This is a genomic window from Rhizobium sp. C1, from assembly GCF_021026335.1.
Lineage (GTDB): Bacteria > Pseudomonadota > Alphaproteobacteria > Rhizobiales > Rhizobiaceae > Ensifer_A.
In genome coordinates this window covers 450301-506633 of record NZ_JAJNCY010000002.1, presented here as the reverse complement: position 1 = coordinate 506633, position 56333 = coordinate 450301, and the positions used below count along the sequence as shown (strand labels likewise).

50 protein-coding genes, 4 tRNA genes and 1 pseudogene (1 of these 55 running past the window's edge) are annotated in these 56333 nt (G+C 60.1%); 20 read left to right on the top strand and 35 right to left on the bottom strand.

The genetic code is table 11. The features are described from left to right. From fusA to rpsL, 3 genes are all read right to left on the bottom strand, one after another. On the bottom strand, window positions 1-994 hold the beginning of the coding sequence (fusA, locus tag LQK83_RS08005) for an elongation factor G (RefSeq protein WP_230836876.1). The gene continues 1106 nt to the left of window position 1, outside the view; 994 of the gene's 2100 nt are visible here — the first part of the coding sequence; it begins with the start codon at window positions 992-994; its stop codon lies beyond the left edge, outside the window. A 24-nt stretch (window positions 995-1018) separates the two neighbouring features. Continuing rightward, window positions 1019-1489, bottom strand: a complete 471-nt coding sequence (gene rpsG / locus LQK83_RS08000; RefSeq protein WP_112697736.1) for a 30S ribosomal protein S7 — start codon at window positions 1487-1489, stop codon at window positions 1019-1021. Window positions 1490-1553: 64 nt separating this feature from the next. Further along, the gene (rpsL, locus tag LQK83_RS07995) at window positions 1554-1925 is read right to left on the bottom strand and encodes a 30S ribosomal protein S12 (RefSeq protein WP_075628830.1); all 372 of its coding nucleotides are present in this window, start codon (window positions 1923-1925) and stop codon (window positions 1554-1556) included. 493 nt (window positions 1926-2418) lie between these two features. Between rpsL and LQK83_RS07990 the strand changes: the two genes are divergently transcribed. After that, window positions 2419-2709 (top strand): transcriptional regulator, encoded by a 291-nt coding sequence (locus LQK83_RS07990; RefSeq protein ID WP_230836874.1) that lies wholly within the window; start codon window positions 2419-2421, stop codon window positions 2707-2709. Between the two features lie 107 nt (window positions 2710-2816). On the opposite strand, the gene rpoC is transcribed toward LQK83_RS07990, so the two are convergent. From rpoC to LQK83_RS07945, 9 genes are all read right to left on the bottom strand, one after another. Then, window positions 2817-7028 (bottom strand): DNA-directed RNA polymerase subunit beta', encoded by a 4212-nt coding sequence (gene rpoC, locus LQK83_RS07985; protein WP_230836872.1) that lies wholly within the window; start codon window positions 7026-7028, stop codon window positions 2817-2819. 179 nt (window positions 7029-7207) lie between these two features. Continuing rightward, the gene (rpoB, locus tag LQK83_RS07980; RefSeq protein WP_230836870.1) at window positions 7208-11344 is read right to left on the bottom strand and encodes a DNA-directed RNA polymerase subunit beta; all 4137 of its coding nucleotides are present in this window, start codon (window positions 11342-11344) and stop codon (window positions 7208-7210) included. A gap of 252 nt (window positions 11345-11596) precedes the next feature. Further along, window positions 11597-11977 carry a 50S ribosomal protein L7/L12 gene (rplL, locus tag LQK83_RS07975; RefSeq protein WP_230836867.1) on the bottom strand — a complete coding sequence of 127 codons (381 nt, stop codon included), beginning with the start codon at window positions 11975-11977 and terminating at the stop codon, window positions 11597-11599. A gap of 58 nt (window positions 11978-12035) precedes the next feature. After that, window positions 12036-12554, bottom strand: a complete 519-nt coding sequence (gene rplJ / locus LQK83_RS07970; protein ID WP_230836864.1) for a 50S ribosomal protein L10 — start codon at window positions 12552-12554, stop codon at window positions 12036-12038. A 333-nt stretch (window positions 12555-12887) separates the two neighbouring features. After that, the gene (gene rplA, locus LQK83_RS07965) at window positions 12888-13583 is read right to left on the bottom strand and encodes a 50S ribosomal protein L1 (protein WP_109858570.1); all 696 of its coding nucleotides are present in this window, start codon (window positions 13581-13583) and stop codon (window positions 12888-12890) included. A 5-nt stretch (window positions 13584-13588) separates the two neighbouring features. Then, complete coding sequence (rplK, locus tag LQK83_RS07960) at window positions 13589-14017, bottom strand: 50S ribosomal protein L11 (RefSeq protein WP_230836862.1); 429 nt, start codon at window positions 14015-14017, stop codon at window positions 13589-13591. A 148-nt stretch (window positions 14018-14165) separates the two neighbouring features. After that, on the bottom strand, window positions 14166-14696 hold the full coding sequence (gene nusG, locus LQK83_RS07955) for a transcription termination/antitermination protein NusG (RefSeq protein WP_112631425.1): 531 nt from the start codon (window positions 14694-14696) through the stop codon (window positions 14166-14168). A gap of 16 nt (window positions 14697-14712) precedes the next feature. Beyond that, a complete protein-coding gene (gene secE / locus LQK83_RS07950) occupies window positions 14713-14913 on the bottom strand; it encodes a preprotein translocase subunit SecE (RefSeq protein WP_230836860.1) in 201 nt (66 codons plus the stop codon). 162 nt (window positions 14914-15075) lie between these two features. Continuing rightward, window positions 15076-15151, bottom strand: a tRNA-Trp gene (locus tag LQK83_RS07945). 316 nt (window positions 15152-15467) lie between these two features. Between LQK83_RS07945 and LQK83_RS07940 the strand changes: the two genes are divergently transcribed. Further along, window positions 15468-15821: a pentapeptide repeat-containing protein gene (locus LQK83_RS07940; protein WP_230836857.1), complete on the top strand. Its 354-nt coding sequence runs from the start codon at window positions 15468-15470 to the stop codon at window positions 15819-15821. Here the strand turns inward: LQK83_RS07940 and LQK83_RS07935 are convergent. Then, window positions 15811-16443 (bottom strand): hypothetical protein, encoded by a 633-nt coding sequence (locus LQK83_RS07935; RefSeq protein WP_230836855.1) that lies wholly within the window; start codon window positions 16441-16443, stop codon window positions 15811-15813. The genes LQK83_RS07940 and LQK83_RS07935 overlap by 11 nt on opposite strands. Window positions 16444-16614: 171 nt before the next feature. After that, entirely contained in the window at window positions 16615-17502 is an 888-nt protein-coding gene (locus LQK83_RS07930) for an NAD-dependent epimerase/dehydratase family protein (protein ID WP_230836852.1), read from the bottom strand. Window positions 17503-17759: 257 nt separating this feature from the next. Here LQK83_RS07930 and LQK83_RS07925 point away from each other — a divergent pair, with 257 nt between their 5' ends. Then, window positions 17760-18131, top strand: a complete 372-nt coding sequence (locus tag LQK83_RS07925) for a hypothetical protein (protein WP_230836850.1) — start codon at window positions 17760-17762, stop codon at window positions 18129-18131. Between the two features lie 520 nt (window positions 18132-18651). Here LQK83_RS07925 and tuf read toward each other — a convergent pair. From tuf to LQK83_RS07910, 3 genes are all read right to left on the bottom strand, one after another. Continuing rightward, window positions 18652-19827 (bottom strand): elongation factor Tu, encoded by a 1176-nt coding sequence (tuf, locus tag LQK83_RS07920; RefSeq protein WP_230836847.1) that lies wholly within the window; start codon window positions 19825-19827, stop codon window positions 18652-18654. Between the two features lie 222 nt (window positions 19828-20049). Further along, window positions 20050-20123, bottom strand: a tRNA-Gly gene (locus LQK83_RS07915). An 11-nt stretch (window positions 20124-20134) separates the two neighbouring features. After that, window positions 20135-20219 (bottom strand) — tRNA-Tyr (locus tag LQK83_RS07910). A gap of 182 nt (window positions 20220-20401) precedes the next feature. Between LQK83_RS07910 and LQK83_RS07905 the strand changes: the two genes are divergently transcribed. Both LQK83_RS07905 and LQK83_RS07900 read left to right on the top strand, forming a co-directional pair. Then, a complete protein-coding gene (locus LQK83_RS07905; protein ID WP_230836844.1) occupies window positions 20402-21295 on the top strand; it encodes a TrmH family RNA methyltransferase in 894 nt (297 codons plus the stop codon). Between the two features lie 69 nt (window positions 21296-21364). Beyond that, window positions 21365-21440, top strand: a tRNA-Thr gene (locus tag LQK83_RS07900). Between the two features lie 178 nt (window positions 21441-21618). Here LQK83_RS07900 and LQK83_RS07895 read toward each other — a convergent pair. Continuing rightward, window positions 21619-22434, bottom strand: coding sequence for an SDR family NAD(P)-dependent oxidoreductase (locus LQK83_RS07895; protein ID WP_230836842.1), 816 nt, complete (start codon window positions 22432-22434; stop codon window positions 21619-21621). Between the two features lie 427 nt (window positions 22435-22861). Between LQK83_RS07895 and LQK83_RS07890 the strand changes: the two genes are divergently transcribed. After that, window positions 22862-23635: an NAD kinase gene (locus LQK83_RS07890; RefSeq protein WP_230836840.1), complete on the top strand. Its 774-nt coding sequence runs from the start codon at window positions 22862-22864 to the stop codon at window positions 23633-23635. A gap of 285 nt (window positions 23636-23920) precedes the next feature. Here the strand turns inward: LQK83_RS07890 and LQK83_RS07885 are convergent, their stop codons facing one another. Continuing rightward, window positions 23921-26722 (bottom strand): Rne/Rng family ribonuclease, encoded by a 2802-nt coding sequence (locus LQK83_RS07885; RefSeq protein ID WP_230836839.1) that lies wholly within the window; start codon window positions 26720-26722, stop codon window positions 23921-23923. A gap of 703 nt (window positions 26723-27425) precedes the next feature. Between LQK83_RS07885 and LQK83_RS07880 the strand changes: the two genes are divergently transcribed. From LQK83_RS07880 to prfB, 3 genes are all read left to right on the top strand, one after another. Continuing rightward, complete coding sequence (locus LQK83_RS07880) at window positions 27426-28586, top strand: N-acetylmuramoyl-L-alanine amidase (protein WP_230836837.1); 1161 nt, start codon at window positions 27426-27428, stop codon at window positions 28584-28586. Between the two features lie 301 nt (window positions 28587-28887). Beyond that, on the top strand, window positions 28888-31344 hold the full coding sequence (locus LQK83_RS07875) for a penicillin-binding protein 1A (protein WP_230836835.1): 2457 nt from the start codon (window positions 28888-28890) through the stop codon (window positions 31342-31344). A 127-nt stretch (window positions 31345-31471) separates the two neighbouring features. Next, a protein-coding gene (gene prfB / locus LQK83_RS07870; protein WP_230836833.1) for a peptide chain release factor 2 occupies window positions 31472-32603 on the top strand; the annotation gives its coding sequence in 2 pieces (ribosomal slippage) (window positions 31472-31540 and window positions 31542-32603; 1131 coding nt in all). Between the two features lie 74 nt (window positions 32604-32677). On the opposite strand, the gene LQK83_RS07865 is transcribed toward prfB, so the two are convergent. Next, a complete protein-coding gene (locus LQK83_RS07865; RefSeq protein WP_230836831.1) occupies window positions 32678-33880 on the bottom strand; it encodes a multidrug effflux MFS transporter in 1203 nt (400 codons plus the stop codon). 154 nt (window positions 33881-34034) lie between these two features. Here LQK83_RS07865 and LQK83_RS07860 point away from each other — a divergent pair, with 154 nt between their 5' ends. Then, window positions 34035-34670 (top strand): TetR/AcrR family transcriptional regulator, encoded by a 636-nt coding sequence (locus tag LQK83_RS07860; RefSeq protein ID WP_230836829.1) that lies wholly within the window; start codon window positions 34035-34037, stop codon window positions 34668-34670. A gap of 10 nt (window positions 34671-34680) precedes the next feature. On the opposite strand, the gene LQK83_RS07855 is transcribed toward LQK83_RS07860, so the two are convergent. Beyond that, window positions 34681-35211 (bottom strand): TIGR00645 family protein, encoded by a 531-nt coding sequence (locus LQK83_RS07855; RefSeq protein WP_230836827.1) that lies wholly within the window; start codon window positions 35209-35211, stop codon window positions 34681-34683. Window positions 35212-35326: 115 nt separating this feature from the next. Beyond that, window positions 35327-36490 (bottom strand): pyridoxal phosphate-dependent aminotransferase, encoded by a 1164-nt coding sequence (locus tag LQK83_RS07850; RefSeq protein WP_230836825.1) that lies wholly within the window; start codon window positions 36488-36490, stop codon window positions 35327-35329. Window positions 36491-36709: 219 nt separating this feature from the next. On the opposite strand from LQK83_RS07850, the gene LQK83_RS07845 reads away from it, so the two are divergent. The 4 genes from LQK83_RS07845 to aat all read left to right on the top strand — a co-directional run bounded on the left by LQK83_RS07845 (window position 36710) and on the right by aat (window position 40208). After that, a complete protein-coding gene (locus LQK83_RS07845) occupies window positions 36710-37477 on the top strand; it encodes a DsbA family protein (RefSeq protein ID WP_230836824.1) in 768 nt (255 codons plus the stop codon). A gap of 268 nt (window positions 37478-37745) precedes the next feature. After that, complete coding sequence (gene accB / locus LQK83_RS07840; protein WP_230836822.1) at window positions 37746-38219, top strand: acetyl-CoA carboxylase biotin carboxyl carrier protein; 474 nt, start codon at window positions 37746-37748, stop codon at window positions 38217-38219. Between the two features lie 10 nt (window positions 38220-38229). Continuing rightward, window positions 38230-39576, top strand: a complete 1347-nt coding sequence (gene accC / locus LQK83_RS07835) for an acetyl-CoA carboxylase biotin carboxylase subunit (protein WP_230836820.1) — start codon at window positions 38230-38232, stop codon at window positions 39574-39576. Between the two features lie 11 nt (window positions 39577-39587). Further along, window positions 39588-40208: a leucyl/phenylalanyl-tRNA--protein transferase gene (aat, locus tag LQK83_RS07830; RefSeq protein ID WP_230836818.1), complete on the top strand. Its 621-nt coding sequence runs from the start codon at window positions 39588-39590 to the stop codon at window positions 40206-40208. A 4-nt stretch (window positions 40209-40212) separates the two neighbouring features. Here the strand turns inward: aat and LQK83_RS07825 are convergent, their stop codons facing one another. Beyond that, window positions 40213-40665: a DUF2155 domain-containing protein gene (locus LQK83_RS07825; RefSeq protein WP_442966721.1), complete on the bottom strand. Its 453-nt coding sequence runs from the start codon at window positions 40663-40665 to the stop codon at window positions 40213-40215. A gap of 50 nt (window positions 40666-40715) precedes the next feature. Beyond that, complete coding sequence (locus LQK83_RS07820; protein ID WP_230836815.1) at window positions 40716-41114, bottom strand: NADH:ubiquinone oxidoreductase subunit NDUFA12; 399 nt, start codon at window positions 41112-41114, stop codon at window positions 40716-40718. 290 nt (window positions 41115-41404) lie between these two features. On the opposite strand from LQK83_RS07820, the gene mprF reads away from it, so the two are divergent. Together mprF and LQK83_RS07810 are read left to right on the top strand one after the other, a co-directional pair. After that, window positions 41405-44026: a bifunctional lysylphosphatidylglycerol flippase/synthetase MprF gene (gene mprF / locus LQK83_RS07815; RefSeq protein WP_230836813.1), complete on the top strand. Its 2622-nt coding sequence runs from the start codon at window positions 41405-41407 to the stop codon at window positions 44024-44026. Next, complete coding sequence (locus LQK83_RS07810; RefSeq protein ID WP_230836812.1) at window positions 44023-45396, top strand: virulence factor family protein; 1374 nt, start codon at window positions 44023-44025, stop codon at window positions 45394-45396. Before mprF ends, LQK83_RS07810 begins: the two co-directional genes overlap by 4 nt. Before the next feature lie 161 nt (window positions 45397-45557). Here the strand turns inward: LQK83_RS07810 and LQK83_RS07805 are convergent, their stop codons facing one another. The 4 genes from LQK83_RS07805 to gatB are packed head-to-tail and all read right to left on the bottom strand — an operon-like array spanning window position 45558 to window position 49182. Further along, window positions 45558-46598, bottom strand: coding sequence for a zinc-dependent alcohol dehydrogenase family protein (locus tag LQK83_RS07805; protein WP_230836809.1), 1041 nt, complete (start codon window positions 46596-46598; stop codon window positions 45558-45560). Between the two features lie 16 nt (window positions 46599-46614). Beyond that, entirely contained in the window at window positions 46615-47115 is a 501-nt protein-coding gene (locus LQK83_RS07800; RefSeq protein WP_230836807.1) for a GNAT family N-acetyltransferase, read from the bottom strand. After that, window positions 47115-47675, bottom strand: a complete 561-nt coding sequence (locus tag LQK83_RS07795) for a helix-turn-helix domain-containing protein (RefSeq protein WP_230836805.1) — start codon at window positions 47673-47675, stop codon at window positions 47115-47117. Before LQK83_RS07795 ends, LQK83_RS07800 begins: the two co-directional genes overlap by 1 nt. A 4-nt stretch (window positions 47676-47679) precedes the next feature. Then, window positions 47680-49182 (bottom strand): Asp-tRNA(Asn)/Glu-tRNA(Gln) amidotransferase subunit GatB, encoded by a 1503-nt coding sequence (gene gatB, locus LQK83_RS07790; protein ID WP_230836803.1) that lies wholly within the window; start codon window positions 49180-49182, stop codon window positions 47680-47682. Window positions 49183-49346: 164 nt separating this feature from the next. On the opposite strand from gatB, the gene LQK83_RS07785 reads away from it, so the two are divergent. Beyond that, window positions 49347-49625 (top strand): DUF6455 family protein, encoded by a 279-nt coding sequence (locus tag LQK83_RS07785; protein ID WP_230836801.1) that lies wholly within the window; start codon window positions 49347-49349, stop codon window positions 49623-49625. Here LQK83_RS07785 and LQK83_RS07780 read toward each other — a convergent pair. Next, window positions 49622-50131, bottom strand: a complete 510-nt coding sequence (locus LQK83_RS07780; protein WP_230836799.1) for a GNAT family N-acetyltransferase — start codon at window positions 50129-50131, stop codon at window positions 49622-49624. The genes LQK83_RS07785 and LQK83_RS07780 overlap by 4 nt on opposite strands. Window positions 50132-50468: 337 nt before the next feature. Here LQK83_RS07780 and LQK83_RS07775 point away from each other — a divergent pair, with 337 nt between their 5' ends. Beyond that, entirely contained in the window at window positions 50469-50726 is a 258-nt protein-coding gene (locus LQK83_RS07775; protein WP_230836797.1) for a YjhX family toxin, read from the top strand. A gap of 64 nt (window positions 50727-50790) precedes the next feature. On the opposite strand, the gene gatA is transcribed toward LQK83_RS07775, so the two are convergent. From gatA to LQK83_RS07760, 3 genes are all read right to left on the bottom strand, one after another. Further along, window positions 50791-52272 carry an Asp-tRNA(Asn)/Glu-tRNA(Gln) amidotransferase subunit GatA gene (gatA, locus tag LQK83_RS07770; RefSeq protein ID WP_230836796.1) on the bottom strand — a complete coding sequence of 494 codons (1482 nt, stop codon included), beginning with the start codon at window positions 52270-52272 and terminating at the stop codon, window positions 50791-50793. A 56-nt stretch (window positions 52273-52328) separates the two neighbouring features. Next, window positions 52329-52616, bottom strand: coding sequence for an Asp-tRNA(Asn)/Glu-tRNA(Gln) amidotransferase subunit GatC (gene gatC / locus LQK83_RS07765; RefSeq protein WP_230836795.1), 288 nt, complete (start codon window positions 52614-52616; stop codon window positions 52329-52331). Window positions 52617-52772: 156 nt separating this feature from the next. Then, window positions 52773-53477, bottom strand: a complete 705-nt coding sequence (locus LQK83_RS07760; RefSeq protein WP_230836794.1) for a metal-dependent hydrolase — start codon at window positions 53475-53477, stop codon at window positions 52773-52775. A gap of 174 nt (window positions 53478-53651) precedes the next feature. Between LQK83_RS07760 and LQK83_RS07755 the strand changes: the two genes are divergently transcribed. Next, window positions 53652-54077 (top strand): VOC family protein, encoded by a 426-nt coding sequence (locus LQK83_RS07755; protein ID WP_230836792.1) that lies wholly within the window; start codon window positions 53652-53654, stop codon window positions 54075-54077. Between the two features lie 13 nt (window positions 54078-54090). Here LQK83_RS07755 and LQK83_RS07750 read toward each other — a convergent pair whose 3' ends face one another. Beyond that, window positions 54091-55023 (bottom strand): AEC family transporter, encoded by a 933-nt coding sequence (locus LQK83_RS07750; protein WP_230836791.1) that lies wholly within the window; start codon window positions 55021-55023, stop codon window positions 54091-54093. Window positions 55024-55158: 135 nt separating this feature from the next. Here LQK83_RS07750 and ruvX point away from each other — a divergent pair, with 135 nt between their 5' ends. Then, a complete protein-coding gene (ruvX, locus tag LQK83_RS07745) occupies window positions 55159-55647 on the top strand; it encodes a Holliday junction resolvase RuvX (RefSeq protein WP_230836789.1) in 489 nt (162 codons plus the stop codon). Here ruvX and LQK83_RS07740 read toward each other — a convergent pair. Together LQK83_RS07740 and LQK83_RS07735 are read right to left on the bottom strand one after the other, a co-directional pair. Continuing rightward, window positions 55593-55922, bottom strand: a pseudogene (locus LQK83_RS07740) (DUF6105 family protein); the annotation flags it as partial. The gene ruvX and the pseudogene LQK83_RS07740 sit on opposite strands and share 55 nt — an antisense overlap. Beyond that, on the bottom strand, window positions 55919-56110 hold the full coding sequence (locus LQK83_RS07735; RefSeq protein WP_230836788.1) for a hypothetical protein: 192 nt from the start codon (window positions 56108-56110) through the stop codon (window positions 55919-55921). The gene LQK83_RS07735 and the pseudogene LQK83_RS07740, both read right to left, overlap by 4 nt. Between the last annotated feature and the right edge of the window lie 223 nt (window positions 56111-56333).

The following is a 56333-nucleotide window of genomic DNA, read 5'->3' as shown; positions in this document are numbered from 1 at the left end:
AGGTGAGCGAACCAACGAAGGGGTCGTTCATGATCTTGAATGCGAGCATGGAAAGCGGCTCGTTGTCGTCAGCGTGACGCTCGATTTCAGCTTCCGTCTTCGCGTCGATACCCTTGATCGCCGGAATGTCGAGCGGCGACGGCAGGTAGTCGACAACGGCGTCGAGCAGCGGCTGAACACCCTTGTTCTTGAAGGCAGTGCCGCAGAACATCGGGTGGAACTTGACGTCGATCGTGCCGCGACGAACCAGAGCGCGGATCTTGTCGTTGTCGGGCATTTCGCCGTTCAGATAGGCTTCCATCGCTTCTTCGTCGATCTCGACAACCGTCTCGATCAGCTTTTCGCGATATTCTTCAGCCTTGGCCTTCAGGTCAGCCGGGATTTCAACGACATCCCACTGTGCGCCAAGCGATTCATCGCGCCAGACGAGAGCGTTCATCTCGATGAGGTCGACAACGCCGAGGAAGTCGCTTTCAGCGCCGATCGGGAGCTGCATGACAACAGCGGTGGCACCAAGACGCGTCTTGATCATTTCTACCGAACGGTAGAAGTCAGCGCCGGTCTTGTCCATCTTGTTGCAGAAGATCATGCGCGGAACATTGTACTTCTCAGCCTGACGCCAGACGGTTTCCGTCTGCGGCTCTACGCCGGCGTTGGCATCGAGAAGGGCAATCGCACCGTCGAGAACGCGCAGCGAACGCTCGACTTCGATGGTGAAGTCAACGTGGCCGGGGGTGTCGATGATGTTGAAGCGGCGGGCCTTGCCGTCACGGCCCTTCCAGAAGGTCGTGGTCGCAGCAGACGTGATCGTGATGCCGCGTTCCTGCTCCTGCTCCATCCAGTCCATGGTAGCAGCGCCGTCATGGACTTCGCCGATCTTGTGGGACTTACCGGTGTAGTACAGGATGCGCTCGGTCGTCGTCGTCTTGCCGGCGTCGATATGCGCCATGATACCGAAATTGCGGTAGTCTTCGATTTTATATTCGCGGGCCATGGTGGTCTGCCTTCCTTGTCGAGATTACCAGCGATAGTGCGAGAACGCGCGGTTCGCGTCAGCCATCTTGTGGGTGTCTTCGCGCTTCTTGACAGCCGAACCACGGTTGTTGGCGGCATCGAGAAGTTCGCCGCAGAGGCGGTCAACCATCGTCGTTTCATTGCGCTTGCGAGCAGCAGTGATCAGCCAACGGATGGCGAGAGCCTGACGGCGCTCCGGACGGACGTCGACCGGAACCTGATAGGTTGCACCACCGACGCGGCGCGAACGGACTTCAACATGCGGAGCAATGTTGTCGAGCGCCTGGTGGAAGACGTTCAGCGGCTCCTGCTTGGACTTGCCTTCAACGGCATCGAATGCGCCATAAACGATGGTTTCGGCAACAGACTTCTTGCCGTCCAGCATGATGGCGTTCATGAACTTCGTAACGACGAGATCACCGAACTTCGGATCGGGGTTGATCTCACGCTTTTCTGCTCTGTGGCGACGGGACATATTATTCGTCTCTCAACTGTTTTAACGGCCGATGGCGGGACTAGCCCGCCGACCCATGGAATTCTTACTTCGGACGCTTGGCGCCGTACTTCGAGCGGCGCTGCTTGCGGTTCTTGACACCCTGCGTATCGAGAACGCCGCGGATGATGTGGTAACGCACACCCGGCAAGTCCTTTACGCGGCCGCCGCGGATCATCACGACGGAGTGTTCCTGAAGGTTATGGCCTTCACCGGGGATGTAGCCGATGACTTCGAAGCCGTTCGTCAGGCGAATCTTGGCGACCTTACGCAGAGCCGAGTTCGGCTTCTTCGGGGTCGTCGTGTAAACGCGGGTGCAAACGCCGCGCTTCTGCGGGTTCTGCTGCAGAGCGGGAACCTTGTTGCGCTTTACCTGTGCCTGACGTGGCTTGCGGATCAGCTGGTTTACGGTAGGCATATACCCATCCCTTTAAGTCTTGTCTCGTTACCCTCTCGGGCGTTTACACGGGTCCCATCAATGCGCAAAATCAGGGCTATTTCCCCTTTTAGAAAGGAGAAAGCCCTCGATAAAGCAGAGGACGCCTTGCGACGTCTTGCATGCTGCAGTCAATGCTTCGCGTGCGATATAAGGGCCTTGTTTGAGGTGTCATCCAGAACGAGTCATTCCGAAACAGCCAACCTCACATCGGCTCTGATGGCGTGGCGTTTACTGTCTTAAGGGGTCACAGTCAAGGCCATCCACGTAAATTTCTTGAGACTGACCCCACCGAAAGCCCTACAACACGGGCCTTTGAGCGATTGAAACCGCAAATCTGATTACCGTTCGACAAAAATCCGTATGTTTCCGCGCCGCTTCCGTTTAAGAATCGCTTAACTCCTTCGCGCGGGCACATCCCGCCGATTCTTTCCCCGCAGGCGGTCGACAAGACGCCGAATATCGAGGCCCATTCATGAACACGACCCCGGACAACGACAACATCGCCGACCTGCCGCTTGTCTTCATTATCATTGGCAAGGCCTATATCAAGGAAGGCGAAGGTGTCGACATCCATGTGATGCTGACAGCGCCTGACGACGATACCGCCGTCCGCACGGCATTGAATGCACTCGCTGACGAGGGCTTTATCGAAGCGGACCTAGATCAGATTGGAACGCTGACGGAAATCCCGGAAGACGAGCCGCATGCCTCGGCCTTTCAGGGCGCGCTGGAAGGCGAAGTGGCTATCATTCGGTTCGCCTGAACACCACCTGCTCGACAGGCGTCCACCTGCCCTGCTGACCTCTTTAAACACCAAAGGCCGCCGGAGCGATCCGGCGGCCTCTTCAATTGTTCAGTCTCGCGACCCGCTTATTCGCCGGCCGGAACCGTGTCTGCTGCGATCTTCTGCAGCATGGGGGTCGCTTCGTCCGCGCCCGAACCCTTCTTGCGCTCTTCGAGGATGAGCTCGTCGCGCGAGGTGGCGATGCGGCGGATCTGCGTCATCGTACCGCCCGTACCGGCCGGGATGAGACGGCCGACGATGACGTTTTCCTTCAGGCCCTGCAGGCCGTCGGTCTTGCCGGCGACAGCAGCTTCGGTGAGCACCTTCGTCGTTTCCTGGAAGGATGCGGCCGAGATGAAGGACGGCGTCTGAAGCGATGCCTTGGTGATACCGAGCAGAACCGGATCGCCATAAGCAGGCTTTTTCCCTTCTTCGATGAGCGCATCGTTGACGTTTTCGAGTTCGATCCGGTCAACATTGTCGCCGACGATATAGGTGGAGTCACCGGCGTCGGTGATTTCAACCTTCTGGAGCATCTGACGGACAATCACTTCGATGTGCTTGTCGTTGATGACCACGCCCTGCAGACGATAGACTTCCTGGATTTCGTTCACGAGGTAGGAAGCGAGTGCTTCCACGCCCTTGATCGCCAGAATGTCGTGCGGTGCCGGGTTACCGTCGAGGATGTAATCACCCTTTTCGATATAGTCGCCGTCCTGAAGATGGAAGGGCTTGCCCTTCGGGATCAGGTATTCGACCGGCTCGACACCGTCTTCCGACGGCTCGATGATGATGCGACGCTTGTTCTTGTAGTCGCGGCCGAAGCGGATCGTACCGTCGATCTCGGCGATGACGGCGTGGTCCTTCGGACGACGGGCTTCGAACAGTTCGGCAACGCGCGGCAGACCACCGGTGATGTCCTTGGTCTTGGCGCTTTCCATCGGGATACGGGCGAGAACGTCACCCTGGCTCACCTTCGAACCAGGCTCCACGGAGAGGATCGCATCCACCGAGAGGAGGAAGCGGGCTTCACCGCCGCGCGACAGCTTGGCAATCGCGCCGTTCTTGTCCTTGATCACGATGGCCGGCTTCAGGTCGATACCGCGCGGCGTCGAACGCCAGTCGATAACCTGACGCTTGGTGATGCCGGTGGATTCGTCGGCGCTTTCGAGAACCGAGATACCGTCAACGACGTCCTCGAACTCGACCGTACCTTCGACTTCCGTCAGCATCGGACGGGTGTAGGCGTCCCATTCAGCCAGACGCTGACCGCGCTTGACCTTGTCGCCATCGTCCACGAGCAGCTTCGAACCGTAGGCGACGCGCTGCGAGGAGCGTTCGACACCACGTTCGTCAAGGATCGTCACCGCCATGTTGCGGCCCATGGCAACGAGGTTGCCATCGGAGTTGCGCAGCAGGTTGCGGTTCTTGAGCTGGACCGTACCTTCGTACGAGGCTTCAAGATACGAGCTGTCGACCACGGTTGCCGTACCACCAAGGTGGAAGGTACGCATGGTGAGCTGCGTGCCCGGTTCACCGATCGACTGTGCGGCGATAACGCCCACGGCTTCGCCCATGTTGACGGGTGTACCGCGTGCAAGGTCGCGACCGTAGCAGACGCCGCAAACGCCGGTCTGGATTTCGCAGGTCAGGGCCGAGCGAATGCGAACCGACTGAATGCCGCACTTTTCGATCTCGATGACATCCGGCTCGAGGATCATCGTGCCGGCCTTGACGATGTTCTCGCCAGTGATCGGGTTGTCGATGTCGTCGAGTGCCGTACGGCCGAGGATACGTGCACCGATGGAGGCGACGACCTGACCGGCGTCAACGATAGCCGTCATGGTGAGGCCGGTCGTGGTGCCGCAATCGACATGCGTGACGATGCAGTCCTGGGCCACGTCGACGAGACGACGGGTCAGGTAACCGGAGTTGGCCGTCTTCAGGGCGGTGTCTGCCAGACCCTTACGGGCACCGTGAGTCGAGTTGAAGTACTCGTTCACGGTCAGACCTTCCTTGAAGTTCGAAATGATCGGCGTTTCGATGATCGAACCGTCCGGACGTGCCATCAGGCCGCGCATGCCGCCGAGCTGACGCATCTGGTTCGGTGAACCGCGGGCACCCGAGTGGCTCATCATGTAGATGGAGTTCATCGGCTTCTGGCGGTTCGTCTTCGGGTCGAATTCGACGGCCTTGATGCGGGCCATCATCTCTTCGGCAACCTTTTCGGTCGCCTTGCCCCAGGCGTCGACGACCTTGTTGTACTTTTCGCCCTGAGTGATCAGGCCGTCATTGTACTGCTGTTCGTATTCCTTCACCAGGCTTTCGGTGTCGTCGACGATCTTGGCCTTGGAGGCAGGGATGACCATGTCGTCCTTGCCGAAGGAGATACCGGCGCGGCAGGCATGCGAGAAGCCCAGCTGCATGATGCGGTCGCAGAAGATGACCGTGTCCTTCTGACCGCAGTGACGGTAGACCGTGTCGATCATCTTGGAGATGTTCTTCTTGGTCATTTCCTGGTTGCAGATGTCGAACGGCACGTTGACGTTCTTGGGCAGCAGTTCGCCGATGATGAGACGACCGGGGGTCGTGTCATAGATCTTCGAAACCGGCTTGCCTTCGGCGTCAACCGTCTTGAACCGGCCCTTGATCTTGGCGTGCAGCGTGACGACCTTGCTTTCAAGGGCGTGATGCAGTTCGCCGAGGTCGGAGAAGGCCATGCCTTCGCCCGGTTCGTTCTGGTTCATGATCGACAAATAGTACAGGCCGAGAACCATGTCCTGCGAAGGAACGATGATCGGCGCACCGTTGGCCGGATGCAGGATGTTGTTGGTCGACATCATCAGCACGCGGGCTTCAAGCTGGGCTTCGAGCGACAGCGGCACGTGAACGGCCATCTGGTCGCCGTCGAAGTCGGCGTTGAAGGCCGTGCAGACGAGCGGGTGCAGCTGGATGGCCTTGCCTTCGACCAGGATCGGTTCGAAGGCCTGGATGCCCAGGCGGTGAAGCGTCGGTGCGCGGTTCAGGAGAACCGGATGCTCGCGGATGACCTCGTCGAGGATATCCCAGACTTCCGGCTTTTCCTTTTCAACCAGCTTCTTGGCCTGTTTGACGGTCGAGGAGTAACCCTTGGCGTCGAGGCGGGCATAGATGAACGGCTTGAACAGTTCGAGCGCCATCTTCTTCGGGAGGCCGCACTGGTGCAGCTTCAGTTCCGGACCCGTCACGATGACCGAACGGCCGGAATAGTCGACGCGCTTGCCGAGAAGGTTCTGGCGGAAGCGGCCCTGCTTGCCCTTGAGCATGTCGGACAGCGACTTCAGCGGACGCTTGTTGGCGCCGGTGATGACGCGACCACGGCGGCCGTTGTCGAAGAGCGCGTCTACAGATTCCTGCAGCATGCGCTTTTCGTTGCGGATGATGATGCCCGGGGCGCGCAGTTCGATCAGGCGCTTCAGACGGTTGTTACGGTTGATGACGCGGCGATAGAGATCGTTCAGATCCGACGTCGCGAAACGGCCGCCGTCGAGCGGAACCAGCGGACGCAGGTCCGGCGGGATGACCGGAACGACCTTCATGATCATCCATTCCGGACGGTTGCCCGATTCCATGAAGTTCTCGACGATCTTCAGGCGCTTCATCAGCTTCTTCTGCTTCAGATCCGAGGTGGTCTCGGCAAGGTCCGAACGCAGGTCGCCGGCGATCTTCTCGAGGTCCATCGTGGCCAGAAGGTCATAGATGGCTTCAGCGCCGATCATGGCCGTGAACTGGTCTTCGCCGAACTCGTCGACAGCGATCATGTACTCTTCTTCGGAGAGGAGCTGGTGCTCCTTCAGCGAGGTGAGGCCCGGCTCGGTGACGATGTAGTTTTCGAAGTAGAGAACGCGCTCGATATCCTTCAGCGTCATGTCGAGCAGCGTCGAGATGCGGCTCGGCAGCGACTTCAGGAACCAGATATGGGCAACGGGCGCGGCGAGCTCGATATGGCCCATGCGCTCACGGCGAACGCGCGACAGCGTGACTTCCACACCGCACTTTTCGCAGATGATGCCCTTGTACTTCATGCGCTTGTACTTGCCGCACAGGCATTCGTAGTCCTTGATGGGCCCGAAGATGCGCGCGCAGAAGAGACCGTCGCGTTCCGGCTTGAACGTGCGGTAGTTGATCGTTTCCGGCTTCTTGATCTCACCGTAGGACCAGGAAAGGATTTTTTCAGGCGACGCGATCGAAATCCGGATGGAATCGAACACCTGCGCAGGCGCCTGCGGATTGAAAAGATTCATGACCTCTTGGTTCATGCCTGTCTCCTTGTCGGGCCAACTTGGGCCCATTCGCAACCGCGACCGGTCAAATACCCGGGAACCGGCGGGTTGCTCTTAAAACGTGATAGCCGCGAAATGCGGCAACAATCCCCTCGCCCGCCTTGCCGGCCTGGTTTGGAGAAGCTGCGCGCCGTTTCCGGCGCGCAACCCACATTTTATTCCGCAGCGTCGGGAAGCTGGTCGGGCGCGTTCGGATCGATCTTGGTGTTTTCCAGTTCGACCGACAGACCCAGAGAGCGCATTTCCTTGACGAGAACGTTGAACGATTCCGGAATACCGGCTTCGAACGTATCATCGCCACGAACAATGGCTTCGTAGACCTTGGTGCGGCCCGCCACGTCGTCCGACTTGACGGTGAGCATTTCCTGCAGCGTGTAGGCTGCGCCGTAAGCTTCGAGCGCCCAGACTTCCATTTCCCCGAAGCGCTGACCGCCGAACTGCGCCTTGCCACCCAGCGGCTGCTGGGTCACGAGCGAGTAAGGGCCGATCGAGCGAGCGTGGATCTTGTCGTCGACAAGGTGGTTCAGCTTGATCATGTACATGTAGCCGACGGTCACCTTGCGGTCGAAGGGCTCACCCGTACGACCGTCATAGAGAACCGACTGGCCCGATGCATCGAGACCTGCGCGTTCCAGCATGCTGGCGATATCCGGCTCATGCGCACCGTCGAAGACCGGCGTTGCGATCGAAACGCCCTTGCGGGACTGTTCGGCAAGCTTGACCAGGGCGTCATCGTCGAAGTTCGAGACCTCGTCCTTGGCGTCACTGGCGTAAACCGTCGTCAGCTCGTTCTTCAGGTTGCTGATGTCCATCGTCTTGCGATAGTCGTCCAGCAACTGACCGATCTTCTTGCCCATGCCGGCGCAAGCCCAGGCAAGGTGCGTTTCGAGGATCTGGCCGACGTTCATGCGCGAAGGCACGCCCAGCGGGTTCAAGCAGATGTCAACATGCGTACCGTCTTCAAGGAACGGCATGTCCTCGATCGGCAGGATGCGCGAAACCACACCCTTGTTGCCGTGACGGCCGGCCATCTTGTCGCCCGGCTGGATCTTGCGCTTCACAGCGACGAAGACCTTGACCATCTTCATGACGCCCGGGGGCATTTCGTCGCCGCGCTGGACCTTTTCGACCTTGTCCATGAAGCGCTGTTCAAGGCGCGACTTGGATTCGTCGTACTGGCCACGGAGCGCTTCGATTTCGCCCTGAACCTTCTCGTCTTCGACAGCGAACATCCACCACTGCGAACGCGGATATTCCGAGATCGTTCCGTTGGAAAGTTCGGTGCCCTTCTTGAAGCCCTTCGGACCGGCAACTGCGGTGTGACCGCGCAGCATGTCGATCAGACGGCCGTAGACGTTACGGTCGAGGATTGCCTGTTCGTCGTCGCGGTCCTTGGCGAGACGCTCGATTTCCTCGCGCTCGATGGCCATCGCACGCTCGTCCTTTTCAACGCCGTGGCGGTTGAAAACGCGAACTTCAACGATGGTACCAAACGTGCCCGGAGGCATGCGCATGGAGGTGTCGCGAACGTCGGAAGCCTTTTCACCGAAGATGGCGCGCAGAAGCTTTTCTTCCGGCGTCATCGGGCTTTCGCCCTTCGGGGTGATCTTGCCGACCAGGATGTCGCCCGGCTGAACGTCAGCGCCGATATAGACGATACCGGCTTCGTCGAGGTTCTTCAGAGCCTCTTCGGAGACGTTCGGGATATCACGCGTGATTTCTTCCGGACCGAGCTTCGTGTCACGGGCCATGACTTCGAATTCTTCGATGTGGATGGACGTGAACACGTCGTCGGCGACGATGCGTTCAGACATCAGGATCGAGTCTTCGTAGTTATAGCCGTTCCAGGGCATGAACGCGACGAGCGCGTTGCGGCCGAGCGCCAGATCGCCCAGGTCCGTGGACGGACCGTCGGCAATGATGTCACCCTTGTTCAGAACGTCACCGACGGTGACCAGCGGACGCTGGTTGACGCAGGTGTTCTGGTTGGAGCGCTGGAACTTCTGCAGGCGATAGATATCGACGCCAGACTTCGACGGATCGAGGTCTTCGGTAGCGCGGATAACGATACGCGTTGCGTCCACCTGGTCGACCACGCCGCCACGACGGGCTGCAATAGCAGCGCCGGAGTCGCGGGCCACGACCGGCTCCATGCCGGTGCCGACGAACGGGGCTTCGGCGCGCAGAAGCGGCACGGCCTGACGCTGCATGTTCGAGCCCATGAGAGCGCGGTTGGCGTCGTCGTTTTCGAGGAACGGGATCAGAGCCGCAGCGACCGAGACGAGCTGCTTGGGCGAAACGTCCATCAGGTTGATGGTGTCGCGCGGAGCGAGCATAACGTCACCGGCGTGACGGCAGACCACGAACTCTTCCGAGAACGCGCCGTCGGCGTCGAGGATCGCGTTGGCCTGAGCAACGTAATACTTGGCCTCTTCCATGGCGGAGAGGTAGATCACGTCGTTCGTCACCTTGCCGTCAACGATCTTGCGGTACGGGCTTTCGATGAAGCCGTACTTGTTGACGCGGGCAAACGTGGCCAGCGAGTTGATCAGACCGATGTTCGGGCCTTCCGGCGTTTCGATCGGGCAGATACGGCCATAGTGCGTCGGATGAACGTCGCGGACTTCGAAGCCGGCGCGCTCGCGGGTCAGACCACCCGGGCCAAGAGCCGAAAGACGGCGCTTGTGGGTGATTTCCGAAAGCGGGTTCACCTGGTCCATGAACTGCGACAGCTGCGAGGAGCCGAAGAATTCGCGGACAGCTGCGGCGGCCGGCTTGGCGTTGATGAGGTCCTGCGGCATGACCGTGTCGATTTCGATCGAGGACATGCGTTCCTTGATCGCGCGCTCCATGCGGAGCAGGCCGAGACGGTACTGGTTTTCCATCAGTTCGCCGACGGAGCGGACACGACGGTTGCCGAGGTTGTCGATATCGTCGATTTCGCCGCGACCGTCGCGGAGTTCAACGAGCATCTTGACGACGGCAACGATGTCTTCCTTGCGCAGAACGCGAACCGTGTCGGCGACGTCGAGGTCGAGACGCATGTTCATCTTGACGCGACCAACGGCCGACAGGTCGTAGCGCTCGGCATCGAAGAACAGCGACTGGAACATGGCCTCGGCCGATTCCATGGTCGGCGGCTCGCCCGGACGCATGACGCGGTAGATGTCGAACAGCGCATCCTGGCGCGACTCGTTCTTGTCGACGGCCAGCGTGTTGCGGATGTAGGCACCGACGTTGATGTGGTCGATGTCGAGGATCGGCAGCTCGTCGAAACCGGCTTCCAGCACGACGCGCAGCGTCTTCTCATCCAGCTCGTCGCCGGCTTCGAGGAAGATCTCACCCGTCTGCATGTTGACCAGGTCTTCGGCGAGGTATGCACCATACAGGTCTTCGTCGGAAGCCTTGAGGGCCTTGAGGCCCTTTTCGGACAGCTGGCGGAGCAGACGCGGGGTCAGCTTCTTGCCGGCTTCCACAACGACTTCGCCTGTATCGGCGTCAACCATGTCGCTCGTAACCTTGGCGCCCTTGAGCGCTTCCGGCTGGAACGGGATGCGCCAGCCCTGGCCGTCGCGCTGATACTGGACCTTGTTGTAGAAAGTCGACAGGATTTCTTCGCCATCCATGCCAAGCGCCATCAGGAGCGAGGTTACGGGCAGCTTGCGGCGGCGGTCGATACGCGCATGGACGATGTCCTTGGCGTCGAACTCGATGTCAAGCCAGGAACCGCGATACGGGATGACGCGGGCGGCAAACAGCAGCTTGCCGGAGGAGTGCGACTTGCCCTTGTCGTGGTCGAAGAACACGCCCGGCGAACGGTGCATCTGCGAGACGATGACGCGCTCGGTGCCGTTGACGATGAAGGTCGCGTTGTCGGTCATGAGCGGCATGTCGCCCATGTAGACGTTCTGCTCCTTGATGTCCTTGATGGACTTGGCGCCCGTGTCCTCGTCAATATCGAACACGATGAGGCGTAGCGTCACCTTGAGCGGCGCCGCATAGGTCAGGTCGCGCTGACGGCATTCGTCGACGTCGAACTTCGGCGGCTCGAATTCGTACGAGACGAATTCCAGCATGGAGGCGCCGGAGAAATCGGTGATCGGGAATACAGACTTGAATACGGACTGAAGACCCTCGTCCGGGCGGCCGCCCGCGGGTTCTTCAACCATCAGAAACTGGTCGTAGGACGCCTTCTGAACCTCGATGAGGTTCGGCATTTCTGCGACTTCGGGGATTTTACCAAAAAACTTGCGTACGCGCCTACGACCATTGAACGAAAGGGTCTGAGCCATCGTCGCTCCTTCAAAATTTTGCATCCGGGCCTGCAACGGACGGAAAACACTGGCCAGGTGGCTCCGTCGATATAGGTTCAATCAAACTCGTTCGAAGAATTAAGCCATCTGGCCGGATTGCCGGATGCCTAGCTTTCGAACCATCCTCTTGAAGAACCCATTACCCAAAAGCCCGGCGGGGCTTTTGGGTAAAAAGTTCCAGATCGGAAACGTTCGGGGAAAGGCGGAAACCGCCCTTCCCCGAAGCGCATATTACTTGACGTCGACCTTGGCGCCGGCTTCTTCAAGCTTCTTCTTGAGGTCAGCAGCTTCGCCCTTGGAGACAGCTTCCTTGACCGGCTTCGGAGCGCCTTCGACGAGGTCCTTGGCTTCCTTGAGGCCGAGACCGGTGATGGCGCGGACTTCCTTGATGACGTTGATCTTGTTTGCACCAGCGTCGACGAGGATGACGTCGAATTCGGTCTTTTCTTCTTCAGCCGGAGCAGCAGCGCCTGCACCACCAGCAACGGCAGCAACAGCTACCGGAGCAGCGGCGGAAACGCCCCACTTTTCTTCGAGCAGCTTGGAAAGCTCAGCAGCTTCCAGAACTGTGAGGGCCGAGAGGTCTTCTACGATCTTTGCGAGATCAGCCATTTTCTTACTTCCTTTTGTTCGGTTCGAACTGTTTGGTTAAATGCAGCAAAAAACCGCCTTATGCGGCTTCGTCCTTCTTGGCATACGCAGCAAACACGCGAGCAAGCTGGCCGGCCGGAGCCTGAACCACACCTGCGATGCGCGTTGCGGGCGTCTGGATCATGCCCAGGAGCTTTGCGCGCAGCTCGTCGAGAGACGGGAGGGTCGCAAGCGACTTCACACCGTCCGCGTTGAGCGCGGTCGAGCCCATGGAACCACCAAGGATAACGAGCTTGTCGTTGGTCTTGGCGTAGTCCATGACTACCTTCGGAGCCGTGATCGGATCAGCGGCATACGCGATCAGCGTCTGCCCCTTGAAAAGATCCGTCATCGTTTCCGACTGCGTACCCTGAAGAGCGATCTTGGCCAGGCGGTTCTTCGCGACTTTGACGGTGCCGCCAGCTGCGCGCATCTTCGAACGAAAATCGTTCATTTGCGCAACCGTAACACCGGCGTAGTGGGCCACGACAACCGAGCCCGAAGCCTTGAAGACTTCGTTCAGTTCCGTGACGAATTCGCGTTTTTCCGCTCTTTCCACTGCCTATCTCCAGTTGGCCGCTCCCGAGAACTCGGGTTTACGGCCGGTTACCTTTTGTCGCTCAAGGATCCTGTAGATCCTTCAAGCAACGCTCGAGGATCCTGTCCCCTCGCGCCCGGAAAACCGGAACACAAGGCAACCGAGGTTCGAACCGGACAATGCCGCCATCCAGCGGGAAAATCCGTTCTTACCCGTCTCATGCAGGCCTGGTGGATTAAGGTTGCCCACCTGCAATCTCGGACAGGAATTCCGGGTTTGACCCCGGAAATTCCGGCCCCTCAGTGAGGCCGGAAACTTTTCAAAGCCTTCTTCTCAGAAGGCTCAAACTTCAAATCAAGCCGTGACCGACGAGATTTCGACCTTTACGCCGGGGCCCATCGTCGAGGAGATCGCGACCTTCTTGACGTAGTTGCCCTTGGCGCCAGCCGGCTTCGCCTTGATGACGGCGTCGGCGAATGCCTTGATGTTTTCTTCGAGCTTCTTCGCATCGAAGGAAGCCTTGCCGACTGCGCCGTGGATGATACCGGCCTTTTCGACGCGGAATTCAACAGCGCCGCCCTTGGAGGCTTCAACTGCAGACTTCACGTCCATGGTCACGGTGCCAACCTTCGGGTTCGGCATCATGCCGCGCGGGCCGAGAACCTTACCGAGGCGGCCGACGAGCGGCATCATGTCCGGGGTGGCGATGCAGCGATCGAATTCGATCTTGCCGCCCTGGACGATTTCAACGAGGTCTTCAGCGCCGACGATGTCTGCGCCTGCAGCCTTGGCTTCGTCAGCCTTGGCGCCGCGTGCGAACACGGCAACACGAACCGTACGGCCCGTGCCGTTCGGCAGGTTGACGACGCCGCGGACCATCTGGTCTGCGTGACGCGGGTCAACGCCGAGGTTCATGGCGATTTCAACGGTTTCGTCGAACTTGGCGACGGCACGTTCCTTGACCATCGAAATGGCTTCGGAAAGACCGTACATCTTGTTCGGATCAACACCTTCGCGGGTCTTCTGAACGCGCTTTGCGAGCTTAGCCATATCGATCAACCCTCTACCTGGAGGCCCATCGAACGGGCAGAGCCCTCGACCATGGCCATCGCGCCTTCGATATCGGCGGCGTTGAGATCCTTCATCTTGGCTTCAGCGATCGTGCGGATCTGGTCACGCGAGATCGAACCGGCGGAAGCCTTGCCCGGAGTCTTGGAACCCGACTTGATCTTCGCTTCCTTCTTGAGGAAGTAGGAGACCGGGGGCTTCTTCATCGCGAAGGTGAAGGACTTGTCCTGGTAATAGGTGATGACGACCGGAATCGGCATACCCTTTTCCATTTCCTGCGTGGCAGCGTTGAACGCCTTGCAGAATTCCATGATGTTCACGCCACGCTGACCGAGTGCCGGACCGATCGGCGGGGACGGATTTGCCGAACCTGCCGGGACCTGCAGCTTGATCTGGCCTGCAACTTTCTTAGCCATTTCTCTGCCTTTCCAAATGCTCCTTGCGGAGCGCTATGCCGGCCATGCCGGCGGCTGCGGTTGCGTGGTGCGGCGATCTTGCGGAGCCGGCAAAAGCCCCTCGCCTTCCACGCGCTGATCGAACGGACGATCGCGCCCGTTCAAAACTTTAAAGCTTCTCGACCTGGGCGTATTCCAGTTCGACCGGCGTGGCGCGGCCGAAGATCGAAACTTCGACCTTGAGGCGCGAACGCTCTTCATCGACATCCTGAACCGTCCCGTTGAACGAGGCAAACGGACCATCGGAAACGCGAACCTGCTCACCGATCTCGAAGGATACGGAGGGCTTCGGACGCTCGACGCCATCCTGCACCTGGTTGAGGATGCGGTCGGCTTCGCTGTCCGGGATCGGAACCGGCTTCGAGTCGGAACCGAGGAACCCGGTGACCTTCGGCGTGTTCTTGATCAGGTGGAAGGCTTCATCCGTCAGGTTGGCGCGCACCAGGACATAGCCCGGGAAGAACTTGCGCTCGCTGTCGACCTTGCGGCCACGGCGGACTTCAACAACCTTTTCGGTGGGCACAAGGATCTTCTCGAACAGATGATCAAGACCCTTCTGACGAGCCTTGTTCTCGATGTCCTCGGCAACCTTCTTTTCGAAATTCGAATAAGCGTGGACAATATACCAGCGTGCAGCCATCTTCATCTCCGCCTATTTACTTGCCGACGTTCAGCACGAGGCTGATCAGAAGGCCGAAAAGCTGGTCTGCGCCAAAGAAGAACGCAGCCGCGAAGAAGGCCATGGCGAAAACCATCAGCGTCGAGATCACCGTCTCGCGCTGGCTGGGCCATGTGACTTTCATCGTTTCCGCGCGAACCTGCTGCAAAAACGTAAAGGGGTTCATCTTCGATGCCATTGATGCCTACGCCATTAAGGCGCGTAAAGCTGTTCGTCCAGCCCGACGCGCCGCGTGTCTGTTTTCCCGCTACATAAACGGCGAATCTCTTTAATACAAGAGCAATACGACATTTGTTTTGCGGTTATGCACGGAGCGGGCGATATCGCCTTGCTTGACCAATGGCAGGGGCAGAGGGGCTCGAACCCCCGACCTGCGGTTTTGGAGACCGCCGCTCTACCAACTGAGCTATACCCCTACAAAGGCTCGCCAAGAAACGCTGGCCGCGTCCCGAACGAGCGCGTTCATATTCAAGTTGGGTGCGAATGACAAGCGCCTTTCGGCACTTGCGCAGATTTTATTCCCCACCCCTGCGGCCAGACCCGGCTTTGCCAAAGGTCGCCGGACGGTGATACACTCATCTTTCATGATTTGCGTCAGTGCAGTCGAGTTGAAGCGAAAGCACATTACGACCTTTCAGAGAGAAGATTGCGCGTTCGCTCGTTGGTTTTCCGCATATCGTAACAGCAAAACCGCTGCGCACTTTTGCGCGACATGCTTTTGGGAGGATAGCCATGGTTCAGTTCCGCGACCAGATGATCGCGCAATCGCGCTTCGACGATGTCGATCTGGAAAGCTCCGAATTCTATAACGTCAATCTCGACAAGGCTTCGGTGGTGAATGCCAGCGCCTGCGATGCGGCGTTCACCGATGTGATGATGTCGAACGCCACGTTCGGGCATGTCTGTCTCACCGCGGCGACGCTGCAGGATGTCGATCTGTCCGCGTCGCGGCTGGAGAATGTGAACCTCTCCAATGTCGATATCCGCTCCGCCAAGATCGAAGGCCTGCGGATCAACGGTCATCTGGTGAGCGAGCTGATCGCGCTCAACGAACGCATCACCGACGCCTCCAAGGTCACCACTTGATCGAATAGTCGAAACGCAGGCTTGCCTTCGCCTGCTGGTCAGTCTCGCTGAGACTTGCCGTGACGGTCGAGCGCTGGGTCAGCTGCTTCTCCACCGACACCATCTTGGTAAAAGTGCCGGCTCCGCTGTCAGCGGTTCCCGTCGTTGCCAGAGCCGTTCCGAGATCGGGGAACTCCAGCCTGAAAGTCTGCGATGCCGCGACACCGGCCTTGCCTTCGGCGCCCGCCGTGAGCGCCAGGGTGCGGCGGCTGACAACATCCATGGAGGATGATTGAATCCAGCTGCGCTTTTCGGACAGCAGGAATTGCGCCCTGCCCTCCTTGGCGTCGAAATCCATGTCGGCCTGCGTGGTTCTCAGAGCCGCCGGCGATTTGGATGCGTTGAGAAGGATTGATCCCCAGATCGACACCGGCACGGCGGAGACCGCGCCGTCGCCGTTGGCCAGAACCTCCGTGGTCACGCCGGCGCTCGGCTGCAGTGTGCTCGAGCCCTGCAGACCTGTCCTCAGCTTGACACCATTATCCCCGACACGGGAGACGTCCCAGATCAGCGGGCGATTGTCGGCATGTGCCTGATGCGCGGCGGATACCACGATCGCCAGTGCTACAAGTCGATGTTTCATTCGCATGGAGCCGGCTTCCTGTTTGCAGGTTTCGGCAGCCTCCAGCTTGGAGACTGCGGGGGTTCCTCCCGGTTCGGGCGAAATGTAGCCTCACTGGCAGTTAACAAATAGTGAAATTGTTGCATTGCGGCACATTCTGTCCACACGTTGCCGCAATGCCACCGTCAGGCTTCAAACATATTTACGCCAGTTATGCTCCTCCCTGAAACCCAGGACTTCGCGGATTTTCCTGTTGGAAATCATGGCTTCGTCGCCCTGCGGCTGCCATTTCAGCGGCACATTCGGGAAGAACCGCTGCGCGAGTTCGGCTGTGGATAAGTCGGTCGTGACCGTGTCATTGGTCGCGTTGAAGACCTGATAGCCGAGACCGTCCTTCTCGATGCACAGATGCACGATCTGGCCAAGGTCGCGCGCGTCGATATAGCACCAGGCGTTGCGCAGGCGCGTTTCCGGATGCGCCACGAAGCCGGGGAAGCGGCTATATTCGTGCGGCTCGATGACATTGCCGATGCGCAGCGCGTAGACGTCGGCGCCGGTGCGTTCGGAGAAGGCGCGTGCAGTCTTCTCGTTGATCACCTTGGAAAGCCCGTAGCTGTCCATCGGGTTGACGTCATAGTCTTCATCAAAGGGCAAATAATGCGGGTCGCGGTGCCCTTCGGCAAAGCAGATGCCGTAGGTCGTCTCGCTCGACGCGATGATGACCTTGCGGATGCCGAGTTTCACCGAGGCTTCGATGACGTTATAGGTGCCCATAACATTGACGCGATAGGTCTCGTTGTCGGGGCGGATGAGGATGCGCGGCACGGCGGCGAAATGGACGACTGCATCGAAAGGCTGGACGCCCTTGCCCGATTCGAGATCTGGAAAATCGCGATGCATGGTGAGCGCGTTGAAGACTTCGCCAAGATCGGTGATATCCACGGTGAGATTGGTGACGCCGGGGACATCGAGCGGCACCAGGTCGATATTGTGCACCTCATAGCCCTTTGCGATAAGCCACGGAATGACGTGCCGGCCGGCTTTGCCAGAGCCGCCCGTGAAAAGAATACGTTTCTTCATCGTGTTACCTCCTCGATATCGATGCATGCAAAAATCAGGATGACTTACGAGTCGGGCGGCAGACTAGATTGTTTGATCGCCAAACGGAAATCCCGGAGCAACGGATACATTGCCCTCCCAAACTCCGACCATCGCAAAAAAGTTCACGAGCTGCGTCCGTGCGAAACGCGCGCCCCTCTCCCCCACCAATCGGAATTGCGTTAGCGTCTTCCCGGGACAATATTTTCGAGGGGACTTTCATGTTTGGGAAACGCTCAATGGCCGCAGCCCTGCTGCTGCCCTTGCTGATCGGTGTGGCGCCTGCGCGTGCAGACGAACTGGTCGATGAATACAACGCCTATATCGGGCGCGACGATCTCTACAATTCCAGCGGCGAGCGTCTGCGCGAGCCATGGCAGATCATCCGCCAGGATCGTGCGAACTATTACAAGTTCAACATTCGCCAGCGCGGCGATGAGCCTGACGAGTTCTTCGCCTCGGTCGACAACCGCGCCAAGGCCGAGCGGATGATCCGTGATGGGACGATCACCCGCGAAGCGCGCAGGCGGCTGCTGCAGGGCGACTGCATGATCAATGTGAAGGTCTATCACGACCGCAACGGGGATTACCTCGAAATCACGGTTGACTGAGATCTACTCGCCGCTGTGACCTTGCTCGGGCTTTTTGAGCCCGAGCGCGCATTCCCGGTTCTCACCCGTTCCCGGCGCATTTTCGAACGTGCAGAACGTCTCAGGCGGATTGCCGCAGACCTTCGACAATTGCTTGAAGCCCACACACCGCCCATCCGGGCCCGCGATAGCCGGGGCCGCCCTTGCAGCCGCATCCCTTGCAGGCCGGCCGATCGGGACAAAATGCGACAGCAGGCGTCGATGTTATCGCGGTGAGCGACAGCAGGCATGACAGCAAAAGGAAGGCTTGGCGCGCGAATATCATCGTAAAGCTGTACTTAAGCCAACCCCTTTAAGTTCGCAATCTCTAAAACAAAAAGCCCCGCTGTCGCCAGCGGGGCCTTGCTGTTTCCCTTGCGGAAAATCGAATTACTCGACGATCGAAGCAACGATGCCGGCGCCGTGTGCAAATCGCGCTTGCGCGCCATTTGCACTTCTTTGTTGGCCGTCGGCAGCTTTCGCCACCGTCGTCGCTCGTCGATTACTCGACGATCGAAGCGACGATGCCGGCGCCGACGGTGCGGCCGCCTTCGCGGATTGCGAAGCGCAGCTTTTCTTCCATCGCGATCGGAACGATCAGCTCAACGTCAACGGTCACGTTGTCGCCAGGCATAACCATTTCCGTGCCTTCCGGAAGCGTCACGATGCCCGTAACGTCCGTCGTGCGGAAGTAGAACTGCGGACGGTAGTTCGTGAAGAACGGCGTATGACGGCCGCCTTCTTCCTTCGTCAGGATGTAGGCTTCAGCCTTGAACTTCTTGTGCGGCTTGACCGAACCCGGCTTGCACAGGATCTGGCCACGCTCGACGCCATCACGGTTCACACCGCGGATCAGGGCGCCGATGTTGTCGCCGGCCTGGCCCTGGTCGAGAAGCTTGCGGAACATTTCAACGCCCGTCACCGTCGTCTTCGACGTGGCGCGGATGCCGACGATTTCAACTTCTTCACCAACCTTGACGATACCGCGCTCAACGCGACCCGTCACAACCGTACCACGGCCCGAGATCGAGAACACGTCTTCGATCGGCATCAGGAAGGGCTGGTCGATCGGACGTTCCGGCGTCGGGATGTAGGCGTCAACCTGAGCCATCAGCTCGCGGATCGCGTCTTCGCCGATCGTCTTGTTGCTATCTTCCAGAGCAGCAAGAGCAGAGCCCTTGACGATCGGGATATCGTCGCCCGGGAAGTCGTAGGACGACAGAAGTTCGCGAACTTCCAGTTCAACGAGCTCAAGCAGTTCTGCGTCGTCAACCTGGTCAACCTTGTTGAGGAAGACAACGATAGCCGGAACGCCAACCTGGCGAGCGAGCAGGATGTGTTCGCGCGTCTGCGGCATCGGGCCGTCAGCAGCCGAGCAAACCAGGATCGCGCCGTCCATCTGGGCAGCACCGGTGATCATGTTCTTGACGTAGTCGGCGTGGCCGGGGCAGTCAACGTGGGCATAGTGACGGTTGGCCGTCTCATACTCAACGTGTGCCGTCGAGATCGTGATGCCACGGGCCTTTTCTTCCGGAGCGGCGTCGATCTGGTCATACGCCTTGAACTCGCCGAAATACTTCGTGATCGCAGCCGTCAGAGACGTCTTGCCATGGTCAACGTGACCAATCGTGCCAATGTTGACGTGCGGCTTATTGCGCTCGAATTTACCTTTTGCCATGTGAACATGTCCTCATGTGAAATTTGGGCGGACCGGCAGAACCGGTTTGGACGTGGCGTTTAAGGCTTTCCGCGCCTTTGCGCAAGACTTTTAATTGCTGGCCGTCCGGGAGATTTGGAGAGCTGCGGACGCCGGTGAAAGTGTCAACCTGACGTAAGGCAAGACTTTTCATCGAGGGACTTCAGAAAGTCATCGCAACAACTTAGAATCAGTCAGAAAAACTGGAGCGGGTAGCGGGAATCGAACCCGCGTATTCAGCTTGGAAGGCTGCTGCTCTACCATTGAGCTATACCCGCGGGAAGCGAATTGGTGGAAGGGGTTGGATTCGAACCAACGTAGGCTTAGCCAACGGATTTACAGTCCGTCCCCTTTAGCCACTCGGGCACCCTTCCATCCAGCGTTCGTCGGATCTCTCCGCTCGTCGCTTCAAGCCTTCGAGCGGCAGAACCGCCCGACGGCATGAGCGGCGTAATAGTCTGGCCTTCTCTCCTCTGTCAACACGGCTTTGTATTTTTTTTGTCAAAGTCCAAAGCTCCGCGATGACCTTGGCGCTTGAAACGACTATAGGAAGCGCATGAGCAAAGATGAAAAGAACAAAAACGACAAGGCTGCCGGTTCCGACCGCGACAAGCATTACGCCACGCTGCGCCGCGCCCATCGCGACCAGAAGCGCGAGCGGGGTGAAATCCCCACCCCCTCGCCCAAGGATCGACGCAAGGCACGTGCGGAAGACTGGAAGGCGCCGCAGCTGGCGCCCGAGCAGGTGTTTCTCTATGGGCTCCACACGGTGCGCGCCGCGCTCGACAACAAGCAGCGCCAGTTGATCCGTCTGTCGGCAACTCTCAACGCACTGCAGCGGCTGGAGGTCGACGAAGCGAACCCGCCCTGCCCGCTGGTGATTGTCACGCCGCAGGGGATCGAGAAGATCGTTGGGCCTGAGGCGATCCATCAGGGCGTCATGCTGGAAACGCGACCGTTGCCGGTGCGCCGCCTGGAAGCGTTGAAGGACAGCCCGCTGGTGCTGGTGCTCGACCAGGTGACCGATCCGCACAATGTCGGCGCGATCATGCGCTCGGCTGTCGCCTTCGGGGCCGGGGCCGTGATCACGACACAGCGGCACAGCCCGACGGAATCAGGCGTACTGGCGAAGTCCGCCTCCGGCGCGCTGGAACTGATCCCTTATATCCAGATTACCAATCTCGCCGATGCGCTGGCCGAACTGCACAAGCTCGGCTTCTTCTCGATCGGGCTTGATTCGGAAGGGCCCGCCGAACTGGAGAAAACCTTCTCGGGTGGCAAGATTGCTCTGGTCATGGGCAATGAGGGCAAGGGGCTGCGGCAGAAGACGCGGGAAACCGTGAGTGCGCTGGCGCGGCTCGACATGCCGGGCGCCATCAAGTCGCTCAACGTGTCGAATGCGGCGGCGATCGCGCTTTACGCCAGCCGGCAGTTTCTCGCCCGAGATTGACTCTCCAGTCTGAACAAAGCGCAGTTTTTACTTTACATAAACGGGGAATATGCTAGTTCCCCGCGCGTTGCCCCTATAGCTCAGTTGGTAGAGCGGCTGATTTGTAATCAGTAGGTCGGGAGTTCGAGTCTCTCTGGGGGCACCATCTTTCCATTTTTTGGATTTTCCGGTTGCGGTCTTCGTCGCGCGGTCCGCTTGCTTCCAGCCACAAGGACAGCGCGGGCCACACGCATCCGCCCGAAAGCATGATACGTGCGGCCCTCTTGCAAATTCCCGCGGAGCGGGACGCCTGATCGACAATCACATGGGCTGCTAATGCGGTGTTATCGCATGCCCATCAATTGTCCGATTTCGACGGACGTGGCCTGGTGTGCGGCAATTCCGCCATCAACCTGGATGATCTGTCCGGTGACGAAGCTCGCCCGGTCAGAGGCGAGGAAGGATACGACCTCCCCGATTTCGGACGGCTTGGCATAGGTGCCGGTCAGGGTCTGGCGTCGGAAAACCTCGCGCATTTCATCGGACAGCCCCGCCTTCAGCGACGATGTCATGACCGAGCCCGGCGCCACGGCGTTGCAACGAATGTGCTGTGGGCCGTATTGGGTGGCGATATAGCGCGTCAGGGTTTCGATCGCCCCTTTCGAGCTGGCATAGGCGGTTGAGAAGAAGCTGCCGCCAACGGCCGTGCCGGAGCTGATGTTGACGATCGATCCGCCGCCGCCCCTGATCATCGCGGGAATGGCATGCTTGCTCATCAGCATCGTTCCGCGCGTGTTGACTGCAAAGGTCGTGTCCCACCAGTCGACATCCATGTCGGCCAGCATCAGGTCGCGCGCCGCGTTCGTGCGGGCGGCGTTGTTGTCAAGCACATCCAGCCGACCGAACTTGCCGAGGGTGAAGGCAATCAAAGCCTTGACCGCATCCTCGTTCGAGATGTCGGCAACATGGGAGACAACCTCGTAGCCTTTCTGGCTCAGGCTGCGCGTCGATTCCACGACCACATCTTCAGCCATATCGACCAGAACCACACGAGCCCCTTCGCGCGCGAGAATTTCCGCCGTCTCGTAACCGATGTTACCGGCAATTCCCGCGCCAGTTACGATTGCGACCTTTCCATCCAATTCACCATGATCATGCATAATTTCGCTCCTCCGTAAGGACTTGGGTGTTGGTGTTATCCTTTGCCCTGTCACTAGCCCCCCTTGGTCATTCGTCATGATTTCCGAGAAGCAATGGTCCATGACTGGTCCATTCCTGAGCCCGACTGCTGGTCGCTTGCCGTCCCCGCCCGACGGTTTCGCGCATCATGTTTCGTAACCTGACGGGCGCCACCAAAGGCGGTGCCCGACTCATAATTTACGAACGTTCGTATTAATAACAAGCCCCAAACTGCACCTCGTCATAAAAAACAGAAAGACGGAGGCGGCGGCGACGCTGAAGTTTAGGCGAGACGGATCGTGCCCTTAGCGATCCGGTCCGGCCGGGCCCTGCTGAAAAGGCTGGCCGTCTTGCGGATGTCATTGTGTTTCATGTAGGTTCCGGCGCAACGCGTCGCGGGGCATTTGCATGACAATCGATTTCAAGACCATCTCCTTTACCGCCTCGTCCGCCCCAGACGCCGAAGCGGCGCGTGAAGAACTGGTGGCGGTTTATGGCGATACACCGCTTGAGGAAGCGGATGTCATTGTCGCATTGGGCGGCGACGGTTTCATGCTGCAGACCCTGCATAAGGCAATGAACTCCGGCAAGCATATTTACGGCATGAACAAGGGGTCTGTCGGCTTTCTCATGAACCGCTACAGCACGAAGGACCTGCATGAGCGCATCGCGGCGGCAACCGAGAATGTCATCCATCCGCTGGAGATGAAGACCGAGGATGCCTATGGCAACAAGCATACTGCGCTCGCCATCAACGAAGTGTCGCTGCTCCGTCAATCCTATCAGGCGGCAAAGCTGCGCGTCGATATCGATGGGCGCACGCGGCTTGCAGAATTGACCTGCGACGGCTTGCTGCTGGCGACGCCTGCCGGCTCCACAGCCTATAATCTCTCGGCCCACGGGCCAATCCTGCCACTTGATACGCCGCTCATGGCGCTGACCCCCGTCAGCGCCTTTCGGCCGCGTCACTGGCGCGGCGCGTTGCTGCCGGAAAAGGTGGTGGTCGACATCACCGTTCTTGAAGTCGAGAAGCGGCCGGTCAATGCGGTGGCCGACCATCAAGAGGTGAAGTCGATCAACCATGTCCGCATCCGCCAGGCGCGCGACATGAGCGTCAGCATCCTGTCCGATTCGGATTACTCATGGTCGGAGCGCATTCTGAGCGAGCAGTTCTCACCCTGACCACAGGACACGACAGTTGGTCGTTTCGCTTGTGGCGTCCCCCTCACCCCGCCTCCGCTGAAGCTCGGCGGACCTCTCCCCGATGGGGCGAGGCGGAGCGGAAACGCTGCGGCAAATTCCCGCTTCTCCCCTGCGGGGAGAAGGTGGCCCGAAGGGTCGGATGAGGGGGTGGGCCGAGTTCAAAGACGCCCAATGACGAATGTGTCGTGTACCGTGATTGCAAGCATAAGAAACCCGCCGAGGCAAGCGCCTGGCGGGTTTACTTCAATCGGGGCCTCAGCGATTTCAGAAGAAGCCGCCGCGCTGCTTCCACCAGCCAACCTTTTTCGGCTTCGGTTCGCCGCCTTCGGTCGTGCTACCGGAGGTCAGGACCGGTTCGGTGGCAATCGGGCCAGACGACGCGCTGGTGCGCGCGGTGCGGGCTGCTGGCTTGTCTTCGGCTTCTTCCGGTGCGGCCTCGGCGGCCGGAGCCGGCTCGGCAACGGTCTCAGCCGCAGGAGCAGGCGCTTCGGCAACCGGCTCAGCTTCGATCACGGGAGCGGGTTCGGCAGCCGCTGGCTCGGCAACGACCTCAGCAACGGCAACGGCCTCAACGGCCACGACCTCTGCGGCGTCCTCGCCTTCATCACCCTCGTCACCCTCATCGCCTTCGCCATTGGCTTCAGCGTCGTCGGAGCCGGCTTCGAGACCATCTTCCTCGCGGGTACGGCGGCCGCCACGCTTGCCGCGACGGCGGCGCTTGCGCTTGGGCTGGTCGTCGGAGGCAGAGGCGGAAGCGGGGGCGCCGTCGGCATCAGCCTCGTCGTCACCTTCATCGCCTTCGTCGTCGCCTTCATCGGCATCATCGCCCTGCCCGGCATTGGCCTGCGGGTTCTGACCGTCCTGATCTTCGCGGCGACCACCGCGGCGACGGCGGCGGCGCTTGCGCTTGCGGCCGTTCTGGTCGTCGGACTTCGCCTCGGCAGGCGCCTTGGCAGCGACGATGTCGTCTTCATCCTCCTCGTCGATTTCCTCGACGGGGATATCATCCTCTTCTTCCGGCTCGGGAAGCATCAGCATCAGCGATTCGACCTTGACCGGGTTTTCAACCGGATCGCCGCGGTCGATGGCGAAGTGCTGCGAGCCGACGCTGCCGTCAGCTTCAATGAAGATCGAGAGGCCGAAGCGGGCTTCGTAGTCGACGATCGTGCCGCGCTTCTGGTTGAGCAGGTAGAGCGCGATGTCCGGCGTCGTGCGGACGGTGACATCGTGCGTCGTGTTCTTGAGCAGATATTCTTCGACGCCGCGCAGGACATGCAGGGCGACGGAGGACTGCGAACGGACGTGGCCGGTGCCGCCGCAATGCGAGCAGACCTGCGTCGTCGATTCCAGCACCGAGGCGCGAATGCGCTGGCGCGACATTTCGAGAAGACCGAAATGCGAGATGCGGCCGACCTGGATGCGGGCGCGATCGTTCTTCAGATGGTCCTTCAGACGCTTCTCGACAGCGCGGTTGTTGCGCTTCTCCTCCATGTCGATGAAGTCGATGACGACAAGGCCGGCAAGGTCGCGCAGACGCAGCTGACGCGCCACTTCTTCAGCCGCCTCGAGGTTGGTGGCCAGCGCGGTTTCCTCGATGGAATGTTCGCGGGTCGAACGGCCGGAGTTCACGTCGATGGAGACGAGCGCTTCGGTCTGATTGATGATCAGATAGCCGCCGGACTTCAGCGTCACCTGCGGCTGCAGCATGCGATCGAGCTGCGCTTCGATGCCGGAGCGCGAGAAGATCGGATGCACGTCGCGATAGGGCTGGACGACCTTGGCGTGACTCGGCATCAGCATCTTCATGAAGTCTTTCGCTTCACGATAGCCTTCTTCGCCGGCAACGATGATCTCGGAAATGTCCTTGTTGTAAAGGTCGCGGATCGAACGCTTGATCAGCGAGCCTTCTTCATAGACGAGGCAGGGCGCGGTGGAATTCAGCGTCAGCGTGCGGACGTTTTCCCAAAGACGCATCAGATATTCGAAGTCGCGCTTGATCTCGACCTTGGTGCGGTTGGCACCGGCTGTGCGCAGGATCACGCCCATGCCCTGCGGCACTTCGAGACCGCGGGCGATTTCCTTCAGACGCTTGCGGTCGGTCGGCTGGGTGATCTTGCGGGAAATGCCGCCGCCCCGCGCCGTGTTCGGCATCAGGACCGAATAGCGGCCTGCGAGCGACAGATAGGTGGTGAGAGCCGCACCCTTGTTGCCGCGCTCTTCCTTGGCCACCTGAACCAGAAGGATCTGGCGGCGCTTGATGACTTCCTGAATGCGATACTGCTTGCGCGGCTTGCGAACGACGCGGTCCGGAACTTCTTCCATCGCATCTTCGGCACCCACGGATTCGATCACTTCCTTTTCGGCATGATCGTCATCGTCGTCGTCATCGTCGCGGCGGCCGCGTCGGCGGCCACGCTTGGGCTCGAATTCTTCGGAGATCGTGTCGGCTTCGACTTCGGCCGCCATGACGTCAGGTGTCGAGCCGTCGTCTTCGGCAGACGCTTCTTCGGAAGCGCCCTCGCCGGCTTCTGCTGAGGCATCGGCGGTCTCAGCGGCCGGTTCGGCGGCCACGGCCTCGGCCTCTTCGCCAGCCTTCGGCTTGCGGCGGCTCTTGCGGCGCGGCTTCGGCTTTTCAGCCGGTTCTTCACCGGTTACGGAGACGGATTCAGTGACCAAAGCGGAAAGGTCGGCTTCGGGCTGTTCTGCAGCGGCCGGATCGGCAACAGCGACGGGGGCCACCTCCGGCTCTTCGTGGTCGTCCCTGTCCTCGCGGCGAACCTGTTCGGCCTCTTCGGCGAGAAGCGCCTGCCGGTCGGCGAGCGGGATCTGGTAATAGTCGGGGTGGATTTCGGCGAAGGCCAGGAAGCCGTGCCGGTTGCCGCCGTAATCGACGAATGCGGCCTGGAGCGAGGGCTCCACACGGGTCACTTTTGCGAGATAGATGTTCCCGCGAAGCTGTTTCTTATGTTCCGACTCGAAGTCGAACTCTTCAATGCGATTTCCGCGTACGACTACGACGCGCGTCTCTTCCTCGTGAGACGCATCGATAAGCATTCTGTCTGCCATTTATGCTGCACTCCTCGGCGCGGCAGCAAGGAGGCCATTCGTAAGTTCATTGCAGAAATCTCGTGAATGAAGCCAGCCGGCGCGCCGGAAAAATATGTTCCCGAACAGGGGGCACTCATGCGCAACGAAGTTCCGTCAACCGGGTAAACCGGGCTCCCACTTGTCGGGATGAGGGACGGAACAAGGTGCGACAACGTCGAATACCAGTCGAGAACGCCAAAGCCATAGGCCCCTGCGGGCCCGATGAATTGCTCTTCCAAAGAGCTTGGTGGAAACCACCGTTTCTGTCCGGCAACTGCCGGAAATACCTGAACACACTGCGAATAAAAGCATCCCCGACGGCGGATGATTCGTCACGGGCGCCACAATTTTCGGTGGGCAGCCGGATGGGAGGAATCCATCCCGTCGATACTTTTATCCTGGCTCAAGCTTTTATGTTCAAACCGTCACAATAGCAAGGGAAAAGCCTCGCGACTGGAAACGCTTGTCATAATGTTGAACGAATTGTCCGGCAGCCGGGATTGCCGGCCGGTTCGAAACGCGTCATGAACGCGCATCTTTCCCGGGAACGGGGCCAATGTGGGCGGCGCGCCGCCCAAACACGCCGAGACTTGAAGAGGAACCGCATCGGATGCTGAGCAATGCCGGTCGCCTTCCGGGGCCAACTCGTTGGATCTTGCCGGCCCTTCTGGCGCTCGCATGCATGATGCTGGCCGTGATGCCGGGTGTCGCCTCCGCCACGGAACTGACCGCGAAGGCGGCCCGTATTGCGGGCGACGAAGCCCGAACCCGAATTGTCATCGATTTCGACGTCAAGCCGGACTTCACCGTTCATTATCTCCCGAGCCCCAACCGTATCGTGGTGGATATCGCCGGCACGGTGAACTTCGCCTTTCCGCCGGAACAGCTCGAGGCGCGCGGCATCTATGAGCGCATCCGTTTCGGTGCGATGAGTGCCGGACGCACCCGCCTTGTGCTGACCTCGAAACTGCCGGCAGGTCTCGAGGTTGCCGAGGCGCGCAAGAACGAGGACGGCGACGGCTGGCGGCTGGTGCTCGACGGCGCGATCGTGACGCCCGATCAATATGCGGCGATGAAGAAGCAGGGCAATTGGGGCAATGCTGAAAGCAGCACACCCGTAGTTCCGCTTGCGCCGCAGCAGCCCTCTTCCGACGGCGTCTTTACCGTGGCGATCGATGCGGGTCATGGCGGTATCGACACCGGGGCGATCACGTCCGGCAAAAACCCGGTCTATGAGAAGAACATCACGCTCGATTTCGCCAAGGCGCTCGGGCGGGAGCTGAATGCGCAGCCCGGCATCAAGGCGTTCCTGACACGCGATACCGATGTGTTTCTGTCACTGGGGGAACGCGTCCAGATTGCCCGCTCGCGCGGGGCCAATCTCTTCATCTCGCTGCATGCGGACACGCTAAGAGAGAAATCGACCCGTGGGGCGACCGTCTACACGATCTCGGACCGGGCATCCGACAAACTCGCCGACGAGTTGGCCAAGCGCGAAAACACCTCCGACGAGGTGGCGGGCGTCGAGGTTAAGAAGGAACCCTCCGAGGTCAACGACATCCTCATCGATCTGACACGCCGCGAGACGCAGGCCTTCTCGATCAGTCTGGCCAATTCGATCGTGCACTCCTTCGAGGGTCAGATCGGCCTCATCAACAACCCGCATCGTTCGGCGGGATTTCGCGTTCTGACGGCGCCCGACGTGCCGTCGGTGCTGCTGGAACTGGGCTTCCTGTCGAACAGCGAGGACGTCAAGCAGCTGCAGCGCCCCGACTTTCGCGACAAGCTCGTGACGCTGATTGCCGATGCCGTGAAGCGTTATCGCGACAAGCTCGGGGGCTAAGCCCGGAATGCGGCGGCCGCGACTTGACTTGGGCCGCGTTTTGACGAATCCCCCTGTGTCGGTTAAGTAACAGAGGTTACGGATCGGCGTATTGATTTTCCGGAACAGGGTGACAGGCCCTATTTTCCGCACATTCGGAACCTTACAGACAGGAACCGGCGCATGCGCGATGAGAGCCTGCGTCCGAGAGTTGGCCGCGTAACGCTGAAACGGCGCGATGGTCCCAGTGACATTGATGAGGCGGACGCTTCCCCTGATGGCCTGCTGACAGGTTTGGGGGAATGCAAACCGGTAAAGGCAAATGATTAGACTGATCGGATATTTCTTCGGATTGTGCGCGATCCTGTTCTTTGGCGCTGCCGGCGCTGCGGCGATCTATCTCAATTCGGTCATGAAGGATTTGCCGGACTACGAAGTGCTGGCCAATTATGCACCACCGGTGACGACGCGCATTCATGCCGGCGACGGTCAGCTGATTGCCGAATATGCGCATGAGCGCCGCCTTTACCTGCCGATCCAGGCCATTCCAGATCGGGTGAAGGCCGCCTTCATTTCCGCCGAAGACAAGAATTTCTACAGCCATCCGGGTCTCGACCTGATGGGCCTCGGCCGCGCCATTCTGGTCAACCTGCAGAATATGGGCAGCGGCCGCCGCCCCGTCGGCGCCTCGACGATCACCCAGCAGGTCGCCAAGAACTTCCTGCTCTCCTCCGACCAGACGCTTTCGCGCAAGGCGAAGGAAGCCATCCTGTCGCTGCGCATCGAGCAGACCTATTCGAAGGATCGCATTCTCGAGCTTTATCTCAACGAAATCTTCTTCGGCCTGAACTCCTATGGCATCGCTTCTGCGGCGCTGACCTATTTCGACAAGCCGGTGACGGAACTGTCGATTGCGGAATGCGCCTATCTGGCATCGCTGCCGAAAGGTCCGGCGAATTACAACCCCTTCCGCCATCCGGACGCCGCGCTCGAGCGCCGCAACTGGGTGATCGACCGCATGGTCGAGAACGGCTATGTCGCCAAGGATGATGGCGAGGCCGCCAAGAAGGAACCGCTCGGCGTGACGGGCCGCAAGGCCGGCACCTATCTCTTCGCCTCCGATTACTTCGCCGAGGAAGCCCGTCGCCAGATCATCGCCCAGTATGGCGAGAAGGCGCTTTACGAAGGCGGCCTTTCCGTGCGCACTTCGCTGAACCCGAAGCTTCAGATCTTTGCGCGCAAGGCGCTGCAGGACGCGCTGATCGATTTCGACATCAAGCGTGGCTATCATGGACCGATCAACCACATCTCCATTACGGGTGACTGGGGTCCGGCACTTTCGAAGCTCGACGAGATGCGCGACGTGCCGGAATGGAAGCTTGCGGTCGTTCTCGCAACCGACAGCAAAGGCGTCGACATCGGCATCCGTCCCGAACACGATCCGGGCGGCAAGGTCGATCCGGAGCGCCAGCGCGGCCGCATCGACGACGCCAACATGAAATGGGCCTATCGCTCATCCAAATCGCTGATGACGAAGGCAAAGTCTCCAGTCGACATCTTCCAGCCGGGCGATGTCGTCTATGTCCAGGCGATCGACGGCAAGCCGGGCCAGTACAAGCTGCGCCAGCCGCCGAAGATCCAGGGCGGCATGGTCGTCATGGATCCCAAGACGGGCCGCGTTCTGGCCATGGTCGGCGGCTTCTCCTACGGCCAGTCGGAATTCAACCGCGCCACGCAGGCCATGCGCCAGCCTGGCTCCTCCTTCAAGCCGTTCGTTTACGCGGCGGCCCTCGATAACGGCTATACGCCCGCCTCGGTGGTCATGGACGCACCGTTCGAGCTCAAGCTGCCGAACGGCCAGGTCTGGACGCCGAAGAACTATGGTGGTGACTTCGCCGGTCCCTCGACGCTGCGGCGCGGCATCGAACAGTCGCGAAACCTGATGACGGTGCGCCTCGCCAACGACATGGGCATGGACACGGTGGCGGAATATGCCGAACGCTTCGGCATCTATGATCACATGCAGCCTGTTCTCGCCATGGCGCTGGGTTCGGGCGAGACGACGGTCATGCGCATGGTGGCCGGCTATTCGGTGATCGCCAATGGCGGCAAGCAGATCAAGCCGACGCTGATCGACCGTATTCAGGACCGCACCGGCAAGACGATCTACAAGCATGAGGATCGCGTCTGCGAAAACTGCAACGCGGCCGACTGGAAGAACCAAGAAGAGCCGATCGTCGACGACAAGCGCGAGCAGGTTCTCGACCCGATGACCGCCTACCAGATCACCTCGATGATGCAGGGGGTGATTCAGCGCGGCACGGCCGCCGGTCAGGTCAAGCTCGACCGTGACGTGGCCGGCAAGACCGGTACGACCAACGATGAAAAAGACGCCTGGTTCGTCGGCTTCACGCCGGATCTCGTGGCCGGCGTTTACATCGGCTACGACAACCCGCAGCCGATGGGCCGCGGCGGCACAGGCGGTCACCTCTCCGCGCCGATCTTCAACGAGTTCATGCAGGACGCGGACAAGGGCATTCCCCCGTCCAAATTCATCGTTCCGAACGGCATGAACATGATTGCCGTCGACCGCAAGACGGGGATGGAAGCCGCTCCTGGCGATCCGAACACGATCGTGGAAGCCTTCAAGCCCGGCACCGGCCCGGCCAACACCTTCTCGGTCATCGGCGGCGAGGACTACGCGACGCCGGAAGAGATCATGAACCAGTCGCCGCAGGCCAACGATGCGGTGAAACAGGGGCAGCCGGGGCTGTTCTGACGAGTCGCCCCAGAAACAGGAAAGCGCGGGTCTGAGGCCCGCGCTTTTTCGTTTGCCGGGTTTACATCGGCGGCGGCAGAAACTATGTCATCGCCAGCTTTTCGAACCAAGCAGAAGAAGCGGAACCATGCGTATCGAAATTGAGAATATTGTCGACGAAATCAAGCAGGCCATAAGCCTGCTGAGGAGGCATCTTTGACTGGGATCAGGCGATAAGACGTCTCGACTGGCTTAACAACAAGTCAGAAGATCCCAATCTCTGGAATAACCCGACCGAAGCCCAGAAGCTGATGCGCGAGCGCCAGAACCTGGACAAGAGCATCAACGGCCTGAAGAAGCTCGAATCGGAACTGGCTGACAATATCGAACTCATCGAGCTTGGCGAGGCCGAGAACGATCCGGGCATCGTCAAGGATGCCGAAGAGTCGATCCGCGCGCTGCGCACCGAGTTTGCCCGCCTCCAGGTCGAAGCGATGCTTTCGGGTGAAGCTGACGGCAACGACACCTATCTGGAAGTGCATTCGGGCGCCGGTGGCACCGAGAGCCAGGACTGGGCGAACATGCTTTTGCGCATGTACACGCGCTGGGCCGAGCGTCAGGGCTTCAAGGTGGAAATCCTGGAAATGCATGACGGCGAAGAAGCCGGCATCAAGTCCGCGACCATCCTCGTCAAGGGCGAGAATGCCTATGGCTGGCTCAAGACCGAGTCAGGGGTGCATCGTCTCGTGCGCATCTCGCCCTATGACAGCAACGCGCGCCGGCACACGTCCTTCTCGTCCATCTGGGTCTATCCGGTGGTCGATGATTCGATCCAGATCGATATCAACGAAAGCGATTGCCGTATCGACACCTACCGCTCGTCGGGCGCCGGTGGCCAGCACGTCAACACGACCGACTCGGCCGTGCGCATCACGCATATGCCCTCCGGCATCGTGGTGGCGTGCCAACAGGAACGCTCGCAGCACAAGAACCGCGCCAAGGCGTGGGAAATGCTGCGCTCGCGCCTCTATGAGGCTGAGCTTGAACGTCGCGAAGCGGCCGCCAACGCGGAAGCCGCGTCGAAGAGCGATATCGGCTGGGGCCATCAGATTCGCTCCTACGTCCTGCAACCCTACCAGATGGTCAAGGACCTGCGCACGGGCGTCGAAAGCTCGGCTCCCGGCGATGTTCTCGATGGCGACATCACCGAGTTCATGGAAGCAGCCCTCGCCCACCGGGTGACTGGCGGAGCGAATGTCGAAGTCGCGGATATCGACTGAGATCGTGCCTATTCATCGCATGCAAAAGGGGAGCCCAAAGGCTCCCCTTTTTTCGTTTGGCCATCGGCCTCCTCTCACTCGGCGGCAACGACCGTGCGGGATACCGGACGCAGTGTCAGCAGGCTGAACATCACCACCATCATGGAGCATAGACCGATGCCGGCGATCATCGGCAACGAGGTGCCGTCGAAGAACAGCGATACCAGTGCCGTCACCGCTGAAGCCGCCACAAACTGGAGTGTGCCCATCAAGGCGGATGCCGTGCCCGCGATTCGCCCATGTGCCTCGAGTGCCAGAACGGCGGAGGACGGGACGACCAGACCGAGGAAGCCATAGCCCGCCAGCAGCAACACCGTCATGACTGCGAAATTATCCACACCGGCAAGACGCGTGGCCAGCAGCAACACCATCATCGAGGAGTAGAGCAAGGACGCCGTCCGAACCACGCGGCGCAGCCCGTAGCGCCTGGCAAGACGGGCGTTCAACTGCGAGAAGACGAAGAACGGAATGGCGTTGAGCGCAAACATCATGCCATAGGCCGAGGGCGAAAGGCCGAAATGCTCGATGATCACGAAGGACGAGTTCGAAACATAGACCATATAGCTCGACATGCCGAAAGCGGCGATGCCGACAATGCCCATGAAATACGGGTCCATCAACAGAAACCCATAATTGCGGAAGGCGCCGGACAGGCTGGTTTCCAGACGCTTCTCGCGGGTGCGCGTCTCGTTCAGCACAAAGGTCACAAGGAAAACACCGAGCAGGCCGAAGGCGGTCAGAACCCAGAAAATATCGCGCCAGGTCGCTACAGACACGATGAAGCTGCCGGCAAGCGGTGCGAGCAGAGGCGAGATGCTGAAAACCAGCATGAGGAGGGACATGAGCCGCGCCGCTTCCGGCCCTGTATGAAGGTCGCGAACGACGGCGCGGGCAATGACTGCCCCTGCCCCCGCACCCAGACCCTGAACGAAGCGGAAGGCAATCAGCGCATGGATGTTCGGCGCCAGTGCGCAGCCGATTGCGCCGATCATATAAATGGTCATTCCTGCAACCAGTGGCGGACGCCGGCCGAACATGTCGGAGAGGGATCCGTAGACGATCTGTGCGACGGCCATCGCAATAAAGTAGGAGGTGAGACTGAGCTGCGTCGCGCTGCCATCGGTCTGGAAATCCCTCGCAATCGAGGGCAGCGACGGAAGGTAGATATCCAGCGCCGAAACACCAACGGCAGACAGAAAGCCCAGAATCAGGGCGTAGTAAAGCGTCGAGGACTTCATCGAAATCTCTCCGGTTCTTTATGGGGATGGACAAGGCGCCGATGGGAGTTCGCCGCCGCATTATTCGTTTCTGCCCATATTTTTAGACACAAATGTCCAATTGGACAAGAGTGTCCAACTTGAAAATTTTTGATGGAAGGATTATTTCGGGTTCATGGACACTGAAACCGTCGAAAAGCCTGACCTTGCCAAATCCAAGCGTGACCGCATCCTAGAGGCGGCTGCGACGGTTTTCTGTCAGGATGGTTATACGGGGGCGAGCATTGACGCTGTCGCGACCAAGGCCGGCGTGTCGCGGCAAACGATCTATAATCATGTCGGCGACAAGGACGGGCTCTTCAAGGAGGTCGTCGCGGCGCTGACAGACAAGTCGGCGGCGAAGTTCATGCTTCTGATGGAGGAGTTCCCGGAGAAGCCCGACAATGTCGAGGCGGAGCTGACGGCGTTTTCCGCCCGCTTCCTCAATCATCTCACGCAGGACAAGACGAGTCGCTGGCTGCTCCGGTTGGCAGAGAACGAGAGTGGGCGTTATCCGGAGCTTTTCACGGTCTGGCGCGAATACGGTTCGGGTCGAAAACGCTCCTTGGTGGCGGCGCATCTATCACAGCTGGCTCTGAACGGGCATCTCGAAATCGATGATTCGACACTGGCTGCGCGACAATATCTGGCGCTTCTCACTGCCGAGTGGCGCGCAGAATTCCAGCTTGGCAGGTTCCCGAGCGAAGACGAATGCACCGGCATGGCGCAACGCGCCGTCAAGACCTTCCTGCGCGCCTTCGGCCGGCGCTGACGGTCAGCTATCAGCCCTTGCCAACACCCTTTTTCGTCTTCGACATCATGTTCTCCAGATAGCCGAGCATCAGCGCCGAAACGACGAAGGCAATGTGAATACCGGTCAGCAGAACGATCTTCGTGTCGGTATATTCGTTGATGTTGAGGAAAACCTGCAGCAGGTGGATCGACGAGATCGCCACGATGGACGAGGCAACCTTGATCTTCAGGCTGCCGGAATCGAGCTTGCCCAGGAAGGAAACATCCTTGTTTTCGGCATCGGCCTCGGCTTCGTCGAAACGGCTGACGAAGTTTTCGTAGCCCGAGATCATCACCATGACGATCAGGCTGCCGACAAGCGCCGCGTCGATGAGACCGAGCATAGCAAGGATCATGTCCCCTTCGTTGGCGACCATGACATTGGAAGCGATCTTGATGAACTTCAGCAGGAACGAGAACCCATAAAGCGCAAGAGCCGCAGCAAGGCCGAGATAGAACACCACCAATATCCAGCGGCTGGACAGAATGATGCGCTCTACAAGCAGTTCCAAGGATTTCATCAGTAACCTCTGAAGCATAATTGGGTCAGGGGACAGGTGAGCCCAATATAGGCGGCGGGGATCGAATTCCAAGGCGAAGCCGGAGCGAAAACAGACTTCTGCCCGGAAAAGATGGTCAGATGGCCTTCAGCCAGTTCTTCACCCGCGCCATGGCTTCGACCATCTCGGCCGTCGCACCAGCATAGGAGAAGCGCATCGTATGGTGTCCGTCGATGGGGTCGAAGTCGATGCCGGGCGTTGCCGCGACATCGGTCTCGGCAAGCATGCGGCGGGCAAAGCCCATCGAGTCATTGGTAAAGCGACTGACATCCGCGTAGGCGTAGAAGGCGCCGTCCATGGGCGAAGCCAGCTTCAGGCCCATGCGCGGAAGGGCCTCCAGCAGGATTTCGCGGTTCTGGCGATAGCTTGCCTTCACGTCTTCCAGCTCCGCCGTTTCGTTCAGCGCCGCTTCGGCCGCGATCTGGGAAAGCTCGGGCGCGGAGATGTAGAGGCTCTGGGCTATGCGTTCGAAGCTGCGGACCATGTCTTCCGGCAGGACCATCCAGCCGATGCGCCAGCCCGTCATGCAGTAATATTTCGAGAAGGAGTTGATGACGATCGCCTTGTCCGTCACCGACAGAGCCGTCGTTTCCTCTCCGACATAGGTCAAGCCATGATAGATTTCATCGGAAATGAAATGAACGGCATTGGCGTCGCACCAGTCTGCGAGCGCCCTCAGCGCTCTTGCGCCGCTCACCGTTCCCGTCGGGTTGGCGGGGCTTGCAAGCAGCACGCCTTTCAGGCGGATTCCGGCCTCGGCTGCGGCCGCCTCAAGCGTCTGCGGCGTCAGGGTGAAGCCGCTTGCTGCATCGGCCGCGACTTCCAGCACGTTCAGTCCGAGCGCCTTGAGAATATTGCGATAGGCGGGGTAGCCGGGGCGCGCGATCGCCACCCAATCGCCCTGATCGAAAAGCGCCAGAAAAGCCAGATTGAAACCGGCAGACGAACCGGTGGTGACGGCTATGCGCGCGGGATCGACGGAAACGCCATAGCGAAGCTGATAGTGGGACGACAGGGATTGGCGAAGCGACAGGAGGCCGAGTGCATCCGTGTAGCCCAGTCGACCATGCTCCAGCGCAGCGCGCGAGGCGGCGAGCGCTGCCTTCGGCGCCGGATGCGACGGCTGGCCTACCGCCATGGAGATGACAGGATGGCCGGCAGCGCGGCGCCTCGTCGCCTCGGCCAGGACATCCATGGCGTGGAAGGGTTCAACGTTTCCACGTGTCGAAAGGTTGGCCAAGGCAGTCTCCTCGAATGTCCGCGCCCTGCCCGCCTGCAATGTCTTCACATTCGCGCGATCAGGTCATTTTGTCAGGTTTTGCGGTTTGTATTCAGGGGCAGCCGATTGTAAAGAGCGCAGAGATAAATTTAGCGCCGGACGCTTTGCCACAGGCCAAACATATTTGCCGTCTGATATGACGGCACGACGCAGTTCCGGACGCGCGAACAGGAGACAGACATGGCATCGAAGATCATCAACCTGCTGGCATCAGGCGCCTTCGTTGCCGCCTCCGTCCTCGCGAGCACGGCGCCTGCCAATGCCTTCGACGATGCGCAGAAGAAGGAAATCGGCGATATCGTGCGCCAGTATCTGGTCGAGAATCCGGAAGTGCTGCTGGAGGCGCAGGACGCACTGCAGGCCAAGCGCGAACAGGCAACGGCGGCCAAGGCGGCCGGCGCCATCGACAAGAACAAGCAGGCGCTCTTCTCCGACGCTTCCGACCTTGTGATGGGCAATCCGAAGGGCGACGTGACCATCGTCGAGTTCTTCGATTACAACTGCACCTATTGCAAGCATGCCATCAAGGACATGTCTGCGCTGATCAAGTCCGATCCGAATGTCCGCTTCGTGCTCAAGGAATTCCCGATCCTCGGTCAGGATTCCATCGAAGCGCACAAGATCGCGCTCGCCTTCCGGGCGATTGCGCCGGAAAAATACGGCCAGTTCCACATGGCGCTTCTCGGCGGGACCGGCCATGCGAACAAGGAAACTGCCCTCAAGGTCGCCGAAAGCCTCGGCGTCTCCAAAGCGGAGATCGCCAAGCAGGTGGCGGCGAATGCCGGCGAGCAGAGCGTCAAGTCCTCTTACGAGCTTGCCGACGCACTGGGCATTCAGGGTACGCCCGCCTATATCATCGGCAATGACCTCATCCCCGGCGCTGCCGGCCTCGACGTCCTGACCCAGAAGGTCGCCAACATGCGCGCCTGCGGAAAAGCCACCTGCTGATCGTGCAGGCCGGAAGGGTTATCCACGCCTTTCTGCGGCGCTAAACCGGTTTATTCACCGCAAACAGGCCGCGCCCAAGCAATGGCTTCCATTTGCCTGAAGTCCAGACTATAGAAGAACCCCGACGCCGCCCGGCTGGCGCTGCGACGATGTCGCGCGCCGCCGATTGAGGTGATACAGGACGTGGTTTCGCGCATTTCCGAACGGAAGGCCGTTTCGCACTTTTTCTGGAAATGCTCTAGAGAAGAATAAGAACAGGACGATTTTCATGGCAGAGAAGAAGACCGGCATCGATCAGGCCCTCATTCGCGACCTCGCGAACATCCTGAAAGAAACCGACCTCACCGAAATCGAAGTGGAACAGGATGCCATGCGCATCCGCGTTTCGCGCGCTGCCCCCGCAGCCATGCACATGCCCGCCTACAGCGTTGCAGCCCCCGCGCCGGTCGCTGTTGCCGCCGCTGCTCCGGCCGAAGCTGTCGTGCCGGCCGTCGCCGCGCGCGACCCCAAGAACACGGTGGCCTCACCCATGGTCGGCACGAGCTACCTGTCGCCCGCTCCCGGTGCACGCCCCTTCGTTGAGGTCGGCCAGACGGTCAAGGAAGGTCAGACGATCCTCATCATCGAGGCGATGAAGACGATGAACCAGATTCCGGCGCCGCGCTCGGGCAAGGTCACCGAAATCCTCGTCACTGACGCCCAACCGGTGGAATTCGGCGAAGCCTTGATGATCATCGAGTAAGGGGCAGCCCATGATTTCCAAAGTCCTCATTGCCAACCGGGGCGAGATCGCGCTTCGCATCCTCCGGGCTTGCAAGGAACTCGGGATCGCGACTGTCGCCGTGCATTCGACCGCCGATGCGGACGCCATGCATGTGCGCCTTGCCGACGAAAGCGTGTGCATCGGCCCGCCGCCGTCGCGTGACAGCTATCTCAATATCCACCAGATCGTTGCGGCCTGCGAGATCACCGGCGCCGACGCCGTGCATCCGGGCTACGGCTTCCTGTCGGAAAATGCCAAGTTCGCCGATATTCTCGACGCCCATGGCATCACCTTCATCGGGCCGACGGCGGAACATATCCGCCTGATGGGCGACAAGATCACGGCCAAGAAGACGGCTGTCGAACTGGGCATCCCTGTCGTTCCGGGTTCTGCCGGCGAGGTGAAGCCCGAAAACGCGCTGGAGATTGCCCGTCAGATCGGCTTCCCGGTGCTGATCAAGGCGACCGCCGGCGGCGGCGGCCGCGGCATGAAGGTTGCCAAGTCCGAGGAAGATCTGGACGAAGCCGTTTCTACGGCCCGTTCCGAGGCTCTCGCTGCCTTCGGCAACGACGCCGTCTACATGGAAAAGTATCTCGGCAAGCCGCGCCATATCGAAGTTCAGGTTCTGGGCGATGGCGAAGGCAATGCGGTGCATCTGGGTGAACGCGACTGCTCGCTGCAGCGCCGCCACCAGAAGGTCTGGGAAGAGGCCAACTCCCCTGCCCTGAATGTCGAGCAGCGCATGCGCATCGGCCAGATCTGCGCCGACGCCATGAAGAAGATGAAGTATCGCGGCGCCGGTACGATCGAGTTCCTCTACGAAAACGGCGAGTTCTATTTCATCGAAATGAACACCCGTCTCCAGGTCGAACATCCGATCACCGAAGCGATCACCGGCATCGACCTTGTGCACGAGCAGATCCGTATCGCCTCGGGCGGCGGCATCTCGGTCACGCAGGACGAGATCAAGTTCTCCGGTCACGCCATCGAATGCCGTATCAATGCCGAAGATCCGCGTACCTTCACGCCGTCTCCGGGAACGATCACGCATTTCCATGCGCCGGGCGGTCTGGGCGTTCGCGTCGATTCGGGCGCCTATCAGGGCTACCGCATCCCGCCCTACTACGACAGCCTCATCGGCAAGCTCATCGTGCATGGACGCACCCGCGTCGAATGCATGATGCGCCTGCGCCGCGTGCTGGATGAATTTGTCATCGACGGCATCAAGACGACTCTGCCGCTCTTCCAGGACCTGATTTCCAACCAGGATATCGCCAATGGTGATTACGATATCCACTGGCTGGAAAAGTACCTGGCGGAAAAGCCGGCGGAGTAAAGACGAGCATCATGAGCGCGCAGCGACAGGACCCGGAACTGACGCCGGAAATCCTGCTGCGCGCTTATTCCATCGGTCTGTTCCCGATGGCCGAATCCGCTGACGATCCGGAACTCTTCTGGGTCCAGCCGGAACTGCGGGGCATCATCCCCCTTGACGGTTTCCACGTCTCGCGCAGTCTTTCCAAGATGATGCGCAAATCCCCCTTCGACATTCGCATCAACACGGCTTTTCGCGACGTCATGCTGAAATGCGGCGAACCGGCGGAAGATCGCCCGACGACATGGATCAACGAAACGATCCTTGATCTCTATGGCCAGCTTCATGAAATGGGTCACGCCCATTCGGTCGAAGCGTTCGAGGATGGCGATCTGGTCGGCGGGCTGTACGGCGTCTCGCTGGGCGCGGCCTTTTTCGGCGAGAGCATGTTCTCGCGCCGGACGAACGCCTCGAAGATCTGCCTCGTCCATCTTGTTGAGCGCCTGCGCGAACGGCGCTTCCGCCTGCTCGACACGCAATTCACCACAGAACATCTGAAGACATTCGGGGCGATCGATGTGCCGAAGGCGCAATACGAGATATTGCTCGCCGACGCGGTGTCACGGCCGGATATTGCCTTCGCAAACAACTGAAAGATTACTTGGCCTTCGAGGCGGAATCCGGCGGAGGAACGTCGGACTTCTGCTTGCAGCCTGTCAGCCAGACGTCATAGATCGGGTGCTCGACTGCGTTGAGACCGGGACTGTCGGCGAACATCCAGCCGGTGAAGATGCGGCGGATCTTGCGGTCGAGGGTGATCTCATCGACTTCGACGAAGCCGTCGACCTTCTGCGCTTCGGTATCGTCGCGCGAATAGCAGACCTTCGGCGTCACCTGCAGCGCGCCGAACTGGACAGTCTCGTTGATGTAGACATCGAACGTGGTGACGCGGCCGGTAATCTTGTCGAGGCCGGCGAAAACGGCAACAGCGTTGGAAATGCGCGCAGCCTGCGCCTCGCCCGTAAAGCCAAGCGCAACGAGCGCGAGAAGGCCGGTGAGCAGCCCCCTGCCGTATGAAAGCTTAGCCCTTGATCGCAAGATTCGCCTCATTCCACCGTGTCAGGCCACATCGCCTACAGAGCGATTGTGGCCACAAGGTGTCAGTTGCCGGGGGTCCAGGCGTCGTAGTCGCCGGTGACGCGCGGGCGCTGGCCTGCTTCCACCAGCGAGCCCTGGGGACGGTAAGCGGCGGCGGTGCCGGTCAGGTTGGCATGATGCGGCTTCTGCCACTCATGCGCCTTGTAGTCCTGCTTGGTCGGCGGAACGTCGGTGCGGTGATGCATCCAGCCATGCCAGCCCGGCGGAATGGCAGAGGCCTCGGCATAACCATTGTAGATCACCCAGCGCTTCTGCAGGCCGTAGCTTGACATCGGACCTTCATAGTAGACGTTGCCGAATTGATCCTCGCCGACACGCTTGCCCTTGCGCCACGTGAAGAAGCGCGTGCCCATGGTCTGCCCATTCCACCAGGTGAAGAGTTGAAGGAGGAAGTTCTTCATCGCAAAGCCTTGATATGACGTTCGACGGCGGGACTCTGTTTCGCCCAGCTCTTGTCCGCTTATGCAGCCAGAAAGCCGGAATGTCCAGAGCATTTCGCGGTTGCGCAATGTTCATCCCGCAGCGCCGCCACATGGCTTGAGCGCGAGAGCAGGATAGAACCACGTTCATATTCGGATTGTATGACACCCGGGATTTCCGGATTATTTCGGAACAGCCGAGTTCTCCGCCGTAAAATCGTCACGATAAAAGAACACCGCTCGACCGACTTATTGAGGGCCCCGCCTATTTCATGACGCCTGCGACAGAAACAGAAAAAAACGTTGATGAGGAAAGAAAGGGCGGCGTCTTCCGGCTGCTGTATCTTTTCGAACGCTATCGCGAATATCTGTTGCTCGCCGCCATCCTCGCCGTCAGCAGCCTCACGGCCTATGCAATCTATTCGCTCACCCGCGAAATCCGCATTGAAGATGTGCGCGATGCTCTGGCTGCCACGCCGCTTTCGGCCATTCTCCTGTCGCTTCTCTTCACGGCGCTGAGCTTCGTCGCGATGATCGCCTATGACATCAACGCGATCGATTACGTGCGCAAGGAGAAGCTGCCGCTCGTTTCGGTCGCGATCACCTCCTTCACGGCCTATGCGGTGGGCAACACGGCAGGCTTCGGCGCGCTGTCTGCCGGAGCGATCCGATTGAGAGCCTATCTGAGGCTTGGACTCACGCCGGAAGAAATCGCCAAGATCATCGCTTTCGTGACGCTCGCCTTCGGGCTCGGCATCCTGATGGTGACGGCACTCTCCGTCCTCGTGACGGCGCCACGGCTTGCGGCGCTTTCCGGCATTGATGCGCAGGTCATCAGGGCGATCGCAACCGCGGTCATCGTGGTGATGGCCGTTCTTCTTTATATCGGACGGGACGGGCGACGCATCAGCATCGGTTTCCTGACCGTGCGTCTGCCCGACAGCAAGACGGCGTCGCGTCAGTTTCTGGTCAGCGCGCTGGACATGGCCGCCGCGGCCACGGCGCTTTATGTGCTGATCCCGCAAAATGCCGTGGGCTGGCCGACGTTCTTCGCCATCTATTCGACGGCGGTGGGTCTCGGCCTGCTTAGCCACGTGCCGGCCGGTATCGGCATTTTTGAGGCCGTCATGGTCTCGGCGCTCGGCTCCAATGTCGACGTCGACCGCATCCTCGGCAGTCTGCTGCTCTACCGATTGATCTACAATGTCCTGCCGCTGCTGGTCGCCGCGCTCGCGCTGATCCTTGCCGAGACACGGCGCTTTGCGCTGGTTCCTGTCGCCGCCGCCTTTCGGCAACTGGAGCCAAGGCTCGCACCGGCGCTGATCTCGGCGCTTTCCGTCGTGACCGGGGCAATCCTCATCTTCTCGAGCGTGACGCCGACCAATGACGACAAGCTCGTCCGGCTGGAAAACTACATGCCCGTCTCGATCGTCGAGAGCGCGCATTTCGTCACCAGCCTGCTGGGTCTCGCGCTCTTCATCGCGGCGCGCGGCCTGTCTAACAGGCTGGATGCGGCTTGGTGGTTCACCCTGGCGACCAGTGTCGCCGCGCTGTTCTTCGCAAACTTGCGCGGTGTATCTCCGCTCGAAGCCTCGCTTCTGGTCGTCCTGATCATGACTTTGTCGATGACCCATCGGCGGTTCAAGCGCCCCGCGTCGCTGATCCATCAGGTGCTGGCCCCTTCCTGGGTGGCGGCCATGGCCGTTATCGTCGCATCGGCCGTGACGCTGCTCTTCTTCGTTTATCGCGATGTGGATTATTCGGACAGTCTCTGGTGGGAATTCGAGATCGCGGACGAAGTGCCGCGCGGCCTTCGCGCCGCCGCCGGCCTTGCGCTCGCCGCTTCGGCCGTCGCCATCTACAGCCTGCTGCGCCCGGCCAAGTCCCGTCCGCAACTGCCCACCGGCGATGCGCTGGATAAAGCCCTGCCCATCGTGATGGCCGGGGGCGCTGCGGATGCGAATCTCGTGCGGATGGGCGACAAGCAGGTCCTGCTTTCCGACAGCGGCAAGTGCTTCATCATGTATGGTATCCAGGGCCGCTCGTGGGTCGCGCTCTTCGACCCCGTCGGCGACGAGGAGGAAGCGCAGGAACTGCTGTGGCGTTTCGTCGAAATGGCGCAGGCCGCCGGTGCGCGCGCCGTTCTCTACCAGATCACCCCTGCTCTTCTCGGCTTCTGTGCTGATGCGGGGCTCAGAGCCTACAAGCTCGGCGAAGCCGCCACCGTCTCCCTGCCGGATTTCCAGCTGAAGGGCGGCCGCATGGCGAACCTGCGGCAGACGATCAGCAAGGCGCAGCGGGAGGATCTCGAATTCCACGTCGCTGCTGCCGGCGCGGAAGTCGACGCGATCATGGACGAGTTACAGGCCGTCTCCGATTCATGGCTGCAGCAGCACGACACGCGCGAAAAGACCTTCTCGCTCGGCTCGTTCGATCCGGCCTATATCCGCTCCCAGCCTGTGGCGCTTCTGAAGCAGCACGGCCGGATTGTCGCCTTCGCAACGCTGCTGGTGACGGATGCGAAGATCGAAGGGTCGGTGGACCTGATGCGCTTCGTACCGGATGCCCCGAAGGGATCGATGGATTTTCTCTTCGTGCGGATCATCGAATATCTGCGTGACGAAGACTTCCAGAGCTTCAACCTCGGCATGGCCCCGCTTTCGGGCATGTCGCGGCGCGAATCGGCCCCGGTCTGGGACCGTATCGGCGGCGTGATTTTCGAACATGCGGAACGCTTTTACAATTTCAAAGGCCTCAAGGCCTATAAGTCGAAGTTCGCACCAAGATGGGAAGCGCGCTATATTGCCGTTTCGGGCAACGCATCGCCCGTCATGGCGATCATGGACGTGACGGTCCTGATTGGGGGAGGACTGAGAGGAGTCGTCGGGAAATGAAGTTTCGAAATTGGTTGCTGGCCGGGCTCGTCTCGACGCTGGCCGCGTCTGCGTATCCATCAATGGCTGAAGACAGCGCCAATGGCAGTTACGACACCGGGCTTATTCCTTCTCCGCACATCGTTCTGCCGCAGGGCGGCCTGAAGTCGATGGTGTTTCTTCTGTCAGGCCCGGATGGCTGGACAAAGGCGGACGATGATCGGGTGAGCGCGCTTGCCGCGTCAGGTGCTGCCGTCGTCGGCATCGACTACAAGGCCTATATCGCCTCCATGGCGGCCGACAGCGAAAACGACTGCATCTACATGATCTCCGATATCGAATCGCTTTCGCAGCAGGTCCAGCGCCGCGCCGGCGACAGCGTCTATCACGCACCGATCCTTGCCGGCGAAGGACCCGGCGGAGCGCTGGTGCTGGCGATGATCGCGCAATCGCCGCCCGCGACGATCGGCGAGGCGATTGCAGTGGATCCGACGGCAGAAGTTCCGCTGACGAAGCAGCTTTGCACACCGGCAACCAAGCAGCCGACACCGCATGGTTACATCTATGCGCTGACCGACGACGCTCTTCCCGCACCCGTAACGGTCATCGAAACTCCGAATGCGCCGGCAGACGGCAAGGCCAATGTCGCCGCCATCGTCGCAGCACATCCTGACGTCAAGGTCATCAAGGACGACAAGACGTCCGTCGATCTCCTGCTCGATACGGTTAAGGACCATAGCGCCGATGGTGATACCGCCAGCAACGATCTGGGGCTGCCCCTGACTGAACTGCCCGCCAAAGCGAAATACGACACGATGGCGATCTTCTATTCCGGCGATGGCGGATGGCGGGATATCGACAGCCAGATCGGCGACTATCTCCAGACGCAGGGCGTGCCGACGGTCGGGGTCGATGCGCTGCGTTACTTCTGGTCGAAAAAGGATCAGGCGACGACCGCCAAGGACCTGTCGCGGATCATTGATACCTATCGGAAGAAATGGAACGTGAAGAACGTGCTTCTTCTGGGTTATTCCTTCGGCGCGGATGTGATCCCCTCGGCCTACGATGCCCTGCCGGAGCGGCAGCAGGCTCTCGTGAAGCAGATCTCCCTTCTCGCCCTGACCAAGTCCGTCGATTACGAGATCTCCGTCAGCGGATGGTTTGGCGCGGAGGGCAATTTTCAGGGTGGCACGACCCTCGACGCCGTCTCCAAGATCAATCCGAAGCTCGTTCAGTGCATCTATGGCGAGGACGACGACGATGCGGTCTGCGCGGACCTGAAGGACAAGGGCGTCGAACTGGTCGAACTGCCGGGCGACCATCACTTCGACAATGACTATGACAAGGTCAGCGACGTCATTCTCAACGGATTGCGCAAGCGGCTGAACTAGAGCATTTCCGGTGAAAAACGGATCACCTGAAATACTCTATCTATTCGTTATTACCAACGGAAAACCGGTTCCCACTTTTCCTGGAATTTCTCCAGGCGCGAAGGCGGGGGACGGAGAGTGTCCGACCGCTTGCCGCCGTCGAATGCACAAGCCGGTTGATATCAGAACCGCGTGATCACGCCGATGCCGACGCCATCGAAGCGGTCCATGGCCATGAGGGCTTCAGGGGCCTCATCAAGGCTTAGCGTGCGGCCGATCATCAGCTCCGGCTTCAGCTTGCCCACCTCGATCATTGAGAACATCGCGCCGTAGCGATGCGCCTGCATGCCGTGGCTACCCTTGATCTCCAGTTCCCAGCCGATGACGCGATCCATCGGAACCGGCGGGCGCGACTGATCGGCGAGCAGCAGGCCGACCTGCACATGGCGACCACGGCGGCACAGGCAGAGGATGGAATTGGACAGCGTCGTGGGGTGACCGAGCGCATCAACGGAGACATGCGCCCCGCCTGACGTGAGTTCCCGGATCGCCGCCGGCACATCGCCCACATTGCGGGCATTGACCGTAACAGCCGCACCGAGCTTCTTCGCGAACTCTAGCTTGTCATCGGACAGATCGACAGCCAAGACATTCGCGCCCATGGCATTCGCGATCATGATGGCCGAGAGGCCAACGCCGCCGCAGCCATGGACCGCAACCCATTCGCCGGGCTGGACGCGGGCCTGATCGACCACCGCGCGGAACGAGGTCACAAAGCGGCAGCCGAGGCCTGCGGCGGTGGCAAACTCCATGCTCTCGGGCAGGCGCACGAGATTGGCGTCGGCATAGTCGATGGCGCAATATTCGGCGAAAGAACCCCAGGCGGTGAAGCCCGGCTGGAACTGCGTTTCGCAGACCTGCTGGTTGCCCGAAGCGCATTCGGCGCATCGGCCGCAGCCGGAGACGAAGGGCACGGTGACGCGGTCGCCCTTCTTCCAGCGGAGAACATTGCGACCGGTTGCGAAGACAGTACCGGCGAGTTCGTGGCCAGGCACATGCGGCAGCACGATATCGCTGTCATGGCCCATCCAGCCATGCCAGTCGGAGCGGCAAAGCCCCGTCGCCTCGATCTTGACGACCACGCCATCGGCGCCCGGCTCCGGGTCTGGGAGCGTGGCAACGCGCGGCGGTTCACAGAATCGTTCGAAATAGACGGCCTTCATCAGGCACTCCCTGTTTTCAGAAGCTGAGGCTTTTTTCCATCAGGATCGCCGGCATCGCCGCGCCGGACGGGCCAACATTGTCAACGCGGCCGATCTCGCGGAAGCCAACCTTGGTGTAGAAGGCGATGGCGCGCTCATTCTCCACCGTCACCTCCAGCTGCATGCGGTCGGCATCCGGGAAGCAGGTTTCGATCTCGGCAAAGAGATCGGTGCCTATCCCCTGCCCCTGCCAGAGCGGATGGACATAGAGCTGATGCAGATTGGCGAGCTTCGGTGTCTTGCGCGACATGGCGGCATAGGCCATGCCAGCCAGCTGGCGGCCGTCATCGGCCACCAGAAACTCAGAGTCCGGGCGTCCGAGGCGCTGTTTCAGCGAACCCGGCGAATGCCACTGTTCGATCATGGCTTCCACGACGTGATCGCCATGAAACGGCGTGTAGGTGTCGCGCCAGGTCTCCGCCAGCAGCGTCTGCACCTTCTTCAGATCCGGTTCGCCGGCGGAGCGGATGAAGAACATTATTCCTCGCTGTCTCTATCAACAAGCTTCTTGTTAATTACTGCGTTAGATTTCAAGAAACCTATCAAAATCTCTTCAATCTGGTTTCTTAGATTGTCATCTTTTACTTCGATAAAAGATCCGGTAACGACAATCGGCTCCTTGAACCAAAAACGGTCATGATGCGTCTTTATTCGGCCTCTCAATCTTTTTGATCGACCAACATAGACTGGCCTTTGGGATATATCGTAAAATACATACACGCCGCCAGCTTCCGGAATAGTTTCCGGATCATAGGGATCAAAATCAACGAGAGATCCGATACCTGACCCTGTGAATTTAGTTTCCGCGGCAATCGAAACCGCGGCATCCACCACTACCCCAAGCGACCTACTAATCTTTTGCTTAGTAATCTCCCTCGGATTTTTTATGTCACCACGCTCAATCTTGTATAGCGCGACATAGGAGATACCTGCGCCGGCAGCGACGGTCTTAAGGTCGAGCCCTTTGGACTCCCGAATACTTCGCGCCCATTCGCCGAAACTTTTTTCTTCGGCTATTTCCTCGTCATACTCAGACAACGAATTATTCCTCGATCCCCAGCTTGGCCTTCACCAGCTCCTGCACGGCCTGCGGGTTGGCCTTGCCGCCGGTTGCCTTCATGACCTGACCAACGAACCAGCCGGCGAGTGTCGGCTTGGCCTTGGCCTTCTCGACCTGATCGGGGTTGGCGGCGATGATTTCATCGACGGCCTTTTCGATCGCGCCGGTGTCGGTCACCTGCTTCATGCCGCGCTCTTCAACGATCTTGGCCGGGTCGCCGCCTTCGTTGAAGACGATTTCGAAGAGGTCCTTGGCGAGTTTGCCGGAGATTGTGCCGTCCTTGATGAGATCCAGAATGCCACCGAGCTGGGCGGGCGAAACCGGAGTCTCTTCAATGTCTTTGCCGGCTTTGTTCAAGGCGCCCAGCAGGTCGTTGATGACCCAGTTGGCAGCAATCTTGGCGTCGCGGCCCTCGGCGACGGCTTCGAAATAGGATGCAATCGCCTTTTCCGAAACCAGCACGGAGGCGTCGTAGACGGTGAGGCCTAGATCCTTGACGAAACGCTCCTTCTTGTCGTCGGGCAGTTCCGGAAGGTCCTTCAGGAGTTCGGCGACGAAGGCGTTGTCGAATTCGAGCGGCAGCAGATCCGGATCGGGGAAGTAGCGATAGTCATGCGCGTCTTCCTTGGAGCGCATGGAGCGGGTCTCGCCCTTGCCGGCGTCGAAGAGGCGCGTTTCCTGATCGATCGTGCCGCCCTCTTCGAGGATGGCGATCTGGCGGCGGGCTTCGTAGTCGATGGCCTGGCCGATGAAGCGGATGGAGTTGACGTTCTTGATTTCGCAGCGCGTACCGAATTCGCCGCCCGGCTTGCGCACGGAGACGTTGACGTCGGCGCGCATGGAGCCTTCATCCATGTTCCCGTCGCAGGTGCCGAGATAGCGCACGATGGAGCGCAGCTTGGTCATGTAGGCCTTGGCTTCGTCGGCTGAGCGCATGTCCGGCTTGGAGACGATTTCCATCAACGCCACGCCAGTGCGGTTGAGGTCGACATAGGTCGATGTCGGATGCTGGTCATGCATCAGCTTGCCGGCATCCTGCTCCAGATGCAGGCGCTCGATGCCGATTTCGATATCCTCGAAATTGCCCTGGCGGTCGGGGCCGAGCGAGATGACGATCTTGCCTTCGCCGACGATCGGGTCCTTGAACTGCGAGATCTGATAGCCCTGCGGCAGGTCGGGATAGAAATAGTTCTTGCGGTCGAAGATCGAGCGGTGGTTGATCTGGGCCTTGAGGCCCAACCCTGTGCGCACCGCCTGCTTGACGCATTCCTCGTTGATCACCGGCAGCATGCCCGGCATGGCGGCATCAACGAGCGAGACGTTGGTGTTCTCGGGACGGCCGAATTGTGTGGACGAGCCGGAGAACAGCTTCGACTTGGAGAGAACCTGCGCATGGACTTCCATGCCGATCACGACTTCCCAGTCGCCGGTGGCGCCGGGGATGAGGCGTTTGGGATCGGGCGTGCGGACATCGACAATGGTCATGGAAAAACTCTCGGCATCAATGGGATTTCGAACCCTTCCGGTAGAACAAATGACCGGACGGCGCAAGGGATTTGCGGCTTTTGAAGGCAGCCAAGGGAGTTGAGCAGGATCAAGGCGCGGGCAACGTCTTTCCGCGAAAGTCATGGCATGGACGGAGAAGCACCATGAGTATCCTGAACTATTTTATCCGGGTCAATGAACATGCCATGCTGCTGGAGGCGATGACCTCGAAGCTCGGCCTGACCGAGCATCTGGAAGACCTGCCGGATCATCGCAACGTGATGAAACGCGCCGGCCAGCGCTGCCTTGCCTGCAGCCGCCCGCATGACTGCGCCGACTGGCTGGAAGACAATGACGAGCCCGAACAGGCCCCACGCTTCTGCCGCAACCGAGATCTGTTCAGCCGCATGCGCGACCAGATGCTCAGCGAAGAACGGCTCTAGAACTCGCTATAGCCGCTGCCACTCTTCTCCTCGATGAGGCGCTTGACGAGCCCGACCGTATCCACATCGCGGTCGAGCTTCGGCGACCACGCGGTCGTCATCCAGGACACGCCGTAACCGGCCTTGCGAAAAAAAGCGAGCGCGGGTGAGTTCTCGGAATGCACCTGAGTCAGCGCCGTCTCATGGCCATGTCCGGCGATCTCCTTTTCCAGATGCGCCAGTAAAGCGGTGCCGACACCCTGCCGCTGAAAAAGAGGTTCAACCCAAAGATCGGTCATGCTGTTGTCGAGCTTCTCCCGCGCACCCCAGCCAACGATCTGCCCTGCCCGCTCGGCAATGTCGATGGAGAGCCAGTGGTTGCGCGTGAAGGTCTCGAAAGAGCGGTAGGCACTCTCGCGAATGTCCGGAGCATCGCCCCACCCCTCGGACGACGAGTCCCAAGCCCGGAAGCCAATGGCCGCCAGAACGTCCGCTTCGTCCGCACGCGCGTTGCGTATGGTTGCCATGCCTGCTCCTTATCCCCACTCGAGAGCAGGAAGAGTATTGCGCGACGCGATGGGCATGAGAAGCGCGTGCAGCAAAGTCAGCGCATTGCGGCGGGTTAGCCCGGCGGTTTTCAACAGCTAATATATGGTGGCGCTGCGACTTGACACCGAGCTGCAGGCGTACCTACCTTCATGGTGCACAAAGGAGTGCCTTATGTTCAGTCTATCGGAGTCCCGGTAAAGGCCCTGCCGCGGAACACGTTTCGCGCGCCGGGCCCTGTTGAAATCGAGCCCGATGTCCTTGCGGCGTCGGATACGTTTTCATGCGCCCAATCGGGCGCCATCCGGACTTACGACCATGGACATTTCCAGCGCCGAACAGCGCATACTCCACCTGCTCGCCCAGGGCGGCAATATCGAACTTATCCGTAACAACGACCGCAAGATCGAGACACTTCGTCTTAATACGCGAGAGGGCTGGATCTTCAGTCAGATCGACATCATCACGTTCCGCAAGCTGAAACGCAAGCGGGCCATCGCCTCATCAGGCGGCAAGCCCTACCGCATCACGTCGCGCGGGCTTGAACTGGTTCGATCGCAACTCGACAACCGTTGACCCCAAATGGAAACGGCGCAGACCCGAAAGGATCTGCGCCGTTTTCCTTGAATTATTTAGAGGCTTACCACCACTTCTTCGGCGCAAACGTGCCCGCGGCCTGCTCAATGACGTGCGCCGTCTTGAACAGCGTTTCTTCCTCGAACGGCTTGCCAATGAGCTGCAGACCAAGCGGCAGGCCCTTGTGATCGAGACCGGCGGGGACGGACATGCCGGGCAGGCCCGCCATGTTGACGGTCACCGTGAAGATGTCGTTGAGGTACATCTTGACCGGATCGGAAGCGAGATCCTCATCGGCGATGCCGAAGGCAGACGACGGGGTCGCCGGGGTCAGGATCGCGTCGACGCCGTTGGCAAAGGCGATTTCGAAGTCGCGCTTGATCAGGGTGCGGACCTTCTGCGCTTGCAGGTAATAGGCGTCATAATAGCCGGCGGAGAGAACATAGGTGCCGATCATGATGCGGCGCTTCACTTCCGTGCCGAAGCCGGCAGCACGCGTCTTTTCATACATGTCGACAATATCCTTGCCGTCGACGCGCAGGCCGTAGCGGACGCCGTCATAGCGGGCAAGATTGGACGAGGCTTCGGCAGGCGCCACGATGTAATAGGCCGGGAGCGCATATTTCGTATGCGGGAGCGAGATGTTGACGATCTCGGCGCCGGCATCCTTCAGCCACTGCATGCCCTGCTGCCAGACCTTTTCGATCTCTTCCGGCATGCCGTCGACGCGGTATTCGTTCGGAATGCCGATCTTCATGCCCTTCAGCGACTGGCCGATGGCGGCTTCGTAATCCGGAACCGGCAGGTCGACCGAGGTCGTGTCCTTGGCGTCGACGCTCGCCATCGACTTCAAGAGGATTGCAGCATCGCGCACGTCGCGGGCGATCGGGCCGGCCTGATCGAGCGAGGAAGCGAAGGCAACAATGCCCCAGCGCGAGCAGCGTCCGTAGGTCGGCTTGATGCCGACCGTGCCGGTGAAGGCAGCCGGCTGGCGGATGGAACCTCCGGTGTCGGTCGCGGTCGCACCTGCGCAAAGCTGGGCTGCAACGGCAGCAGCCGAGCCACCCGACGAGCCCCCCGGAACGAGCTGCTGGTTGGAGCCTTCAGCCTTCCACGGGTTGATGACCGGGCCGTAATAGGAGCTTTCGTTGGACGAGCCCATGGCGAATTCGTCCATGTTCAGCTTGCCGAGCATGACGGCGCCGTCGTCCCAGAGGTTCTGGCTGACGGTCGATTCGTATTTCGGCTTGAAGCCGTCGAGGATATGCGAGCAGGCCTGGGTGTGGACGTCGCGGGTCGCGAACAGGTCCTTGATGCCGAGCGGAATGCCTTCGAGCGCGCCAGCCTTGCCGGCGGCGATGCGGGCGTCGGAGGCCTTGGCCATTTCGCGCGCCTTCTCCGGCGTCACGGTGACATAGGCGTTGATCACCGGGTTCACGGCTTCTATTGCCGCAAGATAGGCGTCCGTCAGTTCGACGGCGGAGATTTCCTTGGCGGTGAGCTTGGTGCGGGCTTCGGCAATCGTGAGCTTGGTCAGTTCGGTCATGGTGCGATCGTTTCGTCTTGAAATGAGGGCTTCGGGCGCGTGATGTTTCGGCGGTCTTACTCGACCACTTTCGGCACCATGAAGAAATTCTCGGTCGTGGAGGGCGCATTGGCGACGATATCGGCGGCCTTGTCGCCATCGTTGACGACGTCGGCGCGCTTGCGCATGACCATCGGCGTTACGGAGGTCATCGGCTCGACATCCTTCACATTCACTTCCGAAAGCTGCTCGACGAAACCGAGAATGCCGTTCAGCTCGCCCATCATCTTCTGCGCTTCCTCTTCGGAAACGGCGAGACGGGCAAGGCGCGCAACGCGCTTGACGGTAGCGAGATCGACAGACATTTCGGCGTCTCCAGAACGTTCAGCATGCATAAAGAGAGTCGGCCGCGCATCGCGCAACCGCATACGGCACCGGCTATAATTGGCGGGCGGGCGCTATGCAACGGTTTTTGGAAGCGTCCGGCGGCGCGAGGCTCCGCCGGCGCTTAATTTGAGCCTTCAGACTTCGACGCTGCCGCCGGCCTTCGGGGCTTCCACCTTCGTCTTCGTGCCGTCGAGACCGGCGATGAACTTGTCTGCCGTCTGGTCGATGATCGGGAACGAGCCGTAGTGGCAGGGGATGGCGGTCTTGAAGTTGAAGAAGCGTTGGGCAGCGAGTGCCGCGACCGCGCCGCCCATGGTGAAGCGGTCGCCGATCGGCACGATGCCGATATCGGGCTGGTGCAGCTCGTTGATCAGGCCCATGTCGGAGAAGATGTCCGTGTCGCCCATGTGGAACAGCGATGCCTCGTCATCGAAATGCAGCATCAGGCCATTCGGGTTGCCGAGCGCATGAGAAACGCCATCCTCGGTGATCTGTGCCGAGGAGTGCAGCGCATTCGTGAAGGTGACGGTGAAGCCTTCCATGCCGATCGTGCCGCCCGTATTGCCCGGCGAGAAGTTCTTCAGGCCCTTATGCGCCAGCCACATGCAGAGGTCGAAGTTCGCAACGACCGTCGCGCCCGTATCAGCGGCGATCTGCAGCGTATCGCCGACATGGTCGCCATGGCCGTGGGTCAGCAGGATGTGGGTGATGTCCTTGGTCGCATCCTTGGCGTCGAGGCCTTGAAAGCCCGGGTTGCCGGTGAAGAAGGGGTCGATGAGGATCTTTGCCTTGGCGGTATCGAGACGGAAGGCAGAATGGCCGAGCCATGTGATTTTCATGGGAGGTCTCCCTTAATGTCTTGCGGGGGATGGGCCGGCGCCACGCGACGCGACAAGGCCCATGGGCGGGTGCAGATTAGGGGTTGGAGCGAGAGGATCAAGCCCTTGTGTCACACTTTCGCGTTACGTGGATTGGCCTATACTCGGATCAGGGAGTTGGAGGAGTTCACAATCATGAAACAGAAAATCATCCGCAAGATCGCCCATGTCTGCATTTTCGCGCGCGATATCGATGCGGCGGCGGATTGGTATGCCAAAGTGCTCGGCTTCGAGAAGGTGTTCAACTTCACCCGCGAAGGGCGCGTCTTCGGATACTATCTCGATGCCGGTGGCGACACGCATATCGAGGTATTCGAAAATGCGGAGGCTGAATATTCGAAGCGCAACCAGATCAACCACATCTGCTTCGAAGTGGTGAACATGGACGAAGCGATCGCCCATATTCGCGGCTGCGGGGTGGAGGCGAGCGCCAAGTCCAATGGCTGCGACGAAACCTGGCAGAGCTGGATCACCGATCCGAATGGCGTTCGCATCGAGCTTTTCGAATACACGCCAAAGAGCGCGCAGTTCACCGGCGGCGACCGCGTCGCGCATTGGTGACGTCGAACGTCAGTCAGACGAGCGCCAGCATGATCGAGATGGTGAAGAAGCTGGCGGTCGTGGCCATCAGCAGGGCGGCGGAGCTCATCTCCTGATAGCCGAAGCGCTGGCCGATGATCGGATAGACCGTCAGCATCGGAGAGGCCGCATAGACGATCGCCATCTTGCGTATTACCGGGTCGAGACCCGGCATCAGGAACGACACGGCAAGCGCGCTCAGCGGATGCAGCACCAGCTTGCCGATGGAAACCTGCGTCGCATCCGGCAGGAGGCTGCCACCGGCTTTCGTCGAGACCAGCGTGGCGCCGACGATGAAGAGCGCCACCGCGCCGGAAGCATTGGCCAGCATGTCGATGGCATGGAAAAGCGCCATGCTCTTGAAATCCACGCCGGACGCCGAGATTGCCGCACCGATGAAAAGCGAGATGATCAGCGGATTGCGGATGAGGGAGATCAGCGACCCGCGCAGGGCCTTCAGCGCACCCGCGCCCCCGCGCTGGCCATCTTCCGCCAGCACCATGCCCGCTGGCAGGATGATCAGGTTTTCGACGATCATGTTCAGCGCGAGGCCGATCGGAGCCAGCGGCCCGACCACCAGCGAGGCGACCGGAAAGCCCACAAAGCCGCTATTGCCGCTCGATGAGCCGAGCGCCATCAGGGCGCTTTCTGTCAGCGACTTGCCGCGTGCAAACCGCGCGACGGAGAGCGAGATGCCGAAGGTCAGCAGAGAGGCGGTGAGATAGAGCAGCAGATAATCGAGATGCAGGAAGTCGCTGATCGGGTGCAGCACGAAGGCGCGCAGGATGAGGGCCGGCAGGGCGAAATACCAGACGAAGGTCGAAAGCCCGCGCAGGTCCACGCGCTCGAGGCTCAGGAAACGACCGGCGATGGCGCCCGTTCCGATCAGGACGAAGATCGGCAGCGTGATGGAGAAGATGGCAAGCATGCGAAATTCCGGAGGGTGTTCGTGGCCTTATAGGCCAAGTCATCTCCTTGTGACAGGCTGCTTTTGGCAAGATCGGTTCCCTCTGATATGGAGAGCAAACGATTTGCACTCGAACGCCAAGAGCCGCCATAAACCATGACCATTTTGACGCTGGAAGACTTCGCGGGGGCCCTGCCCGCCGGTCAGCCGATTGCCGGGCTCGATCTCGGCACCAAGACGATCGGGCTTTCGCTCTCGGATATCGGCCTGCGGTTTGCCACGCCGCGCCCGGTGATCAAGCGCGTGAAGTTCGGGCCGGATGCGGAAGCGCTGCTGGCCTTTGCGGAAAAGGAAAAGGTTGCGGCCTTCGTGATCGGCCTCCCGATGAACATGGATGGCAGCGCCGGACCGCGTGTTCAGGCTACGCGCGCCTTCGTGCGCAACATGGAGGCGAAGACGGCCCTGCCGTTCATTTACTGGGACGAGCGGCTTTCGACAGTCGCTGCAGAACGGGCGCTCTTGGAGATGGATGTGTCGAGAGCCAAGCGGGCCGAACGGATCGATTCCGCCGCGGCATCCTTCATTCTCCAGGGCGCATTGGACAGGTTGTCGTCGCTGCGCAGAGCCGCTTCCGGCGAAGACTGAGCACGGCGGGCCTTCCACCAGGCGGCGATCTTCCTGCGGCGGCGGAAGAGAAGAATGGCGATGACAAGCAAGCTGTCGGTGCCGATCGCCTTGGCGACCAGCGGCGCGACCGATTGCGGATCTATGCCGAGCGTCTGGCCATACATCTGCAGCACGAGCTCATGCGCCTGCCGCGTCAGCATGAAGAAGCCGAAATTGATGTCGTAGTAGGACAGGCCATACCAGCCGCCGAGAAAGATGATCGGCCCGAGCCAGAAGACGAGGAACCACTTCATGCGGCCGTCTCCTCGGGCCCGGCCGGCTGCGGCAGCCAACGGACCATGAGCTTCGGCAGCAGATCCGGAACCACGCCATACCAGAGGTGCATCAGCAACCGGTCCACCAGCCCCATGACGACAACGACGACCATGGGGACAACGAGGCTGACCGCCGCCATGGCAAACAAGGCCGTGAGGCATGCCATCGCCACCATCCTGCTCCGCCCGGTGTCCATACGCATCACACACCCTGTCGCCTGCCCCACAGGACAGGTCGGATTTACGCAACAGCCCTCGCGGCATCATGCCCCGATCCCGGCTGAAATTAACCATTGGGTAACCATTTCAGTTAACGCGCAAGGGCGCAACGTAAACCATTTGTTAAGGTTAATGGCGCGGCGACCAGCTGTGGATGGCGTGTGGATATTA

Bases quoted from the DNA above. Each gene is read 5' to 3' on its own strand.
- LQK83_RS07940 (WP_230836857.1), top strand. From the start codon at position 15,468: ATGGTTCAGTTCCGCGACCAGATGATCGCGCAATCGCGCTTCGACGAT.
- LQK83_RS07990 (WP_230836874.1), top strand. From the start codon at position 2,419: ATGAACACGACCCCGGACAACGACAACATCGCCGACCTGCCGCTTGTC.
- rplA (WP_109858570.1), bottom strand. From the start codon at position 13,583: ATGGCTAAGCTCGCAAAGCGCGTTCAGAAGACCCGCGAAGGTGTTGAT.
- rplK (WP_230836862.1), bottom strand. From the start codon at position 14,017: ATGGCTAAGAAAGTTGCAGGCCAGATCAAGCTGCAGGTCCCGGCAGGT.
- LQK83_RS07800 (WP_230836807.1), bottom strand. From the start codon at position 47,115: ATGTTCTTCATCCGCTCCGCCGGCGAACCGGATCTGAAGAAGGTGCAG.
- LQK83_RS07760 (WP_230836794.1), bottom strand. From the start codon at position 53,477: ATGAAAATCACATGGCTCGGCCATTCTGCCTTCCGTCTCGATACCGCC.
- gatB (WP_230836803.1), bottom strand. From the start codon at position 49,182: ATGACCATTGTCGATGTCCGCACGCCCGATCCCAAACGCCTCATCCCC.
- aat (WP_230836818.1), top strand. From the start codon at position 39,588: ATGAGCGCGCAGCGACAGGACCCGGAACTGACGCCGGAAATCCTGCTG.
- LQK83_RS07845 (WP_230836824.1), top strand. From the start codon at position 36,710: ATGGCATCGAAGATCATCAACCTGCTGGCATCAGGCGCCTTCGTTGCC.
- ruvX (WP_230836789.1), top strand. From the start codon at position 55,159: ATGACCATTTTGACGCTGGAAGACTTCGCGGGGGCCCTGCCCGCCGGT.
- LQK83_RS07825 (WP_442966721.1), bottom strand. From the start codon at position 40,665: ATGAGGCGAATCTTGCGATCAAGGGCTAAGCTTTCATACGGCAGGGGG.
- rpoB (WP_230836870.1), bottom strand. From the start codon at position 11,344: ATGGCTCAGACCCTTTCGTTCAATGGTCGTAGGCGCGTACGCAAGTTT.
- LQK83_RS07750 (WP_230836791.1), bottom strand. From the start codon at position 55,023: ATGCTTGCCATCTTCTCCATCACGCTGCCGATCTTCGTCCTGATCGGA.
- gatC (WP_230836795.1), bottom strand. From the start codon at position 52,616: ATGTCTGTCGATCTCGCTACCGTCAAGCGCGTTGCGCGCCTTGCCCGT.
- LQK83_RS07810 (WP_230836812.1), top strand. From the start codon at position 44,023: ATGAAGTTTCGAAATTGGTTGCTGGCCGGGCTCGTCTCGACGCTGGCC.
- gatA (WP_230836796.1), bottom strand. From the start codon at position 52,272: ATGACCGAACTGACCAAGCTCACGATTGCCGAAGCCCGCACCAAGCTC.
- rplL (WP_230836867.1), bottom strand. From the start codon at position 11,977: ATGGCTGATCTCGCAAAGATCGTAGAAGACCTCTCGGCCCTCACAGTT.
- LQK83_RS07925 (WP_230836850.1), top strand. From the start codon at position 17,760: ATGGCCGCAGCCCTGCTGCTGCCCTTGCTGATCGGTGTGGCGCCTGCG.
- LQK83_RS07755 (WP_230836792.1), top strand. From the start codon at position 53,652: ATGAAACAGAAAATCATCCGCAAGATCGCCCATGTCTGCATTTTCGCG.
- accC (WP_230836820.1), top strand. From the start codon at position 38,230: ATGATTTCCAAAGTCCTCATTGCCAACCGGGGCGAGATCGCGCTTCGC.
- LQK83_RS07735 (WP_230836788.1), bottom strand. From the start codon at position 56,110: ATGGCATGCCTCACGGCCTTGTTTGCCATGGCGGCGGTCAGCCTCGTT.
- LQK83_RS07865 (WP_230836831.1), bottom strand. From the start codon at position 33,880: ATGAAGTCCTCGACGCTTTACTACGCCCTGATTCTGGGCTTTCTGTCT.
- tuf (WP_230836847.1), bottom strand. From the start codon at position 19,827: ATGGCAAAAGGTAAATTCGAGCGCAATAAGCCGCACGTCAACATTGGC.
- LQK83_RS07895 (WP_230836842.1), bottom strand. From the start codon at position 22,434: ATGCATGATCATGGTGAATTGGATGGAAAGGTCGCAATCGTAACTGGC.
- mprF (WP_230836813.1), top strand. From the start codon at position 41,405: ATGACGCCTGCGACAGAAACAGAAAAAAACGTTGATGAGGAAAGAAAG.
- rpsL (WP_075628830.1), bottom strand. From the start codon at position 1,925: ATGCCTACCGTAAACCAGCTGATCCGCAAGCCACGTCAGGCACAGGTA.
- accB (WP_230836822.1), top strand. From the start codon at position 37,746: ATGGCAGAGAAGAAGACCGGCATCGATCAGGCCCTCATTCGCGACCTC.
- rpsG (WP_112697736.1), bottom strand. From the start codon at position 1,489: ATGTCCCGTCGCCACAGAGCAGAAAAGCGTGAGATCAACCCCGATCCG.
- LQK83_RS07935 (WP_230836855.1), bottom strand. From the start codon at position 16,443: ATGAAACATCGACTTGTAGCACTGGCGATCGTGGTATCCGCCGCGCAT.
- nusG (WP_112631425.1), bottom strand. From the start codon at position 14,696: ATGGCTGCACGCTGGTATATTGTCCACGCTTATTCGAATTTCGAAAAG.
- LQK83_RS07820 (WP_230836815.1), bottom strand. From the start codon at position 41,114: ATGAAGAACTTCCTCCTTCAACTCTTCACCTGGTGGAATGGGCAGACC.
- LQK83_RS07880 (WP_230836837.1), top strand. From the start codon at position 27,426: ATGATGCTGGCCGTGATGCCGGGTGTCGCCTCCGCCACGGAACTGACC.
- LQK83_RS07905 (WP_230836844.1), top strand. From the start codon at position 20,402: ATGAGCAAAGATGAAAAGAACAAAAACGACAAGGCTGCCGGTTCCGAC.
- secE (WP_230836860.1), bottom strand. From the start codon at position 14,913: ATGGCATCGAAGATGAACCCCTTTACGTTTTTGCAGCAGGTTCGCGCG.
- LQK83_RS07805 (WP_230836809.1), bottom strand. From the start codon at position 46,598: ATGAAGGCCGTCTATTTCGAACGATTCTGTGAACCGCCGCGCGTTGCC.
- LQK83_RS07885 (WP_230836839.1), bottom strand. From the start codon at position 26,722: ATGGCAGACAGAATGCTTATCGATGCGTCTCACGAGGAAGAGACGCGC.
- LQK83_RS07860 (WP_230836829.1), top strand. From the start codon at position 34,035: ATGGACACTGAAACCGTCGAAAAGCCTGACCTTGCCAAATCCAAGCGT.
- LQK83_RS07785 (WP_230836801.1), top strand. From the start codon at position 49,347: ATGAGTATCCTGAACTATTTTATCCGGGTCAATGAACATGCCATGCTG.
- LQK83_RS07890 (WP_230836840.1), top strand. From the start codon at position 22,862: ATGACAATCGATTTCAAGACCATCTCCTTTACCGCCTCGTCCGCCCCA.
- LQK83_RS07780 (WP_230836799.1), bottom strand. From the start codon at position 50,131: ATGGCAACCATACGCAACGCGCGTGCGGACGAAGCGGACGTTCTGGCG.
- LQK83_RS07775 (WP_230836797.1), top strand. From the start codon at position 50,469: ATGGACATTTCCAGCGCCGAACAGCGCATACTCCACCTGCTCGCCCAG.
- LQK83_RS07875 (WP_230836835.1), top strand. From the start codon at position 28,888: ATGATTAGACTGATCGGATATTTCTTCGGATTGTGCGCGATCCTGTTC.
- LQK83_RS07855 (WP_230836827.1), bottom strand. From the start codon at position 35,211: ATGAAATCCTTGGAACTGCTTGTAGAGCGCATCATTCTGTCCAGCCGC.
- LQK83_RS07930 (WP_230836852.1), bottom strand. From the start codon at position 17,502: ATGAAGAAACGTATTCTTTTCACGGGCGGCTCTGGCAAAGCCGGCCGG.
- rpoC (WP_230836872.1), bottom strand. From the start codon at position 7,028: ATGAACCAAGAGGTCATGAATCTTTTCAATCCGCAGGCGCCTGCGCAG.